This is a genomic window from Xenophilus azovorans DSM 13620, from assembly GCF_000745855.1.
GTDB classification, from domain to species: domain Bacteria; phylum Pseudomonadota; class Gammaproteobacteria; order Burkholderiales; family Burkholderiaceae_C; genus Xenophilus; species Xenophilus azovorans.
In genome coordinates this window covers 1-41,245 of the sequence record NZ_JQKD01000044.1, presented here as the reverse complement: position 1 = coordinate 41,245, position 41,245 = coordinate 1, and the positions used below count along the sequence as shown (strand labels likewise).

At 71.6% G+C, this 41,245-nt stretch carries 38 protein-coding genes; 5 read left to right on the top strand and 33 right to left on the bottom strand.

The window, feature by feature from the left end; genetic code table 11:
• Positions 1–269, top strand: a 269-nt coding sequence (locus tag Q392_RS20675; protein WP_038211732.1) for an IS256 family transposase, incomplete at its 5' end; no start/stop codon positions are given.
• Between the two features lie 537 nt (positions 270–806).
• Here Q392_RS20675 and Q392_RS33440 read toward each other — a convergent pair.
• From Q392_RS33440 to corA, 30 genes are all read right to left on the bottom strand, one after another.
• Positions 807–983, bottom strand: coding sequence for a hypothetical protein (locus Q392_RS33440; RefSeq protein ID WP_169748321.1), 177 nt, complete (start codon positions 981–983; stop codon positions 807–809).
• A gap of 24 nt (positions 984–1,007) precedes the next feature.
• Positions 1,008–1,931 carry a UDP-3-O-acyl-N-acetylglucosamine deacetylase gene (lpxC, locus tag Q392_RS20670; RefSeq protein WP_038211730.1) on the bottom strand — a complete coding sequence of 308 codons (924 nt, stop codon included), beginning with the start codon at positions 1,929–1,931 and terminating at the stop codon, positions 1,008–1,010.
• Between the two features lie 207 nt (positions 1,932–2,138).
• Positions 2,139–3,335, bottom strand: coding sequence for a cell division protein FtsZ (gene ftsZ / locus Q392_RS20665; RefSeq protein ID WP_038211745.1), 1,197 nt, complete (start codon positions 3,333–3,335; stop codon positions 2,139–2,141).
• A 262-nt stretch (positions 3,336–3,597) separates the two neighbouring features.
• Positions 3,598–4,827 carry a cell division protein FtsA gene (ftsA, locus tag Q392_RS20660; RefSeq protein ID WP_038211727.1) on the bottom strand — a complete coding sequence of 410 codons (1,230 nt, stop codon included), beginning with the start codon at positions 4,825–4,827 and terminating at the stop codon, positions 3,598–3,600.
• A gap of 39 nt (positions 4,828–4,866) precedes the next feature.
• Entirely contained in the window at positions 4,867–5,661 is a 795-nt protein-coding gene (locus Q392_RS20655; protein WP_038211726.1) for a cell division protein FtsQ/DivIB, read from the bottom strand.
• 11 nt (positions 5,662–5,672) lie between these two features.
• The gene (locus Q392_RS20650; RefSeq protein ID WP_038211725.1) at positions 5,673–6,662 is read right to left on the bottom strand and encodes a D-alanine--D-alanine ligase; all 990 of its coding nucleotides are present in this window, start codon (positions 6,660–6,662) and stop codon (positions 5,673–5,675) included.
• The gene (gene murC, locus Q392_RS20645) at positions 6,659–8,086 is read right to left on the bottom strand and encodes a UDP-N-acetylmuramate--L-alanine ligase (protein WP_038211724.1); all 1,428 of its coding nucleotides are present in this window, start codon (positions 8,084–8,086) and stop codon (positions 6,659–6,661) included. The genes Q392_RS20650 and murC overlap by 4 nt, the downstream gene beginning before the upstream one ends.
• A complete protein-coding gene (murG, locus tag Q392_RS20640) occupies positions 8,083–9,153 on the bottom strand; it encodes an undecaprenyldiphospho-muramoylpentapeptide beta-N-acetylglucosaminyltransferase (RefSeq protein WP_038211722.1) in 1,071 nt (356 codons plus the stop codon). Before murG ends, murC begins: the two co-directional genes overlap by 4 nt.
• 79 nt (positions 9,154–9,232) lie before the next feature.
• Positions 9,233–10,537, bottom strand: coding sequence for a putative lipid II flippase FtsW (gene ftsW, locus Q392_RS20635; RefSeq protein ID WP_038211720.1), 1,305 nt, complete (start codon positions 10,535–10,537; stop codon positions 9,233–9,235).
• A complete protein-coding gene (locus Q392_RS20630; protein WP_051953796.1) occupies positions 10,534–12,399 on the bottom strand; it encodes a Mur ligase family protein in 1,866 nt (621 codons plus the stop codon). The genes ftsW and Q392_RS20630 overlap by 4 nt, the downstream gene beginning before the upstream one ends.
• A 7-nt stretch (positions 12,400–12,406) precedes the next feature.
• Complete coding sequence (gene mraY / locus Q392_RS20625) at positions 12,407–13,585, bottom strand: phospho-N-acetylmuramoyl-pentapeptide-transferase (protein WP_038211719.1); 1,179 nt, start codon at positions 13,583–13,585, stop codon at positions 12,407–12,409.
• 15 nt (positions 13,586–13,600) lie between these two features.
• Positions 13,601–15,040: a UDP-N-acetylmuramoyl-tripeptide--D-alanyl-D-alanine ligase gene (locus Q392_RS20620; protein ID WP_211260265.1), complete on the bottom strand. Its 1,440-nt coding sequence runs from the start codon at positions 15,038–15,040 to the stop codon at positions 13,601–13,603.
• On the bottom strand, positions 15,037–16,644 hold the full coding sequence (locus Q392_RS20615; protein ID WP_038211718.1) for a UDP-N-acetylmuramoyl-L-alanyl-D-glutamate--2,6-diaminopimelate ligase: 1,608 nt from the start codon (positions 16,642–16,644) through the stop codon (positions 15,037–15,039). Before Q392_RS20615 ends, Q392_RS20620 begins: the two co-directional genes overlap by 4 nt.
• Positions 16,644–18,395, bottom strand: a complete 1,752-nt coding sequence (locus Q392_RS20610) for a peptidoglycan D,D-transpeptidase FtsI family protein (protein ID WP_038211716.1) — start codon at positions 18,393–18,395, stop codon at positions 16,644–16,646. Before Q392_RS20610 ends, Q392_RS20615 begins: the two co-directional genes overlap by 1 nt.
• Complete coding sequence (gene ftsL, locus Q392_RS20605; RefSeq protein ID WP_038211740.1) at positions 18,392–18,766, bottom strand: cell division protein FtsL; 375 nt, start codon at positions 18,764–18,766, stop codon at positions 18,392–18,394. The genes Q392_RS20610 and ftsL overlap by 4 nt, the downstream gene beginning before the upstream one ends.
• Positions 18,766–19,692, bottom strand: a complete 927-nt coding sequence (rsmH, locus tag Q392_RS20600; RefSeq protein ID WP_038211714.1) for a 16S rRNA (cytosine(1402)-N(4))-methyltransferase RsmH — start codon at positions 19,690–19,692, stop codon at positions 18,766–18,768. Before rsmH ends, ftsL begins: the two co-directional genes overlap by 1 nt.
• A 12-nt stretch (positions 19,693–19,704) precedes the next feature.
• On the bottom strand, positions 19,705–20,133 hold the full coding sequence (mraZ, locus tag Q392_RS20595; protein ID WP_038211713.1) for a division/cell wall cluster transcriptional repressor MraZ: 429 nt from the start codon (positions 20,131–20,133) through the stop codon (positions 19,705–19,707).
• Positions 20,134–20,393: 260 nt separating this feature from the next.
• Positions 20,394–21,719 (bottom strand): ATP-dependent protease ATPase subunit HslU, encoded by a 1,326-nt coding sequence (gene hslU / locus Q392_RS20590; RefSeq protein WP_038211712.1) that lies wholly within the window; start codon positions 21,717–21,719, stop codon positions 20,394–20,396.
• A gap of 151 nt (positions 21,720–21,870) precedes the next feature.
• Positions 21,871–22,416: an ATP-dependent protease subunit HslV gene (gene hslV / locus Q392_RS20585; RefSeq protein WP_038211710.1), complete on the bottom strand. Its 546-nt coding sequence runs from the start codon at positions 22,414–22,416 to the stop codon at positions 21,871–21,873.
• Positions 22,417–22,484: 68 nt separating this feature from the next.
• Positions 22,485–24,041: an STAS domain-containing protein gene (locus Q392_RS20580; protein WP_038211708.1), complete on the bottom strand. Its 1,557-nt coding sequence runs from the start codon at positions 24,039–24,041 to the stop codon at positions 22,485–22,487.
• A 32-nt stretch (positions 24,042–24,073) separates the two neighbouring features.
• On the bottom strand, positions 24,074–24,802 hold the full coding sequence (gene dksA / locus Q392_RS20575) for an RNA polymerase-binding protein DksA (RefSeq protein ID WP_425425191.1): 729 nt from the start codon (positions 24,800–24,802) through the stop codon (positions 24,074–24,076).
• A gap of 428 nt (positions 24,803–25,230) precedes the next feature.
• A complete protein-coding gene (locus Q392_RS20570) occupies positions 25,231–26,292 on the bottom strand; it encodes a CobW family GTP-binding protein (protein ID WP_038211706.1) in 1,062 nt (353 codons plus the stop codon).
• A gap of 101 nt (positions 26,293–26,393) precedes the next feature.
• Positions 26,394–27,596: a class I SAM-dependent rRNA methyltransferase gene (locus Q392_RS20565; protein ID WP_038211704.1), complete on the bottom strand. Its 1,203-nt coding sequence runs from the start codon at positions 27,594–27,596 to the stop codon at positions 26,394–26,396.
• Positions 27,597–27,684: 88 nt separating this feature from the next.
• On the bottom strand, positions 27,685–28,635 hold the full coding sequence (locus Q392_RS20560) for a tyrosine recombinase XerC (RefSeq protein ID WP_051953798.1): 951 nt from the start codon (positions 28,633–28,635) through the stop codon (positions 27,685–27,687).
• Positions 28,622–29,230, bottom strand: a complete 609-nt coding sequence (locus tag Q392_RS20555; protein ID WP_038211702.1) for a YdcF family protein — start codon at positions 29,228–29,230, stop codon at positions 28,622–28,624. The genes Q392_RS20560 and Q392_RS20555 overlap by 14 nt, the downstream gene beginning before the upstream one ends.
• A complete protein-coding gene (locus Q392_RS20550; protein ID WP_038211700.1) occupies positions 29,227–29,895 on the bottom strand; it encodes a DUF484 family protein in 669 nt (222 codons plus the stop codon). Before Q392_RS20550 ends, Q392_RS20555 begins: the two co-directional genes overlap by 4 nt.
• Positions 29,892–30,419 carry a hypothetical protein gene (locus tag Q392_RS20545; protein WP_038211698.1) on the bottom strand — a complete coding sequence of 176 codons (528 nt, stop codon included), beginning with the start codon at positions 30,417–30,419 and terminating at the stop codon, positions 29,892–29,894. The genes Q392_RS20550 and Q392_RS20545 overlap by 4 nt, the downstream gene beginning before the upstream one ends.
• A gap of 21 nt (positions 30,420–30,440) precedes the next feature.
• A complete protein-coding gene (gene dapF / locus Q392_RS20540; protein WP_038211696.1) occupies positions 30,441–31,319 on the bottom strand; it encodes a diaminopimelate epimerase in 879 nt (292 codons plus the stop codon).
• A 7-nt stretch (positions 31,320–31,326) separates the two neighbouring features.
• Positions 31,327–32,535: an amidohydrolase family protein gene (locus Q392_RS20535; RefSeq protein WP_038211695.1), complete on the bottom strand. Its 1,209-nt coding sequence runs from the start codon at positions 32,533–32,535 to the stop codon at positions 31,327–31,329.
• Complete coding sequence (corA, locus tag Q392_RS20530; RefSeq protein ID WP_038211694.1) at positions 32,532–33,509, bottom strand: magnesium/cobalt transporter CorA; 978 nt, start codon at positions 33,507–33,509, stop codon at positions 32,532–32,534. Before corA ends, Q392_RS20535 begins: the two co-directional genes overlap by 4 nt.
• 148 nt (positions 33,510–33,657) lie before the next feature.
• Between corA and Q392_RS20525 the strand changes: the two genes are divergently transcribed.
• From Q392_RS20525 to Q392_RS20510, 4 genes are all read left to right on the top strand, one after another.
• Complete coding sequence (locus Q392_RS20525; protein ID WP_084217256.1) at positions 33,658–35,040, top strand: YjgN family protein; 1,383 nt, start codon at positions 33,658–33,660, stop codon at positions 35,038–35,040.
• A gap of 175 nt (positions 35,041–35,215) precedes the next feature.
• Positions 35,216–36,397 (top strand): M48 family metallopeptidase, encoded by a 1,182-nt coding sequence (locus Q392_RS20520; RefSeq protein WP_051953794.1) that lies wholly within the window; start codon positions 35,216–35,218, stop codon positions 36,395–36,397.
• Between the two features lie 50 nt (positions 36,398–36,447).
• Positions 36,448–38,205: an MBL fold metallo-hydrolase gene (locus Q392_RS20515; protein WP_084217254.1), complete on the top strand. Its 1,758-nt coding sequence runs from the start codon at positions 36,448–36,450 to the stop codon at positions 38,203–38,205.
• Complete coding sequence (locus Q392_RS20510; protein ID WP_038211689.1) at positions 38,202–38,921, top strand: S4 domain-containing protein; 720 nt, start codon at positions 38,202–38,204, stop codon at positions 38,919–38,921. Before Q392_RS20515 ends, Q392_RS20510 begins: the two co-directional genes overlap by 4 nt.
• A 94-nt stretch (positions 38,922–39,015) precedes the next feature.
• Here the strand turns inward: Q392_RS20510 and Q392_RS20505 are convergent, their stop codons facing one another.
• The 3 genes from Q392_RS20505 to Q392_RS33435 form a co-directional block, all read right to left on the bottom strand.
• Positions 39,016–39,711 carry a CC0125/CC1285 family lipoprotein gene (locus Q392_RS20505; RefSeq protein ID WP_157008105.1) on the bottom strand — a complete coding sequence of 232 codons (696 nt, stop codon included), beginning with the start codon at positions 39,709–39,711 and terminating at the stop codon, positions 39,016–39,018.
• Positions 39,712–39,770: 59 nt separating this feature from the next.
• Positions 39,771–40,793, bottom strand: a complete 1,023-nt coding sequence (locus Q392_RS32930) for a hypothetical protein (protein WP_211260263.1) — start codon at positions 40,791–40,793, stop codon at positions 39,771–39,773.
• A gap of 95 nt (positions 40,794–40,888) precedes the next feature.
• The coding region (locus Q392_RS33435; protein ID WP_038211684.1) for a ShlB/FhaC/HecB family hemolysin secretion/activation protein at positions 40,889–41,245 on the bottom strand (357 nt) is incomplete at its 5' end.

The window sequence follows — 41,245 nt, the reverse complement described above, 5'->3', positions numbered from 1 at the left end:
ACGACGTGCTGGCCTTCATGACCTTCCCGCGAGCGCACTGGGCGCAGATCTACAGCACCAACCCGCTGGAGCGGCTGAACGCGGAGATCAAGCGACGCACCAACGTCGTGGGCATCTTCCCCAACGATGCGTCCATCGTGCGCCTGGTCGGCGCCATGATGCTGGAGCAGAACGACGAGTGGTCGCTCAACCGGCGCTACATGCAACTTGAAGGCCTGCAGACCCTGAGCGACACTGCGCCCACTCGGCTGTCCGCTGTGGCTCGCTGAGTACCGTGCATCTCAGCCTCGTCCGGGCTGTGGACTTACACCACGAATTGGGACACGACCGAAATTTTCCCGTCGCCAAGTTCGCGTCGCGCAGGCCCATATACGCATTGGTAAAGAAGCATCGTTCAGGCGGAATACCGAATTCCTTCAACATGCCCAAGAGGTTTGTCCAACTTGGCACATGCGATTGCGGCTCACCGTCAGCGCCAATGACGACTTCGCCACCTCTCGCCAGCGTTTCTTTGAAGGCATTCAGCGAGTGGAAGTCATGCCCCAGGACCATCACACCCTCGGTGGGCATAGACGGCCACGGCCGACCAGGCGCGGTCGCCCAAAGCCCTGCTCCACCCGGAAAAAATGCCGTGCCAGGAATCCGTTCAGGCACCACAACGACTCCTGTGGGAAATGGCTGAACAGAGGTCAGTTCAGCGAATAGCATTTCGACAGGATGGCGCATAGGGTCCTCTGCATCGTTTGCGCCGGAACTGGAGAAAGCAGTTGCCGTGCGTCCCAAGCCGGCAGAGCTGAAGAACGGACTCAGGCGACCCGCTCCGCGATCAGCACCGCGAAGAAGCCCAGCGCCGCGAGCAGCGTCCACTTGAGCACCACCCAGCCGATGCGGCGATATTTCACCTGGCCGGTGGCGGCGTAGAAGGCGAAGCACACGCCCGCCACCAGCAGCAGGAGCAGGATGGCCCAGCGGAAGAGCAGCATGCGAAGGAGGCGGCCGGCAGCGCCCTACCAGGCGCGCGCTACCTCGGCAAAGCCGCGCGGCGCGGCGCGCTCGTCGTCGAAGGTGACGACGCGGTACGCCTCGGGCTGCGCCAGCAGCGCGCGCAGCAGCTTGTTGTTCAGCGCGTGGCCGGAGCGGAAGGCGCTGTAGGCCGCCAGCAGCGGCTTGCCGACGATGTACAGGTCGCCCATCGCGTCGAGGATCTTGTGTTTGACGAACTCGTCGTCGTAGCGCAGCCCGCCGGCATTGAGCACCTTGGTGTCGTCCATGACGATGGCGTTGTCCAGCCCGCCGCCCAGCGCCAGGCCCTTGCTGCGCATGTACTCCACCTCCTTGGTGAAGCCGAAGGTGCGCGCACGCGCGATGTCGCGGTTGTACTGGCCGCTGCCGAGGTCGAACTCGAAGCGCTGGCCGGTCGAGTTGACGACCTTGTGGTCGAAGTCGATCTCGAAGCTGAGCCTGAAGCCGTGGTACGGATCGAGCCGCGCCCACTTCTCGTTGGCGCCCTCGCCTTCGCGCACCTCCACCGGCGCCAGCACCTCGATGAAGCGGCGCGGCGCCTTCTGCAACTCGACGCCCGCGCTCTGCAGCAGGAACACGAACGAGGCGGCCGAGCCGTCGAGGATCGGCACCTCGTCGGCCGTGATGTCGATGTAGAGGTTGTCGATGCCGATGCCGGCGCAGGCCGACATGATGTGCTCCACCGTCTGCACCTTGGCGCCGCCGTTGGAGACGGTGGAGGCCAGCCGCGTGTCGGTCACCGCCTCCGCGTTCATCGGGATGTCGACCGGCTCCGGCAGGTCGACCCGCCGGAACACGATGCCCGTGTCCGCCGGCGCCGGCCGCAGCGTCAGCTCCACCCGCTGCCCGCTGTGCAGCCCCACGCCGACGGCGCGGGAGATGGACTTGAGCGTGCGTTGCTGGAGCATCCGGCCGATTTTAGGTGCCGGCCTCTCCTGGCGCGTCCTCAGCCTGTCTATGGCAGCGATAGTCAGCATGGGCAAGCCCAACGGGACCGACTGATGGGGCAGCAAGCGTAGCGAGCGGCCCGAGGTTGCGCCGAGGACCGCAGCCGTACTCGCGTACGGCGAGGACCGCAGGCGCAAGATCGGGCCGCGCAGTAGCTTGATGCCCCGTCAGTCAGCTTGGCGGCGGAGGAAGGCGGGGATCTCGAAGTCGTCCATGCCGCCGGCCGTCAGCGCATCGATCTTCGCGGCGGCGTTCGTGCGGTTGGTCCCCCACACGCGCGGCACCGTCAGCGGGTCGTACGCCGGCTGCTGCCCCATCCCCGTGCCCACGTTCGGCACGCCGAAGGGGATGTTGTCGGTGCCGGTGCGGATGACCTGCAGCTCGGGCTGGCCGCGGCCGGCGTTCTGGCGCGAAAGCCCGGTGGCCACCACCGTCACGCGCATCTCGTCGCCCAGGCGCTCGTCGTAGGCGGCGCCGTAGATGACGTGCGCGTCCGGCGAGGCGTACGCGCGGATGGTGTTCATCGCCAGCTTCGACTCCGACAGCTTCAGCGAGGCCTTCGACGCCGTCACCAGCACCAGCACGCCCTTGGCGCCGGACAGGTCGATGCCCTCCAGCAGCGGGCAGGCCACGGCCTGTTCGGAGGCGATGCGCGCGCGGTCGGGGCCGCTGGCCGAGGCAGTGCCCATCATGGCCTTGCCGGGCTCGCCCATCACCGTGCGCACGTCCTCGAAGTCGACGTTCACGTGGCCGTACTCGTTGATGATCTCGGCGATGCCGCCGACGGCGTTCTTCAGCACGTCGTTGGCGTGGCCGAAGGCCTCTTCCTGCGTCACGTCGTCGCCCAGCACGTCGAGCAGCTTCTCGTTCAGGATGACGATGAGCGAATCGACGTTCGCCTCCAGCTCGGCCAGGCCCTGCTCTGCGTTGGTCATGCGCTTGCCGCCTTCCCAGTCGAAGGGCTTGGTCACCACGCCGACGGTGAGGATGCCCATCTCCTTGGCCACGCGGGCGATCACCGGCGCCGCCCCGGTGCCGGTGCCGCCACCCATGCCGGCGGTGATGAACAGCATGTGCGCGCCCTCGATGGCCTGGCGGATGTCGTCCACCGCCACCTCGGCCGACTCGCGGCCGATCTGGGGCTTGCTGCCGGCGCCGCGGCCGGTCAGGCCGAGCTGCAGGGACTTGTGCGAGTGGCCGCGATTGAGCGCCTGGGCGTCGGTGTTGGCGCAGATGAACTCCACGCCCTGCACCCCGCGCTCGATCATGTGCGCGACGGCGTTGCCGCCACCGCCGCCGACACCGATCACCTTGATCTGCGTGCCCCGGTTGAACTCTTCGGTTTCGATCATTTCGATGGGCATCATGGACTCCTTGATTGCTTGCAGTTGCCGTGTATGAAAAGAGAGGTTGCTTTTTGGTCTTGCTCGTGATTCGTGAGTGAACGCACCGGGCATCAAGGCGGTGGACCGCGCCTTCGCCATCGCTCGTTGAAATGGCGCGGTGGACTGCGCACAAGAAAACGCCGGGCCGCCCCAAGTTTTCTTGCCCCCCTCGGGGGGCGGGCTGGGCAACGCCCAGCCCTGGGGGCTCGGTTCATCAACCAGAGATCGTGCGGATAGAGCATCAGAAGTTCCCCACGATGAAGTCCTTGAAGCGGCCGAAGGCCGTCTTCACCGAGCCACTCTTCTGTGCCACCTTGTAGCCGCGCATGCGGGCGTGGCGCGCTTCCTCGAGCAGCCCCATGACGGTGGCCGCGCGCGGCTGGGCCACCATGTCCGACAGCGCGCTCGAATACTTGGGGATGCCGCGGCGCACGGGCTTGAGGAAGATGTCCTCGGCCAGCTCGACCATGCCGGGCATCACCGCGCTGCCGCCGGTGAGCACCACGCCGGACGAGAGCACTTCCTCGTAGCCCGACTCGCGCACCACCTGCTGCACCAGCGAGAAGATCTCCTCGATGCGCGGCTCGATCACGCCGGCCAGCGCCTGCTTGCTCAGGAGGCGCGGGCCGCGGTCGCCCAGGCCGGGCACCTCCACCTGCGTCTCCGGGTCGGCCAGCAGTTGCTTGGCGAAGCCGTTCTCGACCTTGATGTCCTCGGCGTCCTTGGTGGGCGTGCGCAGCGCCATCGCGATGTCGCTGGTGATCAGGTCGCCGGCGATCGGGATGACGGCCGTGTGGCGGATCGCGCCGCCGGTGAAGATGGCCACGTCGGTGGTGCCGGCACCGATGTCCACCAGCACCACGCCCAGCTCGCGCTCGTCCTCGGTCAGCACCGCCTGGCTGGAGGCCAGCGGGTTGAGCATGAGCTGGTCCACCTCCAGCCCGCAGCGGCGCACGCACTTGATGATGTTCTCGGCCGCGCTCTGAGCGCCGGTGACGATGTGCACCTTGGCTTCGAGCCGCATGCCGCTCATGCCGATGGGCTCCTTCACGTCCTGCCCGTCGATCACGAACTCCTGCGGCTCCACCAGCAGGAGGCGCTGGTCGCTGGAGATGTTGATGGCGCGCGCCGTCTCGACCACGCGGGCGACGTCGGTGGCGGTGACTTCCTTGTCCTTGACGGCCACCATGCCGCTGGAGTTGATGCCGCGGATGTGGCTGCCGGTGATGCCGGTGTAGACGCGGCTGATCTTGCAGTCCGCCATGAACTCGGCTTCCTTGAGCGCCTGCTGGATGCTCTGCACGGTGGCGTCGATGTTGACCACCACGCCGCGCTTGAGGCCGTTGCTCGGCGCCACGCCCAGCCCGGCCAGCTTGAGCTCGCCACCGGGCAGCACCTCCGCCACCACCACCATCACCTTGGCGGTGCCGATGTCGAGTCCGACGACCAGGTCTTTGTAGTCTTTGGCCATTGTGAGATGTCCTCGCGGTTCCTTCTTTCGCTCTTCTCGCTATTTCTTCCGTGCCGGGGGCGTGCCGCCCTCCGGCGCCACGGTCACGCCGCGCAGCCGGATGGCGTAGGCGTCGGCATGGCGCAGGTCGGCGCTTTCCACGGCGTCCACGGTGCGGCCGTACTGCGCCGCCACGTGGCGCACGCTGCGCAGGAAGCGCTGCACGCGCGCCGTCACCTCGTCGCTGTCGCCCCGCCCCAGCTCGATACTGGCGCCGTTGTCCAGCCGCACCTGCCAGCTTCCGCGGCTGGACAGGCTCAGCTGCTCGACGTCCAGCTCGGCCGCCGCGAACAGCGGCGCCAGCTCGTGGTACATGCCCAGCACGTGGCCGGCCTGGTCGTCGGGGCCGGCCAGGCGCGGCAGGTCGTCGCCCGCCTCGGCGCTGTTGGCCTCGAACACCTCGCCGTAGCTGTTGACCAGGCGCGACTCCGACTCGTCGCCCCAGTGCGCCACCGGCCGGTGCTCGGTCAGGGTGGCGCGCAGCCGGTCGGGGAACTCGCGCCGCACGACCGCCTTGCGCACCCAGGGCACCGACTCGAAGGCGGCGCGCGCCTGGGCCAGGTCCACGGTGAAGAAGTTGCCGCGCAACTGCGGCGTCACGTTGGCGCGCAGGGTCACGGCGTTGTTGTGCGTCACGTCGCCGTCCACCTTGATGCCCCCCAGCGGGAAGAAGGGCTGGCGCAGCACCCACCATGCGCCGGCGGCCAGCAGCATCACGCCGAACAGGGCGAACAGCAGCGTGGCCAGCACGTTCATGAGCCGGACGTCGAAGGGTGCGGGCAGGGTGTCGGCCATGGTCGAACGCCTCAGGCAGCGCCCTCCTCTGCGGAGGTCGGCCGCGCCGAATCGAGCGTGGCGGTGGCCAGCACGCGCAGGCACAGCTCCTCGTAGTCGATGCCGGCGGCACGCGCCGACATCGGCACCAGCGAGTGGCTGGTCATGCCGGGCGAGGTGTTCATCTCCAGCAGGAAGGGCTTGCGGTCGCCGGCGCGGATCATCAGGTCGGCCCGGCCCCAGCCACGGCAGCCCAGCGTGCGGTAGGCGGCCAGGGTGATGTGGCGGATCTCCTCTTCCAGCGCGTCGGGCAGGCCGGCCGGGCAGTGGTACTTCACCTCGTCGGTGAAGTACTTGTTCTGGTAGTCGTAGGCGCCCTCGGGCGCGGCGATGCGCACCACCGGCAGCGCCACGGCATCGAGGCCGCTGCCGAGCACGGGACAGGTCACTTCCTCGCCCTCGATGAACTCCTCGCACAGCACGTCGGGGTCGTAGCGCGCCGACAGCTTCACGGCGTCCTGCATCTCGGAATAGCCGCGCACCTTGGTCACGCCGATGGAGGAGCCCTCGCGCGGCGGCTTGACGATCAACGGCAGGCCCAGCACGTCGGGCACGGCGCGCACCTGCTCGCGCGACTGCTGGTCTTCGGCCAGGCGCACGTACTTCGGCGTGGGCAGGCCGTCGGCCTGCCACAGGCGCTTGGTCATCACCTTGTCCATCGCCACGCTGGAGGCCATGACGCCGGAGCCGGTGTAGGGGATGCCCAGCAGTTCCAGCGCGCCCTGCACCGTGCCGTCCTCGCCGTGGCGGCCGTGCAGCGCGATGAAGCAACGCGCGAAGCCCTCGCGCTTCAGGTCGGCGAGGTCGCGCTCGGCGGGATCGAAGGCATGCGCGTCGACGCCGCGCGAGCGCAGCGCCAGCAGCACGCCGCTGCCGGACATGAGCGACACCTCGCGTTCGGCGGAGCTGCCGCCGAAGAGCACCGCCACCTTGCCGAGGGCCTTGGGGTCGATCGGGGTCATGCTGCCCGTCCTTCCTGCATGGATGCGCCGTCGGCCAGCGCGACCACCTTGCCCGGCACCGCGCCGATGGAGCCGGCGCCCATGCACAGCACCACGTCGCCGTCGCGCGCGTTGTCCAGCACGGCCTGCGGCATGGCGGCGATGTCGTCGACGAAGACCGGCTCCACCTTGCCGGCCACGCGCAGGGCGCGCGCCAGGCTGCGGCCGTCGGCGGCCACGATGGGCGCCTCGCCGGCGGCATACACCTCCGACAGCAGCACCGCGTCTGCGCTGCCGATGACCTTGACGAAGTCCTCGAAGCAGTCGCGCGTGCGGGTGTAACGGTGCGGCTGGAAGGCCAGCACCAGCCGCCGGCCGGGGAAGGCGCCGCGCGCCGCGGCCAGGGTGGCGGCCATCTCGACCGGATGGTGGCCGTAGTCGTCGATCAGCGTGAAGGTGCCGCCGGCGGACGCCGCGATCTCGCCGTAGCGCTGGAAGCGCCGGCCCACGCCCTTGAAGCCGGCCAGGCCGCGCTGCACCGCCTCGTCGGGGATGCCCAGCTCCACCGCCATCGCGATGATCGCCAGCGCGTTGCGCACGTTGTGCTCGCCCGGCAGGTTGAGCACGACGGGCAGGTCGGGCAGCACCACGCCGTTGCGGCGCTGGGCGGTGAAGTGCATCTGGCCGCCGGCCGCGCGCACGTCGATGGCGCGCACCTGCGCATCCTCGGCGAAGCCGTAGCTGGTCACCGGGCAGGTGACCTGGGGCACGATGCCGCGCACCGCCGGATCGTCGGTGCACAGGATCGCCACGCCGTAGAAGGGCATGCGGTGCAGGAAGTCGACGAAGGCCTGCTGCAGCCGGCCGAAGTCGTGGCCGTAGGTCTCCATGTGGTCGGCGTCGATGTTGGTGACGACCGCCATCACGGGCAGCAGGTTGAGGAAGGAGGCGTCGGACTCGTCGGCCTCGACCACGATGTAGTCGCCGCCGCCCAGCCGCGCGTTGGCGCCGGCGCTGTTCAGGCGCCCGCCGATGACGAAGGTCGGATCGAGCCCCGCCGCCGCCAGCACGCTGGCCGCCAGGCTGGTGGTGGTGGTCTTGCCGTGCGTGCCGGCGATGGCGATGCCCTGCTTCAGGCGCATCAGCTCGGCCAGCATCAGGGCGCGCGGCACCACCGGGATGCGGCGCTCGCGCGCGGAGACCACCTCGGGGTTGTCGGGCTTGACCGCGGTGGAGGTCACCACCGCGTCGGCGCCCTCGATGTGGGCCGCCGCGTGACCGACGAAGGTGCGGATGCCCAGCCCGGCCAGGCGGCGCAGCGTCGCGCTGTCGGCCAGGTCGGAGCCGGAGATGGCGTAGCCCAGGTTCAGCAGCACCTCGGCGATGCCGCTCATGCCGGAGCCGCCCACGCCCACGAAGTGAATGTGACGGATCGCGTGCTTCATGCGCGGCCTCCCTTCACGAGTTCCTCGCAGGCATTCGCCACCTCCCGGGTGGCTTCGGTCTTTTCGAGCGTCTTGGCCTTGAGCGCGCGGTCCAGCAGCGCCGGGCGTTCGGTTTTCAGGAGCAAGTCGGACAGCAGTTCAGGGGTCAGGTCGGTCTGCTGCACCAGCCAGGCCGCGCCCGCGTCGGCGAGGAAGCGGGCGTTGGTGGTCTGGTGGTCGTCGACCGCCGACGGAAAGGGAACGAACAGCGCGGCGGCGCCCACGGCAGCGATCTCGGTCACCGTGCTGGCGCCGGCGCGCGCCACGATCAGGTCGGCCTCGGCATAGGCCTCGGCCGGGTTGTCGATGAAGGGCGTCAGCTCGGCCTCGACGCCCGCGGCCGCGTAGTTGGCGCGCAGTTCGTCGATCTGCTTCTCGCCGCTCTGGTGCAGCACGATCGGCCGCTCCCCGGGCGCGATGCGCGCCAGTGCCTTCGGCACGACGGCATTGAGCGCCTTGGCGCCCAGGCTGCCGCCGACCACCAGCAGCTTCAGCGGCCCGCTGCGGCCGGCGAAGCGCTCGGCGGGCGGGCTCTGGCGCAGGAATTCCTCGCGCAGCGGGTTGCCCACCCACTTCGCCTTGGGCATGACATGGGGGAAGGCGGTGAACACCCGGTCGGCCACGCCGGCCAGCACCTTGTTGGCCATGCCGGCCACCGAGTTCTGCTCGTGCAGCACCAGCGGCCGGCCCAGCAGCACGCCCATCATCCCGCCCGGGAAGGTGATGTAGCCGCCCAGGCCGACCACCACGTCGGGCTTCACGCGGCGCACCACCGCGATGCTCTGCCAGAAGGCGCGCAGCAGCTTGAGCGGCAGGAGCGCCAGCGTGAGCAGGCCCTTGCCGCGCACGCCGCCGAACTGCACCGGCTCGAAGGCGAAGCCGCGCGGCGGCACCAGCCGCTCTTCCATGCTGCCCGGCGCGCCCAGCCAGTGCACGCGCCAGCCGCGCGCGCGCAGCTCTTCCGCCACGGCCAGGCCGGGGAAGATGTGGCCGCCGGTGCCGCCTGCCATGACCAGGGCTGTCCTCATACGCGGCCTCCGCGCATCAGCGGCGCTGACGCGCCTCGCAGCGCTACGCGCTGCACGCGGTTTTGGTGAAACCGCATCCTCATACGCGGCCTCCGCGCATGAGGACGCGGTTTTCGTAGTCGACCCGCAGCACGAGCGCCAAGGCGATCAGGTTCAGCAGCATGGCCGAGCCGCCGAAGCTCATCAGCGGCAGGCCCAGGCCCTTGGTGGGCAGCGCGCCGAGGTTCACGCCCACGTTGATGAAGGCCTGGAAGCCCATCCAGATGCCCACGCCCTGCGCCACCAGGCCGGCGAAGACGCGGTCCAGCGCGATGGCCTGGCGGCCGATGTGCATGATGCGGCGCGTCAGCCAGAAGAACAGGCAGATGATCAGCAGCAGGCCGACCAGGCCGAACTCCTCTCCCAGCACGGCCAGCAGGAAGTCGGTGTGCGCCTCGGGCAGCCAGTGCAGCTTCTCGACGCTGCCGCCCAGGCCGACGCCGAAGATCTCGCCGCGGCCGATGGCGATGAGCGCGTGCGAGAGCTGGTAGCCCTTGCCCAGCGCGTGCTCCTCGCTGAAGGGATCGAGGTACGCGAAGATGCGCTCGCGCCGCCAGGGGCTGGCCGCCACCATGATGGCGAAGGCCACCACCACCAGCGCGGCGATCAGGAAGAACATGCGCGCGTTCACGCCGCCCAGGAACAGGATGCCCATGGCGATGACCGCGATCACCACGAAGGCGCCCATGTCCGGCTCGGCCAGCAGCAGCATGCCCACCACCACCACCGCCAGCGCCATCGGGATCACGGCGCGGAAGAAGCGCTCCTTGATCTCCATCTTGCGCACCATGTAGCTGGAGGCGTAGAGCACCATCGCCAGCTTGGCCAGCTCCGAGGGCTGGAAGTTCATGAGGCCCAGCGGCAGCCAGCGCCGCGCGCCGTTGACGACGCGGCCGATGTGCGGGATCAGCACCAGCACCAGCAGCAGGATGGAGACGATGAACAGCCACGGCGCGATGCGCTCCCACTGGCGCATCGGCACCTGGAAGGCCAGCAGCCCGGCGATGAAGGCGATGGCGATGAAGGCGCCGTGGCGCAGCACGAAGAAGCCCTGGCCGTAGTTGGCGCGCGCGAAGCGCGGGTTGTCGCCCAGCGCGATGGAGGCCGAATACACCATCACCAGGCCCCAGGCCAGCAGCGCGACGATGACCCACAGCATCGCCTGGTCGAAGCCCAGCACGCGCACCGGCGCGGCCTTGGTCTGCGTGAAGTCGCTGCCGCCCAGGCGCACCGGCAGGTGCATGGGCAGCGCGTCCATGCCGCGGCGGGCGCGGCCGAACAGGCCGGAGAGGCCCGAGAGGAAGCCCGGACGGGCGTTGGGCGTGGCGGCGGCGGGGCTGCTCATGTCGCGTCCTCTCCCTCGACGGGCGCGGCGGCGCCCTCGCGCATCGGCGCCGGGTCGTCGGCCAGCGCCTGCACGGCGCCCCGGAACACCTCGGCGCGGTGCGCGTAGTCGCGGAACATGTCGAAGCTGGCGCAGGCGGGCGACAGCAGCACCGCGTCGCCGGGCTGCGCGCGGCGCGCAGCCAGCAGCACGGCCTCGTCCATCGACGCGGCGTCCAGCAGCGGCACGCCGGTGCCTTCCAGCGCGGCGCGGAGGATCGGCGCGTCGCGGCCGATCAGCACCACGGCGCGGGCGTAGCGGCCCACCGGTTCGGCCAGCGGGCCGAAGTCCTGGCCCTTGCCCTCGCCGCCCGCGATCAGCACGATGCGCCGCTGGACGACGGCCCCCACGCTCGGCACTTCGTGTCCTCGCTGCCCCCCAAGGGGGCTCTCGCTTGCTTGGGGCGGCCCGGCGCTGCGCTCGCCGCCCAGGCCCAGCAGCGCGGCCGCGGTGGCGCCGACGTTGGTGCCCTTGCTGTCGTCGAAGAACTCGATGTCGTCGACCAGCGCAACCGGCTCCACGCGGTGCGGCTCGCCGGCGTACTCGCGCAGGCCGTAGAGCATCGGCGCCAGCGGGCAGCCGGCGGCCACGGCCAGCGCCAGCGCGGCCAGCGCGTTCATGGCGTTGTGCTGGCCGCGGATGCGCAGCGCGTCGGCGGGCATCAGGCGCTGCAGGTGGATCTCTTCCTCATCACTTGAAGCCCCCACATTCGGCACTGCGTGTCCTCGCTGCCCCCCGAGGGGGTGCGCGCTTGCTTGGGGCGGCCCGGCGCGGCGCGCGGCGCCGCGCTTGCGCTTCTGCGTCTCGTCGGCCTCGTGCGCGCGCACCAGCCAGGCCATGCCGTTGACGCGCTCGATGCCGAAGTCGCCCGGGCGCTGCGGCAGGCCGCTGCCGAAGGTGACGTGCGCGCGCTGCTGCGGCCGCTGCAGCTTCGCGCGCACCGGCGGCGGCAGCATCGCCATCACCGCCTCGTCGTCGCGGTTGAGCACCATCAGGCCGCGCTCGCCGAAGATGCGCGCCTTGGCCGCCGCATACGCCGCCATGTCGCCATGCCAGTCCAGGTGGTCCTGCGTGATGTTGAGCGCCGTGGCGGCCGTCGGCTCGAAGCCGCGCACGCCGTCGAGCTGGAAGCTGGACAGCTCCAGCACCCATGCCTGCGGCAGGTCGCCCGCGTCCATCCGCTCGGCCAGCGTGTCGAGCAGGCTGGGGCCGATGTTGCCGGCCACGGCCACCGTGCGCCCGGCCCGCTCGACCAGCAGGCCGGTGAGCGAGGTGACGGTGGTCTTGCCGTTGGTGCCGGTGACGGCGAGCACGGCGGGGCGGTAGCCGGTTTCGGCCGGCGGCGGGGCGATGACGGGCGCGGGCGCCTCGTCGTCGGATGCGGGGGCGGGTTCGGCGGCGGCCGGGGCCTCCTCGGCCTGCGCTTCGGCCGGTGCCTCGGCCTCCGGAACTTCGTCGGCCTGCGGCGTCTCGTCGGCCTCGCGCAGATCGGCCAGCGCCTGCACGAACAGGTCCAGCTCGCCGCCCACCGGCAGCCCGATGGCGCGCGCCGCGTCGGCCACCGGCGCGATGGCGGCCGGCGACAGGCCGGGCGAGCGGTACACGGCGCGGATCGGCGTGCCTTCGACCAGCGCCGCGCTGAACGGGCCGCCGACGAACTTCACCTGCGGCAACTGCTCGCGCAGCACGGCCAACTGCGGCGGCGCCTCGCGCGTGTCGGCCACCGTCACCTGCGCGCCGTGGCGCGCGCACCAGCGCGCCATCGCCAGCCCGGACGCGCCGAGGCCGAGGACGAGGACGTGCAGATCCTGGAGGTGCTTCATCGCCGGTTCACCTCAGCTTCAGGGTGGACAGCCCCACCAGGCACAGCAGCATGGTGATGATCCAGAAGCGCACCACCACCTGGGTCTCGCGCCAGCCGCTCTTCTCGAAGTGATGGTGCAAGGGTGCCATCTTCAGCACGCGCCGGCCCTCGCCATAGCGTTTCTTCGTGTATTTGAAGTAGCTGACCTGTGCCATCACCGAGATGGCCTCGACCACGAAGATGCCGCCCATCACGAAGAACACGATCTCCTGGCGCACGATGACGGCCACCGTGCCCAGCGCGCCGCCCAGCGCCAGCGCGCCCACGTCGCCCATGAAGACCTGCGCCGGGTGCGTGTTGAACCACAGGAAGGCCAGGCCCGCGCCCGCCATCGCGGAGCAGAACACCAGCAGCTCGCCCGAGCCGGGAATGTGCGGGAACAGCAGGTACTTGCTGTAGACGGCGCTGCCGGTGACGTAGGCGAACACGCCCAGCGCCGAGCCGACCATCACCACCGGCATGATGGCCAGCCCGTCCAGCCCGTCGGTGAGGTTGACCGCGTTGCTGGCGCCGACGATGACCAGGTAGGTCAGGATCACGAAGCCGATGCCGCCCAGCGGATAGCTGATCTCCTTGAAGAAGGGCAGCAGCAGGTGCGTCTTGGGCGGGAAGTCCATGTCGAAGCCGGAACTCACCCAGTTGACGAACAGCTCCAGCACGCGGCCGTTGGAGCTTTCGGAAATGGCGAACAGCAGGTAGAAGGCCGCTATCAGCCCGATCAGCGACTGCCAGAAGTACTTCTCGCGCGAGCGCATGCCCTCCGGGTCCTTGTTGACGACCTTGCGCCAGTCGTCCACCCAGCCGATGGCGCCGAAGCCCAGCGTGACCCACAGCACGACCCACACGAAGCGGTTCGACAGGTCGAACCACAGCAGCGTGGCCAGCGCGATCGAGAACAGCACCAGCACGCCGCCCATGGTGGGCGTGCCGCTCTTGGAGAGGTGCGTCTCCATCGCGTAGCCGCGCACCGGCTGGCCGATCTTCAGCGCCGTCAGGCGGCCGATCACCCAGGGGCCCGCGGCCAGGCCGAACAGCAGCGCGGTCACCGCCGCCATCAGCGCGCGGAAGGTCAGGTACTGGAACACGCGCAGGAAGCCCAGCTCCGGCGAGAGGGTCTGCAACCATTGGGTCAGGCTCAGCAGCATGCGCGCGCGCCGGGTTCATGCACCATGGCCGGCCTCCTCGTTGTCGTCGTTGTCGCGGGCGGGCGCGAGCGCCGCCTCGACGGCCTGCACCACGCGCTCCATCCGCATGAACCGCGAGCCCTTGACCAGCACGCTGCCCCACGCGGGCAGCTGCTCGCGCACCGCGGCGTTGAGCGCATCGATGTCGGCGAAGTGGCGGCCCTCGCGGCCGAAGGCGGCGATGGCATGCGCGCAGGCCTCGCCCAGCCCGTACACCGCGTCGATGCCGCGCCGGCGCGCCCACTCGCCCACCTCGGCATGGAACTGCGGGCCCTGGTCGCCGACCTCGCCCATGTCGCCCAGCACCAGCAGGCGCGGGCCCGGCAGTTCGGCCAGCACGTCGATGGCGGCGCGTGCGGAATCGGGGTTGGCGTTGTAGCTGTCGTCCACCAGCGTCAGCGGCGCGGCGCCGGCGCGCGCCACCAGCCGGCTGCGCGAGCGGCCCTTGACCGGCTCGAAGGCCGCCAGGCCGCGCGCGATCTCGTCCAGCGACACGCCCGCCGCCAGCGCGCAGGCGGTGGCCGCCAGCGCGTTGTGCAGGTTGTGGCGGCCCGCGATGTGCAGGTGCGTCGCCAGCGGCCCCAGCGGCGTGCGGATCTCCAGCGCCCACGCCTCGCCCTGCCAGTGCGCCTCGCCCAGCGCGATGTCGGCATCGGCCGAAGTGCCGAAGCGGATGCAGCGGCGCCCGGCCTCCTCGCGCGCCATCGATTCCCACAGCTCGCTGTAGTCGTCGCCGGCCGGGAAGATCGCGGTGCCCTGCGGCGGCAGCGCAGCGAACACGCTGCCGTTCTCGCGCGCCACCGCCTCCACCGTGGCCATGAATTCCTGGTGCTCGCGCTGTGCGTTGTTCACCAGCGCCACCGTGGGCTGCGCGATGGCGGCCAGCCGCGCGATCTCGCCGGGGTGGTTCATGCCCAGCTCGACCACCGCCAGGCGGTGCTCGGGCCGCAGGCGCATCAGCGTCAGCGGCAGGCCGACCTCGTTGTTGAAGTTGCCTTCGGTGGCCAGCGCGCGCGCGCCGGCCGAGGTGCGCAGGATCGCCGCGATCATCTGCGTCACCGTCGTCTTGCCATTGCTGCCGGTGACGGCGATCAGCGGCAGTTCGAACTGCATCCGCCAGCCGTGCGCGATGGCGCCGAGCGCGGCCAGCGTGTCGGGCACCTCCAGACCGGGCAGGCCGGCCTGTGCCAGCCCGGCCTGCGCCACGGCCGCCACGGCGCCGTGCGCGCGCGCCTGGGGCAGGAAGGCATGGCCGTCGAAGCGCTCGCCCTTCAGGGCCACGAACAGGTCGCCGGCGGCGAGGCTACGGCTGTCGGTGTGGACGCGGGCGACCGGCGTGGCGCCGTCGCCCACCAGGCGAGCGCCGGGCACCCAGGCCAACGCCTGCTGCAGGGTGAAGAGCATCGTGCCGGTCATGCTGCGCTCCTGGCGCGCAGCGCCGCTTCGGCGTGCACGCGGTCGGAGAAGGGCTGGCGCCGGCCGGCGATCTCCTGCCAGGCCTCGTGGCCCTTGCCCGCGATCAGCACCACGTCGGCCGTGTCGGCCTCGGCGATCGTCTCGGCGATGGCCGCTGCGCGGTCGACCTGCACGCGGGCCGCCTCCGGCCGTGCCAGGCCGCGCAGGATCTGGCTCAGGATCCGATCGGGCGACTCGCCGCGCGGGTTGTCGCTGGTGAGCACTACCACGTCGGCGCGCGCCTCGGCCACGGCGCCCATCATCGGGCGCTTGAGCGGGTCGCGGTCGCCGCCGCAGCCGAAGACGCACCACAGCCGCCCGCCGCGCTGCGCCGCGAAGGCGCGCAGGCCGGCCAGCGCCTTGTCCAGCGCGTCGGGCGTGTGAGCGTAGTCGATCACGGCCAGCGGCGCGTGCTGGCCGCCCCCGGGAAGACGCTGGGCCGCTCCCGAGTCTTCCTGCTCCCCTTGGGGGACGAAGCCGGCGTGCCGGCTTCCGGGGGCTGTCACGATTTCCATGCGGCCGGGCACGCTGCCCAGGTCGCGGCAGGCAGCCACGGCCGCTTCCAGCGACAGGCCCAGCGCCCGCAGCGTGCCGATGACCCCCAGCAGGTTCGCCACGTTGTAGTCGCCGATCAGGCCGGTGGCCAGGCGCACCGGCGCCATGCCGTCCTCCACCACGGTGAAGGCCAGCCCCTGCCCGCCGTGGCCGACGTCGCGCGCCTCGAGCCGCGCGCCGTGGCCGGCGGACGAGAGCGTCCAGATGTCCAGGCCCGGTGCCGCGCCGGCGTCCAGCAGGTCCTTCACCAGGGCGGCGCCCTTCACGTCGTCGATGTTGACCACCGCCGCGCGCAGGCCCGGCCAGCGGAACAGTTCCGCCTTGGCCTGCCAGTAGGCCTCCATGCTGCCGTGGTAGTCCAGGTGGTCCTGCGTGAAGTTGGTGAACACGGCCACCGCGATGCGCGTGCCGTCCAGCCGCCGCTCGGCCAGGCCGATGGAGGAGGCCTCGATGGCGCAGGCGCCGAAGCCGGCGCGCACGAAGTGGCGCAGCGCCCGCTGCAGCATGACGGGGTCGGGCGTGGTCAGGCCGGTGTATTCCAGCGCCGGCGGCACGCCCATGCCGAGGGTGCCGACGACGGCGCAGGGCGAGGGCCCCGCGCCCGTGCAGGCGGTGAGCGCCTGCGCCAGCCACCAGGCGGTCGAGGTCTTGCCGTTGGTGCCGGTGACGGCCAGCACGTCCAGCGCATGCGAGGGCTGCTCGTAGTAGGCGGCGGCGATCGGGCCGGTGGCGGCCTTCAGGCCGGCATAGGCGGCGACGGACGCGCCGCCGGCGCCGCCCTCCCGCGCGAAGCCGAAGGCGTCCGCGCCCTCGTGCTCCACCAGGCAGGCGGCCGCCCCCTGCGCCAGCGCCGCGCCGACGAACTGCCGCCCGTCGACGGCCGCGCCCGGCCAGGCGATGAAGCCGTCGCCGCGGCCGACGCGGCGGCTGTCGGCGAACAGGTCGCCCTGCACGCGCTGGTGTAGCCAGCGCGCGGCCTCGTCGGGGCTGCGGAGCATCTGCAGGGCCATCAGAAGCTCTCCTCCACGCCCTCGGTCACGACCAGGGGCTTGACGGCCAGGTCCGGCGGCACGTTCATCATGCGCAGCGTCTGCTGCACCACCTCGCTGAACACCGGCGCCGCCACCGCGCCGCCGTAGTACTGGCCGGCACTGGGCTCGTCGATCATCACCGCCACGATGATGCGCGGCTTGTCGATCGGCGCCATGCCGGTGAACCAGGCGCGGTACTTGTTGCTGGCGTAGCCCTTGCCCACCTGCTTGTGGGCCGTGCCGGACTTGCCGCCGACCGAGTAGCCCACCGTCTGCGCGCGCTGGCCGGTGCCGCCGGGGCCGGCGGCCATCTGCAGCATCTTGCGCACGGCGCGCGCGTTCTCGGCCGAGAACACCTTCACCCCCACCGCCGGCTCGCTGCTCTTGAGGATGGTGGCCGGGATGACGCGGCCGTCGTGCGCGAAGGCGGTGTACGAGTGCGCCATCTGGAACAGCGAGGCCGACAGGCCGTAGCCGTAGGACATGGTGGCCTGCTCCACCGGCTTCCACGTCTTCCAGGGGCGCAGCCGGCCGCTGACGGCGCCGGGGAAGGCGATCTGCGGCTTCTGCCCGTAGCCCAGCGCGGTGTAGACGTCCCACATCTCGTGCGGGCTCATCTTCTGCGCGATCTTCAGCGCGCCCACGTTGCTGGACTTCTGGATCACGCCCTCCACCGTGAGCGCGCCGTAGTTGTGCGTGTCGCGGATGGTGAAGCCGCCGAGCTGGTAGCGCCCGGGCGAGGTGTCGATGACGGTCTGCGGCCTGATGCGGCCCGCCTCCATCGCCATCGCCACGGTGATGGGCTTCATGGTCGAGCCGGGCTCGAAGGTGTCGGTGAGGGCGCGGTTGCGCAGTTGCTCGCCGGTGAGGTTCTGGCGCCTGTCGGGCGAGTAGCTGGGGTAGTTGGCCAGCGCCAGCACCTCGCCGGTGACGGCGTCGAGCACCACCACGCTGCCCGCCCTGGCTTTGTTGGCGGTGACGGCGTCGCGCAGTTTCTGGTAGGCGAAGAACTGCACCTTGCTGTCGATCGCGAGCTGAATGTCCTTGCCGTCCACCGGCGGCACCACCTCGCCCACGCCCTCGATCACGCGGCCGAGGCGGTCCTTGATGACGCGCTGCGAGCCGGGCTGGCCGGCCAGCGCCTTGTCGAAGGCCAGCTCGATGCCTTCCTGGCCGTGGTCCTCCACGTTGGTGAAGCCCACCACGTGCGCGGCCGCCTCGCCCTCGGGGTACTGGCGCTTGTACTCGCGCGTCTGGTGCAGGCCCTTGATGTTCAGCGCCGCGATCTGCTTGGCGATGGGCTCGTCCACCTGGCGCTGGATCCACACGAAGGTCTTGTCCTCGTCGGCGAGCTTCTTGTCCAGGTCCTTGGGCGCCATGCCCAGCAGCTTGGCCACCTGGCGCAGCCTGGCCTTGGTGTCCGGATCGTCGCGCTCGATGTCCTCGGGAATCGCCCAGATGCTGGGCGCGATGACGCTGGAGGCGAGGATCAGCCCGTTGCGGTCGAGGATGCGGCCCCGGTTGGCCGGCAGCGCCAGCGTGCGCTCGAAGCGCACCGTGCCCTGGCGCAGGAAGAAGTCGTTGCCGATCACCTGCACGTACACCGCGCGCCCGGCCAGCACCACGAAGCCCAGCGCGATGCTGGCGACGATGAACTTGCTGCGCCAGACCGGCGTCTTGCTCGCCAGCAGGGGGCTGGTGGTGTAGCGCACGCTGCGGCTGGTGCTCATCGCCCGCTCCTGCCGGTTGCCGCGCCGGCGCGGCCGGCGACTGCCGCCGCGGCGGCCTGGCGCGCGGCCTCTTCCGGCGGCAGCGGGGCGACGCCCGGGATCACCGTACCGTCGGCGCGCACGTACTGGGTGATGGCCGGCGTGGTGGTGCGCATCCTGAGCTGCTCCTTGGCCAGCTTCTCGATGCGCAGCGGCGTGGCCTGGGCCCGCTTGTCCACCTGCAGCCGCTCGAACTCCGTCTCCAGCGTGCGCGCCTCGCTCTGCGCCCGGTACAGCTGCGTGTAGAGCTGGCGCGAACGGTACTGGGTGTGCACCAGCACCATGGCCGTGACGATCACGGCCAGCAGCAGGAAGAGGTTCAGGCGCGTGATCAAGCCGCCACCTCCGTGCGTTCGGCCACGCGCAGGATCGCGCTGCGCGCGCGCGGATTGGCCGCCACCTCGGCCGCCGACGGGCGCACGCGCCCGAGCGCGCGCAGCTTCATCGCCTTGGGCGCGGCGAAGGGCGCGCGGCGGTCGAACACCTCGCGCGAATGGGCGGCGATGAACTGCTTGACGATGCGGTCTTCCAGCGAGTGGAAGCTGATCACCGCCAGCCGGCCTCCGGGTTGCAGCACGTTCAGGCTCGCTCCTAGCGCCTGTTGCAGCTCTTCAAGCTCGGCGTTGACGTGAATCCGAAGAGCCTGAAATGTGCGCGTTGCAGGGTTCTGGCCCGGCTCGCGGGTTTTGACCGCGCCAGCCACGAGCTCGGCCAGCTCGGCGGTGGTTGAAACTGGGCCCCGTTCCTGTCGGCGAGCAGCAATCGCCTTTGCAATCTGAACAGCAAACCGTTCTTCGCCATAGTCACGAATCACCTCTGCAATCTGCTGTGTGTCGGCCGTCGCCAGCCACTCGGCCGCGCTCTGGCCGCGCGTGGTGTCCATGCGCATGTCGAGGGGGCCGTCGAAACGAAAAGAAAAACCCCGTGCGGGGTCGTCGATCTGGGGGGAGCTGACGCCGAGATCCATGAGGATCCCGGCCACGCTGCCCGGGGGCAGCGCTCCCAGCCCCGTGAAGCCTTCGTGCCGGATGGCAAAGCGCGCATCGGCGATGCGCCCCGCTTCCGCCACCGCCTCCGGGTCCTTGTCGAAGGCGATCAGCCGGCCCTGCGGCCCCAGTTGCTCCAGGATGCGGCGCGCGTGGCCGCCGCGCCCGAAGGTCGCGTCCACGAAGGTGCCGCCGGGCGCCGCAGCCCCACCCAGCAGGGCGTCGACGGCTTCCTGCAGCAGCACCGTGGTGTGGACGAGGGGCGTATTCAAGCGGCCGCCCCATCAGAAGGCCAGGTCCTGCAGCGACTGGGGATCCATGGCGGCCAGCGCCTCGGCCTCCTTGGCGTCGTGCGTGGCCTTGTCCCACAGCTCGAAGTGGCTGCCCATGCCCAGCAGCAGGGTCTCGCGCTGGATGCCGGCGGCGGCCCGCAGCTCGGGCGACACCAGCACGCGTCCGGTGCCGTCCATGTCCACGTCCATGGCGTTGCCGAGGAACAGGCGCTTGTACCACTGCGCGTTCATGGGCAGCGCGGCGATCTTCTCGCGGAATTGCTCCCACGCGGGGCGCGGGAAGATCATCAGGCAGCCGTGGGGGTGGCGGGTGATCGTGAGCTGGCCGCCGGCCGTCGCCAGCAGGACGTCGCGATGCCGGGTCGGCACCGACAACCGCCCCTTGGCATCCAGACTCAGCGATGAAGCGCCCTGAAACACGACCCCGAAACCCCGATTCGGCAGTTGTCGGGGCGTGAAGGCGAGGCTGCCGTCACTTTTTCCCACTTAACTGCACTTTTTTGCACTGTAGCAGGAAAGGATGGGCGCGCAACGCGGCACGTCGCTATTTTTTGTAATGGAATCAACGACTTAGCGAGGCAATCTGCGAAGCAAATCACCTCGAAAGTCGTTTAGAAGTAAGCACTTAGCGAGAGCACTGAAAGTGCTTCGTGAAGCGTGGGCGCCGCCCGCACCTCGCCTCAGAGGATGAAACGGGAAAGGTCCTCGTCGTGACTTAGTGCCGCCAGCCGCGCGTCCACGTAGGCGGCGTCGATGCGCACGGTCTGCCCTTCCAGCTTCGCGGCGTCGAAGCTCACCTCGTCGAGCAGCCGCTCCATCACGGTCGACAGGCGCCGGGCGCCGATGTTCTCGGTGCGCTCGTTGACCTCGAAGGCGATGGTGGCCAGCCGGGTGATGCCGTCGGGCGTGAACTCCAGCGTCACGCCCTCGGTGCCCAGCAGCGCCTGGTACTGCTTGACCAGCGAGGCGCGCGTCTGGATGAGGATGCTCTCGAAGTCCGCCACCGACAGCGACTGCAGCTCGACGCGGATCGGGAAGCGCCCCTGCAGCTCGGCGATCAGGTCGCTGGGCTTGCTCATGTGGAAGGCGCCGCTGGCGATGAACAGGATGTGGTCGGTGCGCACCACGCCGTACTTGGTGGTGACGGCCGTGCCCTCCACCAGGGGCAGCAGGTCACGCTGCACGCCCTGGCGCGAGACGTCGGCGCCCTGCGCCTCGCTGCGGGTGGCGACCTTGTCGATCTCGTCGATGAAGACGATGCCGTTCTGCTCGGCGTTGGCGATGGCCTGGGCGCGCACCTCCTCCTCGTTGAGCAGCTTGCCCGCCTCCTCGTCGGTGAGCAGGCGCATCGCCTCGGCGATGCGCAGCTTGCGCGCCTTGCGCCGGCCGCCGCCGAGCTGGCTGAACATGCCGCGCAGCTGCTCGGTCATCTCCTCCATGCCGGCGGGGCCCATGATCTCCAGCGGCGCGCGCTGCTCGGCCACTTCGATCTCGATCTCCTTGTCGTCGAGCTGCCCCTCGCGCAGCTTCTTGCGGAAGGCCTGGCGGGTGGCGTTGCCGCCGTCGGCCTGCGCCGAGCCGTCGGCGCCGCGGGCGCCGGGCAGCAGCGCGTCGAGGACGCGCTCCTCGGCCGCGTCCTCGGCGCGCATGCGCACCTTGGCAGCCTCGGCCTCGCGCGTCTGCTTGACGGCCACCTCGGCCAGGTCGCGGACGATGGAATCCACGTCCTTGCCGACGTAGCCCACCTCGGTGAACTTGGTGGCCTCCACCTTGACGAAGGGCGCGTCGGCCAGCCGGGCCAGGCGGCGCGCGATCTCGGTCTTGCCCACGCCGGTGGGGCCGATCATCAGGATGTTCTTGGGCGTGATCTCGCCGCGCAGCTTCTCGTCGACCTGCTGGCGGCGCCAGCGGTTGCGCAGGGCGATGGCAACGGCGCGCTTGGCATCGCGCTGGCCGACGATGTGGTTGTCGAGTTCGGAGACGATTTCCTGCGGTGTCATGGACATGGTGTGTTCGACTCTGTGAGGGCTGGATGGACAGGCATTCGCCAGGGCACCCGCGGAACTGGCTCTGCCAGGCCGCTGGGTGCGCCCCCCTTCGCGCAGCAGAAGGGGGGTTGGCGGAGCGCGCGGCGCGCAGACTGGGGGGACGCGCTCCTTAGAGCGTTTCAATCGTGTGGTGCATGTTGGTGTAGATGCACAACTGCCCCGCGATCTCCAGGGACTTGCGCACGATGTCCGCGGCCGGCAGCTCGGTGTTGTCGAGCAGCGCCTTGGCGGCGGCATGGGCGTAGGCGCCGCCCGAGCCGATGGCCACGATGCCCTGCTCCGGCTCCAGCACGTCGCCGTTGCCGGTGATGATCAGCGAGGTGGTGGCGTCGGCCACGGCCAGCATCGCCTCCAGGCGGCGCAGCACGCGGTCGGTGCGCCAGTCCTTGGTCAGCTCGATGGCGGCGCGGGCCAGTTGGCCCTGGTGTTTCTCCAGCTTGGCCTCGAAGCGCTCGAACAGCGTGAAGGCGTCGGCGGTGGCGCCGGCGAAGCCGGCCAGCACCTTGCCGTGGTGCAGCGTGCGCACCTTGCGCGCCGAGCCCTTGATGACGATGTTGCCCAGCGTGACCTGGCCGTCGCCGCCGATGGCGACCTGGTCGCCCTGCGGGGTGGCGCGGCGCACGCTGACGATGGTGGTGCCGTGAAATTGTTCCATCGGAGCATGATGGGGCCGGAACGCCCCGATGCAAGGCCCGCGGCGCGCGGCCCCGGGGGGTGCGGCGGTCAGTGGCGCGGCGTCACCACGGCATGGTCGGCGATGCCGGCCACGCCGAGGAAGGCCGCCAGCAGGCGATGGACGTCGACGAACTCGATGCGGCGCCCCCTGGCGTCGTAGGCCTTCACCCAGTTCAGCAGGCTGCCCGCGGCGGCGACGTCCACGCGCAGCAGCGAGGCGCACGACACCACCGGCGCATCGGCGCCCGCCAGCTCGGCGTCCAGCCGCTGGCAGGTCGCGCCCAGGTCGCCGGCGAGTTCGCCCGAGAGTTGCCCGGGCAGAACCTCGGGCCCGGTGGCGTCGCCTGCCAGGCGCAGCCCGCCCGGCCGGCTCGCGCGCGGCGCGTCCAGCGAGGCATAGCTGCCTGCCGGGTCGCGCCATGCCGGCGGCGCCACCTCGTAGGTGATGCAGTAGTTCAGCGCCACCAGCTCGAAGTCGTCGGGCAGGTTCATCACCCGCAGCACCGACAGGTAGAGTTGCCACCACGCCAGGTCGGTGCCGCGCACCGTCAGCGGCGTGGCCTCGGCCAGCACGGCGACCAGCCGCTCGGCGCCGGCGAAGCGCAGTTGCACCGGCGCATCGGCCCAGTGCGCGAACAGCGTGCCCAGCGGGGCGACCGCGTCGCCGTCGATGCCGCGAAGCAGCCGCCAGTCCAGCCGCCACACGGCGCCGGCCTGCGACAGGGCCCGCGTGAGCTGCAGCAGGCCCTCGCGGCCCAGCTGCTCGGGCGCATACCAGTCGACCGTGCCCTCGTCCGCGCTCTGCTGCTGGCTGTGGTGCGCCAGCAGGCGCAGCGACCTCCACTCCGGCGCGGGCCGCTTGAAGCGCTGCGCATAGCGCGTGCTGTTGGCGGCGAACTTCTCGGCGTCGCCCGTGGCCCGGTACAGGTCGAGCAGCGCGCGCCAGGTCTCGTCGTCGTCGGCATGGCTGCCGCTGCCGGCCACGGCCTGCAGCAGCAGGCCCTCGGCCCCGGCGTCGTCGCCCTGGGCGAAGCGCAGCGCCGCCTCCTGCGCCGGGGTATCGCACACCAGCCGGGATGAATCCAGCGCATGGGCATGGGTGGGCACGGCGGCGACAGCCTCGCCGCCCTCGCCCTCGTCCAGCGGCGGCGCGCCGGGCGCGGTGTCGGCATAGGCGCGGGCATGCTGGGCCGCCAGCGGGTCCGGCTGCGAGGCGCCGGCCGCGGCAGCCTCGCCGCCGGCGCGGCCCTTCCACCACTGCTGCGACATCTGCTCCTCGATCTCGTCGATCTTCTTGAGCGTGAGGGCGCGGCCGTCGGTCTTGCCGGAACTGTTGAGCTGGAAGGAGGACGGCGTGCCGCCCTCGCGCGTGCCCGCGGCCTCGCGCTGGCGCAGCTTGCGCAGCATGTCGAACTCGCGGCGGCGCACGAAGTCGTTGCGCTGCCGGCGCTCGATCATCTCCTTGAGCGCCTCGCGGCTGTAGCCGGTGTCGGGCGCTGCGGCGCCGCCGCCCTCGGGCGCATCCAGTTCCGACCAATCCTTGAGCGGATTGCGGACGAACTTGGCCACCTTGGACAGCAGCCGGTTGCCTTCTTCCCTGGCCATGCGCGCGTGATCGGAAGCGGAAGCCGCGCCGTTCAGTCTCCGAACATCTTCTGCTTGAGCTCGCGGCGCTGCTGCGCCTCCAGCGACAGCGTGGCGGTGGGACGCGCCAGCAGCCGGCCGACGCCGATCGGCTCGCCGGTCTCGTCGCAGTAGCCGTAGTCGCCGGCGTCGATGCGCGCGATGGACTGCTCGATCTTCTTGAGCAGCTTGCGCTCGCGGTCGCGCGTGCGCAGCTCCAGCGCGTGCTCTTCCTCGATGGTGGCGCGGTCGGCCGGATCGGGCACGACGACGGTGTCCTCGCGCAGGTGCTCGGTGGTCTCGCCCGCGTTCTCGAGGATGCCCTTCTTGAGCATCAGAAGCTTGTGGCGGAAGAAGGCCATCTGCTTCTCGTTCATGTACTCGCCGTCGGGCATGGCGATGACCTCGGCGTCGGTGAGTTCCTCGGCCGGTTTGGTCTTCCAGTTGTTGGCGAGCTTGGGGTCTTTCTTGATGGCCACGGGCGGCGGGGAAACGAGTGCAGTGGACATGGTCTGTGAGAAGCTGGCCTTGGCGGCGGTCGAGGCCACCGCCTGCGGCATGGAGGGAACGGTCAGTTGCGCCAGCCGCGCCGAGGCGCGGGCACGGGGCACGGGCGCATCGGCAGCAGGCGCGGCGGCCGGAGCCGGGGCGGGTGCGGCCGTGGGCGCCGCGGCCGTCTTGCGCGCAGGCGCCGCCTTGGCGGCGGCGGGCGCGGGGGAAGCCTTGACGGCGGATTTCTTCACGGTCGCAGGCTCCTGGGTCTGGCTGGATCGCGCTTTCACGGGGTGGTCTCCTCCCAAGGGCACTGGTGGGGGCCCGAGGGGCCGCTGCCGCCGGTGCGCAAGGCCCCGGTGGCGGCGGCTGATGGTTATACCGCCGAAACCGGGAGGCCGGGCGCATGCCGGACGTCGCCGGAACACCGGCCCGGCCGCGGGATGCGGCCAGGGGGGTCCCAAACAGGCGCGCGATTGTATAGAGAAAGTCTCCAGCGCGGCCCGCGCCTGCGTCTCTCGTCAGAAGGCCGCGGAGCAGGCCATGCGGGAACATCCGCGGAACCGAAGCACCCCACGAAACAGGCTTCGCGGGGACCCCGCGCTCGGCCGGGCCGCAGGATGTGCCCCCTCGCAGGGGGTTGCCGGAGCGGAACGAAGTCCGCGCAGGCTGGGGGTGGTCAGGTCAGGCACTGGTCCAGGCCCTGCTCCAGGATGTCGCGCGGCAGGTCGATGCCGATGAAGACCATGCGGCTGATGCGCGGTTCGCCCTCGGCCCACTCGGGGCCCAGGTCGCTGCCCATGAGCTGGTGCACGCCCTGGAAGATCACCTTGCGCGCGGTGCCCTTCATGTCGAGCACGCCCTTGTAGCGCAGCATGCGCGGGCCGTAGATGTTGACGACGGCGCCCAGGAAGTCCTCCAGCCGGGCGGGATCGAAGGGGCGGTCGGCCTTGTAGACGAAGCTCTTGACGTCGTCGTCGTGATGATGGTGGTGGCCATGCCCGTGCTCGTGCTGGTGCGAGGGGTGGTCGCAGTGCTCGCCGTGCGCATGGTCGTGGTCATGGTGGTGGTGCTCGTGCTCGTCTTCCTTGAGGAAGTCGGGGTCGATGTCCAGCTTGGCGTTGAGGTTGAAGCCGCGCAGGTCGAACACCTTGGCGAGCGGCACCTCGCCGAAGTGCACCTTCTCGATCGGCGCGCGCGGGTTCATGTGCTTGAGGCGATGGATCAGCGCGTCGGCCTCCTCCTCGCTCACCAGGTCGGTCTTGCTGACGAAGATCTGGTCGGCGAAGCCCACCTGGCGGCGCGCCTCCTGCCGGTCGTTGAGCTGCTGGGCGGCGTGCTTGGCGTCCACCAGGGTCAGGATGGAGTCCAGCAGGTAGCTCTCGGCGATCTCGTCGTCCATGAAGAAGGTCTGCGCCACCGGGCCGGGGTCGGCCAGGCCGGTGGTCTCGATCACCACGCGCTCGAAGTCCAGCAGGCCCTTGCGCTTCTTGGCGGCCAGCAGCTGCAGCGTCTCGCGCAGGTCCTCGCGGATGGTGCAGCAGATGCAGCCGTTGCTCATCTGGACGATCTGCTCCTTGGACTCGGTGACGAGGATGTCCGAGTCGATGTTCTCCTCGCCGAACTCGTTCTCGATCACGGCGATCTTCTGGCCGTGGGCCTCGGTGAGCACCCGCTTGAGCAGCGTGGTCTTGCCCGAGCCGAGGAAGCCGGTGAGGATGGTGGCGGGGATGAGGGCCATGGGAGATGCTCCGGGGATCTGCGGGGAAAGGGCGGAAAGTTTAGGCCCGCCGCCGCAGCCCTGCCGGCGCGCGGTTTCTCCGCCGCCGGCCGGCTGGCAGGCTACTTGCGCACCACCACCAGCCCCTTGAGGTACTCGCCCTCGGGGAACTCGATGGTCATCGGGTGGTCGGGCGCGGCACCCAGGCGCTCGGCGATGTAGCCGTCCACCCCGGCGTCGATGCCGGCGGAGGCCACGATCTTGTGGAACAGGTCGGCCGAGATGCCGCCCGAGCACGAGAAGGTGAGCAGCACGCCGCCCGGCGGCAGCAGCTTGAAGGCCAGGCGGTTGATGTCCTTGTAGGCGCGGGCGGCGCGCTCGGCATGGGCCACGGTGGGCGCGAACTTGGGCGGGTCGAGCACGATGGCGTCGAAGCGCCGGCCCTCGTCGATGAAGCGGCGCAGGGTGGCGTTGACGTCGGCATCGAGGAATTCGGCCTTCGCGCCCGCCAGGCCATTGAGCCCCAGGTGCGCCTCGGCCCGCTCCAGCGCCGGGCGCGAGGAATCGACCGAGACCAGTTCCGCGCCCTCGAGCGCGCCCGCCGCCGCCAGCCCGTGGGCCGCCGCGACGGTGAAGCCGCCGGTGTAGCAATAGCAGTTCAGCACGCTGCGGAAATGCCGCAGCCGGGCCAGCTCCGAGAAGCGGCGGCGGCTGTCGCGCTGGTCGAGGTAGAAGCCGGTCTTGTGGCCGGTGGCGACGTCCAGCGTCAGGCGCCAGCCGTGCTCGCGGATCGCCAGTTCGGTGGCGCCGTTGCCGCGCAGCCAGCCGATGGCCGGCGGCAGCCCCTCGCGCTCGCGGCCGCTGGCGTCGGAGCGTTCATAGAGCCTGTCCAGCCCGGTGGCCGCGAGCAGCGCGTCGGCCAGCGCGCCTTTCCAGCGCTCGGCGCCGGCCGAGAGGAACTGCGCCGCCAGCGTGTCGCCATAACGGTCCACGATCAGGCCCGGCAGCCCGTCGGCCTCGCCGTGCACCAGCCGCACGCCGTCGCTGTCGATGCCGAACAGCGCCCGGGCCTGCACGGCGCGGGCCACCCGCCCCGCCAGGAAGGCGGCGTCGATGCGCTGCACCTCGTCGAAGCTCCAGGCCCGCGCGCGGATCTTCGAGTGCGGGCTGCACGCCGCCCAGGCCAGGAAGCGGCCGTCGTGCGATTCGACGCGCACCGTCTCGCCCGGGTCGCCGCCGCCCTTGGCGATGGCGGCGTCGAACACCCACGGGTGGCGGCGCAGGAGCGAGCGCTCCTTGCCGGGCTTCAGGCGCAGGGTCTTCATCTTCAGCGCCGCCCGGCCGCCCGTGGGCGCTGAAGCGCCCCCTCGGGGGGCAACGACGACACGACGTGCGAAGCGTGGGAGCGGTATTTCATTTCTTGAGCTTGGCGCGAGGATGCGCCGCGTCGTAGGCGCGCGCCAGGTGCTGGAAGTCGAGCCGGGTGTAGACCTGGGTGGTGGCGATGCTGGCGTGGCCCAGCAGTTCCTGCACCGCGCGCAGGTCGCCGCTGGACTGCAGGACGTGGCTGGCGAAGGAGTGGCGCAACATGTGCGGGTGCACCGGCGCCGCCAGGCCGGCGCGCAGGCTGCGCGCGCGCAGCAGCTTCCACACCGCCTGGGCCGACAGGCGGGCGCCGCGCGCGCCGATGAACAGGGCCGCCGCGCCCGCGCTGCCGGCCGCCTCGCCGCGCACCGCCAGCCAGGCGCGCAGCGCCTCGGCCGCCTTGCCGCCCACCGGCACGGCGCGGCGCTTGCCGCCCTTGCCCAGCACGCTGGCCTCGCCGGCCTCCAGGTCGACCCAGCCCTTCGCCTCCTTGCCGGGCTGCAGGTCCAGCCCCACCAGTTCGCTCACGCGCAGGCCGCAGCCGTAGAGCAGCTCGACGATGGCCGCGTCGCGCGCGGCGGTCCACGGGTCGGCCTCGGGATCGCGGTGCTCGGCCAGGCGCACGGCGTCGTCCACGCCCAGCGCCTTGGGCAGCGGGCGGGCGGCCTTGGGCGCGTGCACGTCCTGCACCGGGTTGGCGGCGATCCGGCCCTCGTGGCCCAGCCAGCGGTAGAAGCCGCGCCAGCACGACAGCACCAGCGCGATGCCGCGCGGCGCATGGCCGGCGGCGTGCAGTTGGGCCATCCAGCGGCGCACCTGGGCCGGCTGCACCTGCGCCAGCGCCAGGCCCGCCTCCTGCGCGCGCCGCGCCAGGTCGGCCAGGTGCACGGCGTACAGCTCGGTGGTGCGTTCGGCCAGCCGGCGCTGCACGCGCTGATGCGCCAGGTAGCGCTCGATCAGCGCCGCATCGGCATCAACATCGGCGTCAGAAATGGCCATGCAGGGCATTGTGGACGATGGCCAGCGGCTCGCGCAGCACCGCCTGCACGGCGCGCCAGGCGCTGCGCCGGCAGGCAACAGGGGTGGCGGCGTACTGCACGTCGAAGGCGCGGTCGAAGCCGCTGGCGCGGGCCAGCCGCTCGGTGCGCCAGAGGTGGCCCGGCTCGGTGACGACGATGACGCTGCGCACGCCGGCGTCCACCAGCAGCGGCCAGGCCAGGCGCAGGTTCTCGCGCGTGGACTGCGAGGCGCGCTCGCGCAGCACCGCGCCGGCGTAGCCGGCCGCCCGGGCCATGCCTTCCATCTCGTCGGCCTCGATGCGGCCGTCCTCGCTGTCCTCGCCGCCGCTCATCACGAGCTGGCGCACCAGGCCGCCGCGGGCCAGCGCCACGGCCGCCTCGACGCGCGAGGCCAGGCAGGGGTTGGGGGCGCCGTCGAGCCAGGCGCGGTTGCCCAGCACCAGCGCGGCGTCGGCGGGGCGCGCGGGCGGATGGCGCAGGGCCGCCTCGCCGTGGCGCGCGACCACGAGGGCCATCCCGCCCCACCCCGCGAGCCCCAGGGCGAGCAGCAGCGCGGCGGCCCGGCGCGGCTTCAAGCGGCGCGCAGCCGGGTGAGCGCCGCCGCGGCGAGCTGCGCGATGCGCTCCAGGAAGTCGGTGCCCATGTCGGCGTGATAGCGCTGGGCATCGGGCGAGGCCAGCACCAGCAGGCCGAAGGCGCCCTGGCCGGGCTCGGCGCGCAGCGGCACCAGCGCCAGCGAGACGGCCTGCTGCGGGTCGTTGAGCCACGACGCCGCCTCGAAGCCGGAGTTCAGGCCGACGTAGGGCGTGGTCAGCGATTCGGTGAGGGCCTTGAGGTCGTCGCTCACGTTCTGCGCATAGCTCTCGTCGGCGTAGGCCGGGTCCAGGTCCCACAGCTTGATGCCGGTCTGCGGCACCATGAACTGGGTGTGCAGGCCGTTGATGATCTCCCAGGGCAGGCCGCGCGGGTCGCGCCAGGTGAGCAGGTCGCGCGTCCAGCGCTGCAGGCGGTCGGCGGTGACGACGTTCTCGGTGCCGGCGCGCACCATCTCGATGATCCGGTGCTCCAGCGCCTTGATCTTGTCGCGCAGCATCTCGGCCTGCCGTTCCTGCAGGCTGACGGCGCGGCTGCCGTGCGGGCTGGTGAGCTGCACCTGGGCCAGCAGCTGCGCGTGGCGCTCGAAGAAGTCGGGCGTGTTGGCGAGGTAGTTGGCGATGTCGTCTTCGGTGATCGGGTTCATGGTTCCGGGAAGGTGTGGATCGTCGGATCGGCCGCCTGCTGCCAGGGCGCCAGCGGAAAGAGGAAGCGCAGCGGGGGGCCTTGCGACACCCGGCCTTCGGCGTCCAGGAAGCGCCGCTCCCCCCAACTGTATTCAAGCGGGTAGGCCGTGTCGCCCAGGCGCAGCGTGCCCAGCAAGACGGGATGCGTCGCGCCGCTCACGCCGCCGCGCACCAGCCGCGCCGCGTCGAAGCGCACCACGGTGCCCGCGGGGACGGCGATGGGCGCCGGCTCGTCGTCGGACGCCGGCTGCCGCGGGTCCGCGATCAGGCGGAAGGGCCGCTCGATCACGTCGGGCGCGCGGGTGCGCACGATGCGTACCTCGCGCAGCAGCGGCAGGTCGCGGCCGACGACGGAGGCGAAGGGCTCCATCGCGCCGGCGTCCAGCGTGCGCGTGCGCAGCGCCAGCCAGAAGCAGCCGGCCAGCGCCAGCGTCGCGCCCAGGGCAGCGACCAGCAGGAGCTTGCGCAGGGGCAGGCGGCGCATGGGCGGAAGACGCTCAGGCGCTCAGATGCCCTCGGGCACGTCGATCTCGCCGGAGAACACGGTGACGGCCGGGCCGGTCATGAAGACCGGGTCGGACGCGCCGCCGGCCCACTCGATGGTGAGGATGCCGCCGCGCGTCTCGACGTCGACGCGGCGGTCGAAGCGGCCCAGGCGGATGCCCGCCACCACGGCCGCGCAGGCGCCGGTGCCGCAGGCCAGCGTCTCGCCGGCGCCGCGCTCGTACACGCGCAGCCGCGCATGGCTGCGGTCCACCACCTGCAGGAAGCCGGCGTTCACGCGCTGCGGGAAGCGCGGGTGGTGCTCGATCAGCGGGCCCTGTTCGGCCACCGGGGCGGTCTCGATGTCGTCCACCACCTGCACCGCGTGCGGGTTGCCCATCGACAGCACGGCCACGGCGACGATGGCGCCCTCGGCCTCGGTGGACAGGGCCAGGTGCCAGGTCTGCCAGCCGCCCTCGGGCCGCGGGTCCAGCCCGGCGGTGTCGAAGGGCACGCGCGCCGGCTCGAAGACGGGCGCGCCCATGTCCACGGTGACGCGGCCGTCGGCGTTCATGCGCGGCGCGATCACGCCCGAGAGGGTCTGCACCCGCACCACGTCCTTGTCGGTCAGCCCCTGCTCGCGCACGAAGCGCAGGAAACAGCGCGCGCCGTTGCCGCACTGCTCGACCTCGCCGCCGTCGGCGTTGTGGATGACGTACTGGAAGTCGATGCCCTCGGCCGTGGCCGGACGCACGCTGAGGATCTGGTCCGCGCCGACGCCGAAGTGCCGGTCGGCCAGGAAGCGGTACTGCCCGGGCGAGAGGCCCAGCGGGCCCTTCGTCTCGTCGAGCACGACGAAGTCGTTGCCCGCGCCCTGCATCTTGGTGAAGCGGATTCGCATGGCGGGATTATCCGGCGCCCGGCAGGCCGGGCAGCAGTGCGCCGCCGCGCGCCACCACCTGCCCGCCCGCCACCACCAGCCGCCGCGGCGGCCGCGCCACCACGGCGTGCGCGACGGTCTGCGCGTCGAGCAGCACCAGGTCGGCCCGGTCGCCGGGCACCAGGCCGTGACGCTCGAAGCCGCAGGCCAGCGCACCGGCGCGCGTCACGCAGTCCAAGGCCACGTCGATCTCGTCGTCGCGGCGCAGGTTGTAGCGCAGGCCGATGAGCATGGCGCGCTCCAGCATGTCGGGCGTGCCGTAGGGGGTCCAGGTGTCGCGGATGCCGTCGTTGCCGCCGGCCACGGCGATGCCCGCGGCGCGGCAGGCCATGAGCGGCGGCACCGGCCGCGAGGGCGGCGCGCTGGTGACCAGCACCACGCCCAGCGCCGCGATGCGCGCCAGCAGCGCGTTGCACTCGGCCGCCGGCAGCTCGCCCAGGCAGAAGGCATGGCTGACGGCCACGCGGCCCTGCAGGCCCAGCGCCGCGGTGCGGTCGAGGATCAGGCCGAGCGAGAAGGCGCCCATCGCGCCGGGCTCGTGCAGGTGGATGTCCAGCGGCTTGCCGTGCTTGTCGGCCAAACCGAAGAGCACATCGAGCGAGCGCACCGGGTCGCCGTCGATGGCGCAGGGGTCCAGGCCGCCGAGCACGTCGGCGCCGGCGGCCAGGGCGGCATCGAGCAGTTCCGCCGTGCCGGGCCGGCCGAGCAGGCCCGACTGCGGGAAGGCCACGGTCTGGATCTGCTGCCAGGGCGCCAGCGCCGCCTGCGTGCGCTGCACGCCTTCGAGGTGCTGCAGGCCGGCCTGCGTGTCGATGTCCACGTGCGTGCGGATGCGCGTGGTGCCGGCCGCCAGGAAGGCGCGGGCCAGCGCCATCGACTGCACGGCGGCGTCGTGGCCGCTGCCGGCGCGGAAGGCGCGCTCGTTGTCGATCTTGTCCGTGAGCCGCGAGCCGACCTCGTTGCGGTACCAGGGCAAGCCCCAGAGCGTCTTGTCCAGGTGCGTGTGGCTTTCGACCAGGCCGGGCAGCAGCAAGGCGCCGCCGCCCTCCTCCACCCGTGCGCCGGGCGGCGCGGCCAGGCCGGGGCCGACGGCGGCGATGCGGCCGCCCTGCACCAGCACGTCGACCGGCGCCGCGCCGTGGGGGCGGACGTCGCGCACCAGCAGGGCGCGGCTCACAGCCAGCCCGCCTTGCGGAAGCGCCAGTACAGCACCCCGCATACCGACGCCATCAGCCCCAGCGCCGCCGGGTAGCCGAAGTGCCATTTCAGCTCCGGCATGAACTCGAAGTTCATGCCCCACACGCCGGCAAAGGCGGTGCACACCGCGAAGACCGCCGCCCAGGCCGCCAGCCGCTTGGTCACCTCGCCGTCCTCGATGGTGACCAGCGACAGGTTCACCTGGATCGCCGTGGTGATGCCCTCGCGGATGGTCTCGACCGAGCCGTTGATGCGCAGCAGGTGGTCCACCACGTCGCGGAAGTAGTCCTGCACGCCCAGGCACAGCGGCGGCACGCGGCCGCCGTAGAGCCGGCCGGCCGCCTCCAGCAGCGGCGCCACCGCGTGCTTGAGCACGCGCAGCCGGCGCTTCAGGCCGTACAGCCGCTGCACCGTCTGGCGGCCCGCGTCCTGGGTGAAGATGGTCTTCTCGATCGCCTCGATCTCGTCCTCCAGCCGCTCGATGAAGGGGAAATAGCGGTCCACCACCTCGTCCATCAGCGCATAGAGCACGAAGCCCGGGCCGTGCGCCAGCAGGTCGGGCTCGCGCTCGCAGCGCTCGCGCACCCGCGCCAGGCTCTGCGTGCTGCGGCTGCGCACCGAGAGCAGGTAGTCCGGCCCGGCGAACACGCTCACCTCGCCCACCCGCAGGCGCCGGCGCTCGCCCTCGCCGTCCAGGTCGAGCAGGTGCATCGTCACGAAGAGCGCGTCGCCGTACTCCTCCACCTTGGGCAGTTGGTGGCCGGTGAGCGCGTCCTCCACCGCCAGCGGATGCAGGCCGAGCGCCTTCTGCAGCGCGGTCATCTCCTCGGCCGTGGCGTCCTGCAGCGCCACCCAGACGAAGACGCCGGGCTGCCCCCGGTGGCGGGGGATGTCGGCGACGCCGATGTCGGCCAGCTTGCGGCCGTGCTGGTAGGCGACGCAGTTGATGAGCATGGTGGTGCGCGAAAGTGTCGAGGGCGCCATCGTGCCACCGCGGCCGCCGGCTGCGCGTAGGCCGGGAGCCCCGGCCGCCCGCCCCTACACTGCGTCCGTTCCCGGAGGGGAGCGGAAGACGAAGGACAGAAGGAAGGGGAACGCACGCATGCAAGAGGACCACCGCACGGAGCCCGGCTTCGCTCCGCAGGAAGCGCCGCCGCTGTCCCAGACCGGCGGCATCGAGTCGTGGCCGATGGCCTTCACAGGCGACGGCGGCGTGTACTTCGGGGTGTGGATCGTCAACATCCTGCTGACCATCGTGACGCTGGGCCTGTTCACGCCCTGGGCGCGGCGGCGCACCATCCGCTACTTCTACGGCCACACGCTGGTGGCCGGCAGCCCGCTGGAGTTCACCGCCGGCATCCGCAGCATGGTGTTCGGCTTCCTGCTGTTCGCGGCCTTCTACATCGCGCTGAACGTGGCCTCCGAGACGGGGCAGGCGCTGCTGTACGGCGTCATCGTCGCCGGCGGCGTGCTGCTCGCGCCCTTCCTCTGGGGCAGCGCGATGCGATTCCGCCTGGGCCACACGCGCTGGCGCGGCCTGCGGCTGCGCTTCACGGCCGGCTGGGGCGAGGTGTACCGCGCCAGCTGGCCGGTGTTCGCGGTGGCGGCGGTGTGGCTGGCGGCGGGGCTGGCCATGTCGCGGATGACGGAAGACCCGCCTGCCGGCCCGGCCGCGCAGCAGGCCGTGTCCGCCGACGCAGCGCAGGCGCCGTCGGGCGATGCGCCGTCCGCCGACGACGAAGACCTCGACGTGGACGAGGAGGACGAGCCGCCGCCCGAGGCCGATACGCCGCCGCTGCCCCGCCCCACCTGGGCGATGGCCGGCGTCGCGCTCGCCGCCGCCGTGCTGAGCCTGCTGTGCTTCGTCCGGCTGGAGTTCAACTACAAGCGCCTGCTGATCGAGCGGGCGGGCATCGGCGGGCAGGCCGGGCGCTGGAAGCCGACCTTCGGCGACTTCGTGCGCATCTGGCTGGCCACGCTGGGCTTCTTCCTGGCCACGCTGCTGGCGCTGGCGGTGCTGGCCGCGGCCATCGCCGGCATCGCCGCGCTGGCCCACGGCGGGCTGTCCGCGCTGGGCGCCTCGCGCGGCAGGACGACGGTGATCCTGCTGGTGATCGTCGGCTTCGTCATCCTGGGCTTCGCCTTCTTCCTGGCGGCCTCGCCCGCCCTGGCCTACCGCGAGGCGCGCATGTTCCAGCTCATGTGGAACAACATCGGCGTCAGCCACATGGCGCGCTTCCGCACCGACCTGCGCACCAGCGCCTTCGTCTGGCTGCGCATCCGGAACATCCTGCTGTCGATGATCACCGGCGGCTTCTACCGCCCCTTCGCCCGCGTGGCCGAATACCGGATGAAGACCGAATCGGTCACGCTGCACGTCCGCGGCGGGCTGGAACCGCTGGTGGGCGCGCTGGAGCAGGAGCAGCAGCGCGGCGGTTTCGGCGACGCCGTGGCCGATGCCCTCGGCCTGGACATGATCGGTTAGAAATGGCCCACCCCCAGCCTGCGCGGACTTCGTTCCGCTTCGGCACCCCCTCACGGGGGCACATCCTGCGGCCTGGCGAAGCCAGTTCCGCGGATGTTCCCGCACGGCCTGCTCCGCGGCCTTTCGATCCGCAACGGGCACGGACCCGTCCCGCAATGCACTGCCCAGTCGCCGCATGAACGACCTCGCGCCCGACCTGCTGCGCGCCCGCTGGTACGACGGCGTCAGCAGCCGGCCGCAGCCGGTGCTGGTGGGCCTGGAGCCCGGCCCGCGCGGCCCGTCGCTGCGCCTGCATGCGCTGGCGCCCGGCGTGGCGGTGCCGCCCTCGCCCTTCGCCCACGATGCGGTGGACTGGCCCGAGGCCTGGCGCCCCAGCCGCGCGCAGGCCACCGTGGTGGTGGGCCTGCATGGCGCGGGCAGCCTGGAGATCGACGACGGCGCCCGCTGGCACGCGGCGCTGGAAGCCGCCGGCGCCCGGCCAGGCCTGGCGCAGCGCATGCAGACGCGCTGGCAGGTCTTCGTCGCCGTGCTGCTGGCGGCGGTGCTGGGGCTGGGCCTGTTCTACCGCTACGGCACCCCCTGGGCCGCGACGCAGCTCACGCGCTTCGTGCCGCTGGGCTGGGAAGAGACCATCAGCCGCGAGGCGATGGAACAACTGGACGACGGCTGGCTGCGCCCCAGCCGGCTGCCGGCCGAGCGCCAGGCGGCGCTGCGCGCGCGCTTCGATGCGCTGGCGGCCGTGCTCGGCCGGGCCGGCGCGGGCGATGCGCCCGCACTGCGCCGCTACCGCGGCTACGCGCCGAAGCTGCAGCTCGCCTTCCGCTCCGGCATGCCGCCCAACGCCTTCGCGCTGCCCGGCGGGCAGATCGTGATGACCGACGCGCTGGTGCGCGCGGCCGACAAGGCCGGCCTGACCGACGACGCGCTCGTCGGCGTGCTGGCCCACGAGATCGGCCACGTGGTGCACCGCCACGGCACGCGGCTGGTGGTCGAGCAGGGCGTGCTCAACATCGGGCTGGGGCTGGCGCTGGGCGACGTGTCGAGCATGGTCGCCACCGCCAGCACCGTGCTCACCAGCCTGGCCTACCGGCGCAGCCACGAGCGCGAGGCCGACTGCTTCGCCGTCGCGATGATGGCGCGCGCCGGGCTGCCGATCGCGCCGATGGCCGACCTGCTGATGGACATCGACGGCCCGCCCGCCGTGGCCGGGCGCCCGCCCGGCCAGGAGGAGGCGCCCGAGACGCCGCAGCCGCGCAGCCCCGGCGCCGCCGACTGGTTCAGCAGCCACCCCGACACCGCCGCCCGCGCCGAGGCCCTGCGCGCCGGCCGCGGCTGCGCCGCAGACGGCGCGCGCTGACGAACGCCCGCCGGCCAGCGCGTGTCACCGGGCCTGCGGATAATGCGCCGATGGTCCGGCCCACCCAACAGCTCCACGCGCTGCGCGAGCCTGCGCCCGCCCATGCCGCGGCCACCCTGCTGCTGCTGCGCGACACGCCGGCCGGGCTGGAGGTGCTGATGACCCGCCGCTCGGAGCGCGCCAGCTTCGCGCCCGGCGCCTACGTCTTCCCCGGCGGGCGCGTCGACGGGGCCGACGAGCGGGCCCGGCGCATCGCGCTGCGCCGCCGCACCCAGCCGCGGGCCCAGCTCACCCACGCCGTGGCCGCCGTGCGCGAATGCTTCGAGGAACTGGGCGTGCTGCTGGCCGAGCATGAGAACGGCCGCGCCGTGAGCGCCGCCGAGGTGGCCGCGATGGACCGCGCCGCCACCGCCGCCGGCCGCTTCGAGCAGCAGTGCACCGCGCGCGGGCTGCACCTGACGACCGACCGCGTCTTCACGCTGGCCCACTGGATCACCGACCGCGACCTGCCCAAGCGCTTCGACGTGCTCTTCCTGGTGGCGCGCATGCCCGAGGGCCAGCAGCCCGCGGCGGACGAGGCCGAGCAGTTCGAGCCCTGCTGGGTGCGCCCCGCCGAGGCGCTGGCGCGCCACGACGAGGGCGCGTTCAGCATGATCTTCCCGACCGTGCGCACGCTGCGCCGGCTGGCCGCCTTCGCCCGCGTGGACGACGTGCTGGACGCCTGCCAGCGCGAGAAGCCCCTGTGGAACAGCTGCCCGCGCGGCGGCCTGCTGCGCGGCCAGACCACGCGCTACATGGAACACGAGAACCCCTACGGCGAGCTGGCCCTGGTGTGCCCCGACGGCCAGCTCCTGCACGGCCTGGACTGGCAGACCGCCCAGCCGGTGCCGCTGCTGCGCAACGTGCAGCGCCTGACGGCGCCCAACCCGAGCGCGATGACCGGGCCCGGCACCAACAGCTACATCGTCGGCGAGCCCGAGAGCGGCTACGTCGTCATCGACCCGGGGCCGAACGACTTCGGCCACGTCGGGCGCCTGTGGCGCGCCACAGGCGGCAACGTCCGCGCCATCGTCTGCACGCACTCGCACGCCGACCACTCGCCCGGCGCCGCGCCGCTGCAGGCGATGTGCAAGGAGACCAACCCGCCCATCCTCGGCCTGCCCTCGGCGCCCACGGCACGCGCCAGCGCCCGATTCACGCCCGACCAGGTGCTGCACAACCACGAGCGGCTGGTGCTCAACGGCCGGCTGCTGGAAGACGGCTCCGGCCGCCGCGTCACGCACACGCTGCGCGTCATCCACACCCCCGGCCACGCCGCCAACCACCTGTGCCTGGCGCTGGAGGAAGACGGCCTGCTCTTCTCGGGCGACCACATCCTCAACGGCAGCACCACGGTGATCGACCCGCCCGACGGCAACATGAACGAGTACCTGCAGTCGCTGGACGTGCTGGACGACGTGTGCGCCGAGCTGCGCGTCGAGTTCATCCTGCCGGCGCACGGCCACGTGCTGGGCTTCGCGCGCGGCGCCATCGCGCGGCTGAAGTCGCACCGCCTGCAGCGCGAGGCCAAGGTGGCGGCCGCCATGCGCCGCCTGCCGCTGGGCAGCGTGGAGGACTGGCTGCCGCTGGCCTACGCCGACACGCCGCGCGAGCTGTGGCCGGTGGCGGCGCGCTCGCTGCAGGCGCACGTCGAGCGCATCCGCGAACTGGCCTCGCAGCCCGGCGCCCTGCCCTCCCAGCCCGGCGCGCTGCCCGAATCGCCCCACGGGCCGCCGACGCAGCCCGAAACCTGGCCCACGCGCCTGTGAACGACGCCACCGCAGACGCCGCGGCCGCCGGCGGCGAACGCCTTTCCAAGCGCCTGGCCGCGCAACTGGGCTGCTCGCGCCGCGAGGCCGAGCAGCTCGTCGCGCAGGGCGCGGTGAGCATCGACGGCCAGCCGGCCACCGCGCCGCAGCAGCGGGTGATGGCCCACCAGCGCGTGAGCGTGACGCCCGGCGCGTCCGCCGCCCCGCCGGCGCCGGCCACCCTGCTGCTGCACAAGCCGGCCGGCATCGACTGCGCCGACCCGAAGCTGTGGTCGCGCCTGCAGCGCGACGCGGCCGACGCGCTGCACGGGCGGCCCGCCGTGCCGGGCCTGTTCATAGGCCAGCGCTGCGTGGCGCCGCTGGCCACGCACGAAAGCGGGCTGGTCGTCTTCACCCAGGTGCCGGGCGTCGCCCGGCGCCTGCTCGACGACGCGCCGCTGGTGGAGCACGAGTACACGGTGGAGATCGACGGCGAGGCGGACCCGGCCCTGCTGCCGCGCCTGCGCCCGGCGCGCGCCAGCATCGGCAGCCGGCGCGAGGGCCGCACCGGCCTGCGCGTGGTCCTGCACGGCCCCGATCCCGGCCAGATCGAGGCCCTGTGCCGCGCGGCGGGCCTGGCCGTCGCCACGCTCAAGCGCCTGCGCATCGGCCGCCTGCCGCTGGCGGGGCTGGCGGCGGGGCAGTGGCGCTGCCTGCGCGGTCAGGAACGATTCTGAGCTCATTCCCGTCCGGCAAGAGCAAGAGCGCCGCGCGCACGGGCAAGTTGCGAGGAATCGCCGCCGACCCCGCCACAGCCCGCAGGGGCGAGCGTTACAGCGATGCGCCGGACACAGCCGGGCGGCCGGCCTCCGATGCGGGTGCAGGACGCTTGATGCGCGGCCCCAGCTTCTGCAGGACCTCCTCGGTGTCGAAGGTCCTGTCGTCCCGGTCCTTGAGATCGGCGCGCAGCTCGATCAGCACCGACCGCGCCTGCAGGGGCGGCGGTCCGCCGTAGTAGCCGGGCGTGTAGATGTAGACCGGCGCCCGCGCCTTGGGCAGCGCGGGCGGCGGCATCCGGAAGACGGGCGCCGGGGCGCGGAACACCGGCATCGCGCCGGCCGTGCGCTGCAGCGGCAGCGGCGGGGCCGTCACCACGCGGTCGCCCATCGGCTCGCGCGCCCGGGCGACCACGCTCACATGCACATCGGCTTCTGGATCGGAGCGGCCGAAGACATCGTCCCCCGACAGCACCGCCGGATCGACCGTGCCCTCGATGATCCTGAACGCCGGGGCGCCCGCCTCCCTGGCGACCTCCGCGCTGCGGAACAGCACGAAAGCATCGGCCCAGCGCGCCGGCGTGCGCGCCGTGCCGTCGAAGCGCACGCGGTAGAGCTGGTCCGACAGCTTCGCGCTCGTGTAGCCGAGTGCCTGGCCCTCGGCGCCGGCGGCGCGGTAGGGCGTCGGGCTGACGCAGCCTGCGAGCGCGGCGGCAGCCGAGAAGATCAAAGTCACGGTCATCTTTCTCATGGGCCTCCCTCCAAGTCCTTCTGTTTTGATCGCCGATGCGGCCTGATATGCCAGCATGGTCAGAGCATCACGAAAAACAAACTGGAAGAAAAGCGGCCGTCAGGCGCTCTCAGGAAGATATCGATGTAGTTGCTGCGGGTGCATGTGCCGTTGTTCAAGTTCTGATTGACGTGGACAAATCCCCGCCCCGTCAGCGCCCCATTCAGAATGCAAGCCTGCTGGCCCAACTGGGCGGCATTGGTGAAGGTCAGGGCGACCTCCAGCCGGTTCTTCTTCGTCGAAGGCTCGGCGAGCCGGACCGTTCCCGTGAACGAGCATGCACCGTAGGGATGGCCGCTCATGGTGCTGCCGCTGGCTGATCCGTCGGCCGCGATGACGAAGTCTCCGAGCCCGTAGCCACCCCAATGACGGGCCAGGAATTCGGGCGTCATCGCCAGCGAATTCGATTCCAGGTCGTAGGTCCAGGGAATGAACGTCTGTTGTGCCCCGCCGCCCGCAGCGTACGTCCCGGTGATCGAACTGCGCCCAACGTAGGCGCCGCCGCCAGTGAGCGCCTGGCTGGCCCCGGTGCCGGGCGCCCTGATGACTCCCGAGCTGAACTGCCAAGTGCCGGCATTCGCATCGAATGCCATCTGCCCCGAATACACGCCGATGCTTGCGGGATTGTCCTGTTCCTCGACGTACAGGCCCATCGCCGAATCCGAAGGCTCCACGAAGCTCAGACCCAGCTTGGCAGCGAAACCGTTGACAACGCCGGCCTGGTACCAGATGCCCTCGGTCGCATTGCCGACCTCGGCCGTCGAACCGGCCTGTGGGGCTGCGATACAGGTACTCGGATCCGACGCAGGTTCGGGTTCGGGTTCGGGCGAAGGCTCCGGTGAAGGCGTCGGCGTCGGAGCCGGTGATGACGCAGGGGCCGGAGCAGGCGCCGGAACGGGCGCTGCCGCAATCCCCGGAAATGCCACGCCCCCGCCGCCGCCTCCTCCCCCGCAGCCGGCCAAACCGAGCACGGCAATGGCCAACGCCAAGGCCGACTTCACATGGGCTGGCATGTGGCCAGCGAGAGCGCGTCTTGAGTTCATCGATTTTTCCCCCTGAGTGATGATTGAAATGGGCGGACTTGCAACCTGGGAGCCGCCCCTTTCCCATGCGCTGGATCGCGATGCTTCCCGCGCCGTCAGAAGCTCACATTCAGATTGACCCCGCCCGTGACCCTGCCCGTGCGGTACCCCTCGGGCTTCCACACCGGCGCACCGACGAACACGTCGTAGCTCAGGCGCTTGAAGGCGCCGCGCACGCCGATCACGGCGCCGGCCAGGTGGTTGCCCAGCAGGTACTTCACGCTCGCGCCGCCCACGTGGCCGTAGTCCAGCCCCGCGTAGAGTTCCGCGCCGCTCGCTCCCATCGCCCAGCCCACGTCGTTGCGCACGAGCCAGCCGCGCTCGGCCATCAGGCTGGTCTCCCCGTCGAAGCCGCGCACCGTGTAGCGCCCGCCGATGGCGAAACGGTCCTGCGGCACCAGCGGCGTGCGGTT

What these genes read in the sequence shown, in the direction of transcription:
- Q392_RS20515 (WP_084217254.1), top strand. Translation starts at nt 36,448, where the DNA reads ATGGTCCGGCCCACCCAACAGCTCCACGCGCTGCGCGAGCCTGCGCCC.
- Q392_RS20570 (WP_038211706.1), bottom strand. Translation starts at nt 26,292, where the DNA reads ATGGCCCTCATCCCCGCCACCATCCTCACCGGCTTCCTCGGCTCGGGC.
- Q392_RS20505 (WP_157008105.1), bottom strand. Translation starts at nt 39,711, where the DNA reads ATGAGAAAGATGACCGTGACTTTGATCTTCTCGGCTGCCGCCGCGCTC.
- lpxC (WP_038211730.1), bottom strand. Translation starts at nt 1,931, where the DNA reads ATGCTCCAGCAACGCACGCTCAAGTCCATCTCCCGCGCCGTCGGCGTG.
- mraY (WP_038211719.1), bottom strand. Translation starts at nt 13,585, where the DNA reads ATGCTGCTGAGCCTGACCCAATGGTTGCAGACCCTCTCGCCGGAGCTG.
- murC (WP_038211724.1), bottom strand. Translation starts at nt 8,086, where the DNA reads ATGAAGCACGCGATCCGTCACATTCACTTCGTGGGCGTGGGCGGCTCC.
- Q392_RS20545 (WP_038211698.1), bottom strand. Translation starts at nt 30,419, where the DNA reads ATGCGCCGCCTGCCCCTGCGCAAGCTCCTGCTGGTCGCTGCCCTGGGC.
- Q392_RS20610 (WP_038211716.1), bottom strand. Translation starts at nt 18,395, where the DNA reads ATGAGCACCAGCCGCAGCGTGCGCTACACCACCAGCCCCCTGCTGGCG.
- corA (WP_038211694.1), bottom strand. Translation starts at nt 33,509, where the DNA reads ATGCTCATCAACTGCGTCGCCTACCAGCACGGCCGCAAGCTGGCCGAC.
- hslV (WP_038211710.1), bottom strand. Translation starts at nt 22,416, where the DNA reads ATGGAACAATTTCACGGCACCACCATCGTCAGCGTGCGCCGCGCCACC.
- Q392_RS20560 (WP_051953798.1), bottom strand. Translation starts at nt 28,635, where the DNA reads ATGGCCATTTCTGACGCCGATGTTGATGCCGATGCGGCGCTGATCGAG.
- hslU (WP_038211712.1), bottom strand. Translation starts at nt 21,719, where the DNA reads ATGTCCATGACACCGCAGGAAATCGTCTCCGAACTCGACAACCACATC.
- Q392_RS20580 (WP_038211708.1), bottom strand. Translation starts at nt 24,041, where the DNA reads ATGGCCAGGGAAGAAGGCAACCGGCTGCTGTCCAAGGTGGCCAAGTTC.
- dapF (WP_038211696.1), bottom strand. Translation starts at nt 31,319, where the DNA reads ATGCGAATCCGCTTCACCAAGATGCAGGGCGCGGGCAACGACTTCGTC.
- Q392_RS20550 (WP_038211700.1), bottom strand. Translation starts at nt 29,895, where the DNA reads ATGAACCCGATCACCGAAGACGACATCGCCAACTACCTCGCCAACACG.
- Q392_RS20520 (WP_051953794.1), top strand. Translation starts at nt 35,216, where the DNA reads ATGAACGACCTCGCGCCCGACCTGCTGCGCGCCCGCTGGTACGACGGC.
- Q392_RS20620 (WP_211260265.1), bottom strand. Translation starts at nt 15,040, where the DNA reads ATGACCGGCACGATGCTCTTCACCCTGCAGCAGGCGTTGGCCTGGGTG.
- Q392_RS33440 (WP_169748321.1), bottom strand. Translation starts at nt 983, where the DNA reads ATGCTGCTCTTCCGCTGGGCCATCCTGCTCCTGCTGCTGGTGGCGGGC.
- Q392_RS20655 (WP_038211726.1), bottom strand. Translation starts at nt 5,661, where the DNA reads ATGGCCGACACCCTGCCCGCACCCTTCGACGTCCGGCTCATGAACGTG.
- ftsA (WP_038211727.1), bottom strand. Translation starts at nt 4,827, where the DNA reads ATGGCCAAAGACTACAAAGACCTGGTCGTCGGACTCGACATCGGCACC.
- Q392_RS20650 (WP_038211725.1), bottom strand. Translation starts at nt 6,662, where the DNA reads ATGACCCCGATCGACCCCAAGGCCCTCGGCAAGGTGGCGGTGCTCTTC.
- Q392_RS20525 (WP_084217256.1), top strand. Translation starts at nt 33,658, where the DNA reads ATGCAAGAGGACCACCGCACGGAGCCCGGCTTCGCTCCGCAGGAAGCG.
- Q392_RS20630 (WP_051953796.1), bottom strand. Translation starts at nt 12,399, where the DNA reads ATGAAGCACCTCCAGGATCTGCACGTCCTCGTCCTCGGCCTCGGCGCG.
- murG (WP_038211722.1), bottom strand. Translation starts at nt 9,153, where the DNA reads ATGAGGACAGCCCTGGTCATGGCAGGCGGCACCGGCGGCCACATCTTC.
- ftsW (WP_038211720.1), bottom strand. Translation starts at nt 10,537, where the DNA reads ATGAGCAGCCCCGCCGCCGCCACGCCCAACGCCCGTCCGGGCTTCCTC.
- Q392_RS20565 (WP_038211704.1), bottom strand. Translation starts at nt 27,596, where the DNA reads ATGAAGACCCTGCGCCTGAAGCCCGGCAAGGAGCGCTCGCTCCTGCGC.
- ftsZ (WP_038211745.1), bottom strand. Translation starts at nt 3,335, where the DNA reads ATGCCCATCGAAATGATCGAAACCGAAGAGTTCAACCGGGGCACGCAG.
- Q392_RS20615 (WP_038211718.1), bottom strand. Translation starts at nt 16,644, where the DNA reads ATGGCCCTGCAGATGCTCCGCAGCCCCGACGAGGCCGCGCGCTGGCTA.
- Q392_RS32930 (WP_211260263.1), bottom strand. Translation starts at nt 40,793, where the DNA reads ATGAACTCAAGACGCGCTCTCGCTGGCCACATGCCAGCCCATGTGAAG.